At 71.9% G+C, this 57,671-nt stretch carries 45 protein-coding genes and 2 tRNA genes (1 of these 47 running past the window's edge); 11 read left to right on the top strand and 36 right to left on the bottom strand.

From position 1 onward, the window contains the following. Positions 1 to 103: 103 nt before the first annotated feature. Positions 104 to 493 (top strand): CBS domain-containing protein, encoded by a 390-nt coding sequence (locus AC0665_RS03740; RefSeq protein WP_363117182.1) that lies wholly within the window; start codon positions 104 to 106, stop codon positions 491 to 493. A 69-nt stretch (positions 494 to 562) separates the two neighbouring features. Here the strand turns inward: AC0665_RS03740 and AC0665_RS03735 are convergent, their stop codons facing one another. Further along, positions 563 to 2,014, bottom strand: a complete 1,452-nt coding sequence (locus tag AC0665_RS03735; RefSeq protein ID WP_478604633.1) for a catalase — start codon at positions 2,012 to 2,014, stop codon at positions 563 to 565. Positions 2,015 to 2,159: 145 nt separating this feature from the next. Between AC0665_RS03735 and AC0665_RS03730 the strand changes: the two genes are divergently transcribed. Next, a complete protein-coding gene (locus tag AC0665_RS03730) occupies positions 2,160 to 2,576 on the top strand; it encodes a Fur family transcriptional regulator (protein WP_031110441.1) in 417 nt (138 codons plus the stop codon). 137 nt (positions 2,577 to 2,713) lie between these two features. Here the strand turns inward: AC0665_RS03730 and AC0665_RS03725 are convergent. The 4 genes from AC0665_RS03725 to AC0665_RS03710 all read right to left on the bottom strand — a co-directional run bounded on the left by AC0665_RS03725 (position 2,714) and on the right by AC0665_RS03710 (position 8,121). Next, positions 2,714 to 2,787: transfer RNA gene (locus AC0665_RS03725), tRNA-Met, on the bottom strand. Positions 2,788 to 2,987: 200 nt separating this feature from the next. Continuing rightward, positions 2,988 to 4,811: a tetratricopeptide repeat protein gene (locus AC0665_RS03720; protein WP_363117180.1), complete on the bottom strand. Its 1,824-nt coding sequence runs from the start codon at positions 4,809 to 4,811 to the stop codon at positions 2,988 to 2,990. Positions 4,812 to 5,047: 236 nt separating this feature from the next. Beyond that, positions 5,048 to 5,121: transfer RNA gene (locus AC0665_RS03715), tRNA-Met, on the bottom strand. 57 nt (positions 5,122 to 5,178) lie between these two features. Then, positions 5,179 to 8,121: a UPF0182 family membrane protein gene (locus AC0665_RS03710; RefSeq protein WP_468407659.1), complete on the bottom strand. Its 2,943-nt coding sequence runs from the start codon at positions 8,119 to 8,121 to the stop codon at positions 5,179 to 5,181. Positions 8,122 to 8,284: 163 nt separating this feature from the next. On the opposite strand from AC0665_RS03710, the gene AC0665_RS03705 reads away from it, so the two are divergent. Next, positions 8,285 to 8,827: a PPA1309 family protein gene (locus tag AC0665_RS03705; RefSeq protein WP_478604637.1), complete on the top strand. Its 543-nt coding sequence runs from the start codon at positions 8,285 to 8,287 to the stop codon at positions 8,825 to 8,827. 50 nt (positions 8,828 to 8,877) lie between these two features. Here the strand turns inward: AC0665_RS03705 and AC0665_RS03700 are convergent, their stop codons facing one another. The 4 genes from AC0665_RS03700 to AC0665_RS03685 form a co-directional block, all read right to left on the bottom strand. Beyond that, positions 8,878 to 9,969, bottom strand: coding sequence for a YlbL family protein (locus tag AC0665_RS03700; RefSeq protein WP_478704354.1), 1,092 nt, complete (start codon positions 9,967 to 9,969; stop codon positions 8,878 to 8,880). Between the two features lie 100 nt (positions 9,970 to 10,069). Continuing rightward, the gene (locus AC0665_RS03695; RefSeq protein ID WP_363117177.1) at positions 10,070 to 10,234 is read right to left on the bottom strand and encodes a hypothetical protein; all 165 of its coding nucleotides are present in this window, start codon (positions 10,232 to 10,234) and stop codon (positions 10,070 to 10,072) included. Between the two features lie 115 nt (positions 10,235 to 10,349). Then, positions 10,350 to 10,811, bottom strand: a complete 462-nt coding sequence (locus AC0665_RS03690; RefSeq protein WP_468407399.1) for a molybdenum cofactor biosynthesis protein MoaE — start codon at positions 10,809 to 10,811, stop codon at positions 10,350 to 10,352. A 151-nt stretch (positions 10,812 to 10,962) separates the two neighbouring features. Continuing rightward, positions 10,963 to 12,087, bottom strand: a complete 1,125-nt coding sequence (locus tag AC0665_RS03685) for an SDR family oxidoreductase (protein ID WP_363117175.1) — start codon at positions 12,085 to 12,087, stop codon at positions 10,963 to 10,965. A 192-nt stretch (positions 12,088 to 12,279) separates the two neighbouring features. Between AC0665_RS03685 and AC0665_RS03680 the strand changes: the two genes are divergently transcribed. Both AC0665_RS03680 and AC0665_RS03675 read left to right on the top strand, forming a co-directional pair. Beyond that, on the top strand, positions 12,280 to 13,782 hold the full coding sequence (locus AC0665_RS03680; protein WP_478507221.1) for a zinc-dependent metalloprotease: 1,503 nt from the start codon (positions 12,280 to 12,282) through the stop codon (positions 13,780 to 13,782). Then, entirely contained in the window at positions 13,779 to 14,306 is a 528-nt protein-coding gene (locus tag AC0665_RS03675) for an NUDIX hydrolase (RefSeq protein ID WP_478704353.1), read from the top strand. The genes AC0665_RS03680 and AC0665_RS03675 overlap by 4 nt, the downstream gene beginning before the upstream one ends. Positions 14,307 to 14,475: 169 nt before the next feature. Here AC0665_RS03675 and AC0665_RS03670 read toward each other — a convergent pair whose 3' ends face one another. From AC0665_RS03670 to AC0665_RS03655, 4 genes are all read right to left on the bottom strand, one after another. Then, positions 14,476 to 15,231: an AIM24 family protein gene (locus tag AC0665_RS03670; protein WP_468638740.1), complete on the bottom strand. Its 756-nt coding sequence runs from the start codon at positions 15,229 to 15,231 to the stop codon at positions 14,476 to 14,478. A 17-nt stretch (positions 15,232 to 15,248) separates the two neighbouring features. Further along, complete coding sequence (locus tag AC0665_RS03665) at positions 15,249 to 15,929, bottom strand: AIM24 family protein (protein ID WP_234845832.1); 681 nt, start codon at positions 15,927 to 15,929, stop codon at positions 15,249 to 15,251. A gap of 11 nt (positions 15,930 to 15,940) precedes the next feature. Next, entirely contained in the window at positions 15,941 to 17,635 is a 1,695-nt protein-coding gene (locus AC0665_RS03660) for a TerD family protein (protein ID WP_478704352.1), read from the bottom strand. Between the two features lie 142 nt (positions 17,636 to 17,777). Then, a complete protein-coding gene (locus AC0665_RS03655; protein WP_478604648.1) occupies positions 17,778 to 18,386 on the bottom strand; it encodes a M48 metallopeptidase family protein in 609 nt (202 codons plus the stop codon). Positions 18,387 to 18,700: 314 nt separating this feature from the next. On the opposite strand from AC0665_RS03655, the gene AC0665_RS03650 reads away from it, so the two are divergent. Together AC0665_RS03650 and AC0665_RS03645 are read left to right on the top strand one after the other, a co-directional pair. Next, positions 18,701 to 19,915: a ThiF family adenylyltransferase gene (locus tag AC0665_RS03650; RefSeq protein ID WP_478704351.1), complete on the top strand. Its 1,215-nt coding sequence runs from the start codon at positions 18,701 to 18,703 to the stop codon at positions 19,913 to 19,915. Continuing rightward, entirely contained in the window at positions 19,908 to 21,278 is a 1,371-nt protein-coding gene (locus tag AC0665_RS03645; RefSeq protein WP_468407386.1) for an ABC1 kinase family protein, read from the top strand. The genes AC0665_RS03650 and AC0665_RS03645 overlap by 8 nt, the downstream gene beginning before the upstream one ends. 16 nt (positions 21,279 to 21,294) lie before the next feature. Here AC0665_RS03645 and AC0665_RS03640 read toward each other — a convergent pair whose 3' ends face one another. The 5 genes from AC0665_RS03640 to AC0665_RS03620 all read right to left on the bottom strand — a co-directional run bounded on the left by AC0665_RS03640 (position 21,295) and on the right by AC0665_RS03620 (position 25,438). Beyond that, on the bottom strand, positions 21,295 to 21,513 hold the full coding sequence (locus tag AC0665_RS03640; protein ID WP_478507223.1) for a hypothetical protein: 219 nt from the start codon (positions 21,511 to 21,513) through the stop codon (positions 21,295 to 21,297). A gap of 290 nt (positions 21,514 to 21,803) precedes the next feature. Next, positions 21,804 to 22,127, bottom strand: a complete 324-nt coding sequence (locus AC0665_RS03635; protein ID WP_363117165.1) for a hypothetical protein — start codon at positions 22,125 to 22,127, stop codon at positions 21,804 to 21,806. After that, positions 22,124 to 22,492, bottom strand: coding sequence for a WhiB family transcriptional regulator (locus tag AC0665_RS03630; RefSeq protein ID WP_033313877.1), 369 nt, complete (start codon positions 22,490 to 22,492; stop codon positions 22,124 to 22,126). The genes AC0665_RS03635 and AC0665_RS03630 overlap by 4 nt, the downstream gene beginning before the upstream one ends. 172 nt (positions 22,493 to 22,664) lie before the next feature. Beyond that, positions 22,665 to 22,991: a hypothetical protein gene (locus AC0665_RS03625; RefSeq protein WP_468638751.1), complete on the bottom strand. Its 327-nt coding sequence runs from the start codon at positions 22,989 to 22,991 to the stop codon at positions 22,665 to 22,667. A 164-nt stretch (positions 22,992 to 23,155) separates the two neighbouring features. Beyond that, positions 23,156 to 25,438, bottom strand: a complete 2,283-nt coding sequence (locus AC0665_RS03620; protein ID WP_478604653.1) for an ATP-dependent DNA helicase UvrD2 — start codon at positions 25,436 to 25,438, stop codon at positions 23,156 to 23,158. Positions 25,439 to 25,534: 96 nt separating this feature from the next. Between AC0665_RS03620 and AC0665_RS03615 the strand changes: the two genes are divergently transcribed. Further along, positions 25,535 to 25,777, top strand: coding sequence for a mycoredoxin (locus AC0665_RS03615; protein WP_003992805.1), 243 nt, complete (start codon positions 25,535 to 25,537; stop codon positions 25,775 to 25,777). A gap of 41 nt (positions 25,778 to 25,818) precedes the next feature. Here AC0665_RS03615 and AC0665_RS03610 read toward each other — a convergent pair whose 3' ends face one another. From AC0665_RS03610 to AC0665_RS03585, 6 genes are all read right to left on the bottom strand, one after another. Beyond that, positions 25,819 to 26,451 carry a class I SAM-dependent methyltransferase gene (locus AC0665_RS03610; RefSeq protein ID WP_478704350.1) on the bottom strand — a complete coding sequence of 211 codons (633 nt, stop codon included), beginning with the start codon at positions 26,449 to 26,451 and terminating at the stop codon, positions 25,819 to 25,821. 14 nt (positions 26,452 to 26,465) lie between these two features. Beyond that, positions 26,466 to 27,422 (bottom strand): NAD(+) diphosphatase, encoded by a 957-nt coding sequence (gene nudC / locus AC0665_RS03605; RefSeq protein WP_478704349.1) that lies wholly within the window; start codon positions 27,420 to 27,422, stop codon positions 26,466 to 26,468. A gap of 143 nt (positions 27,423 to 27,565) precedes the next feature. Beyond that, on the bottom strand, positions 27,566 to 28,969 hold the full coding sequence (locus AC0665_RS03600; protein WP_478704348.1) for a dipeptidase: 1,404 nt from the start codon (positions 28,967 to 28,969) through the stop codon (positions 27,566 to 27,568). A gap of 10 nt (positions 28,970 to 28,979) precedes the next feature. Next, the gene (locus AC0665_RS03595; protein ID WP_478704347.1) at positions 28,980 to 32,648 is read right to left on the bottom strand and encodes a UvrD-helicase domain-containing protein; all 3,669 of its coding nucleotides are present in this window, start codon (positions 32,646 to 32,648) and stop codon (positions 28,980 to 28,982) included. A gap of 91 nt (positions 32,649 to 32,739) precedes the next feature. After that, on the bottom strand, positions 32,740 to 36,081 hold the full coding sequence (locus tag AC0665_RS03590) for an ATP-dependent helicase (RefSeq protein WP_478604662.1): 3,342 nt from the start codon (positions 36,079 to 36,081) through the stop codon (positions 32,740 to 32,742). A gap of 266 nt (positions 36,082 to 36,347) precedes the next feature. Next, positions 36,348 to 36,737 carry an MGMT family protein gene (locus tag AC0665_RS03585; RefSeq protein WP_260461299.1) on the bottom strand — a complete coding sequence of 130 codons (390 nt, stop codon included), beginning with the start codon at positions 36,735 to 36,737 and terminating at the stop codon, positions 36,348 to 36,350. 186 nt (positions 36,738 to 36,923) lie between these two features. Here AC0665_RS03585 and AC0665_RS03580 point away from each other — a divergent pair, with 186 nt between their 5' ends. The 3 genes from AC0665_RS03580 (at position 36,924) to AC0665_RS03570 (ending at position 42,903) form a co-directional block, all read left to right on the top strand. Beyond that, the gene (locus AC0665_RS03580; RefSeq protein ID WP_478704346.1) at positions 36,924 to 39,653 is read left to right on the top strand and encodes a lysylphosphatidylglycerol synthase domain-containing protein; all 2,730 of its coding nucleotides are present in this window, start codon (positions 36,924 to 36,926) and stop codon (positions 39,651 to 39,653) included. 101 nt (positions 39,654 to 39,754) lie between these two features. After that, positions 39,755 to 41,299 carry an alpha/beta hydrolase gene (locus AC0665_RS03575; RefSeq protein WP_478704345.1) on the top strand — a complete coding sequence of 515 codons (1,545 nt, stop codon included), beginning with the start codon at positions 39,755 to 39,757 and terminating at the stop codon, positions 41,297 to 41,299. A 134-nt stretch (positions 41,300 to 41,433) separates the two neighbouring features. Next, the gene (locus tag AC0665_RS03570; RefSeq protein WP_478704344.1) at positions 41,434 to 42,903 is read left to right on the top strand and encodes an alpha/beta hydrolase; all 1,470 of its coding nucleotides are present in this window, start codon (positions 41,434 to 41,436) and stop codon (positions 42,901 to 42,903) included. Between the two features lie 71 nt (positions 42,904 to 42,974). On the opposite strand, the gene moeZ is transcribed toward AC0665_RS03570, so the two are convergent. The 12 genes from moeZ to AC0665_RS03510 form a co-directional block, all read right to left on the bottom strand. Beyond that, a complete protein-coding gene (moeZ, locus tag AC0665_RS03565) occupies positions 42,975 to 44,153 on the bottom strand; it encodes an adenylyltransferase/sulfurtransferase MoeZ (protein WP_363117154.1) in 1,179 nt (392 codons plus the stop codon). 63 nt (positions 44,154 to 44,216) lie between these two features. Next, positions 44,217 to 44,966, bottom strand: coding sequence for a spherulation-specific family 4 protein (locus AC0665_RS03560; protein ID WP_478704343.1), 750 nt, complete (start codon positions 44,964 to 44,966; stop codon positions 44,217 to 44,219). Then, positions 44,954 to 45,913, bottom strand: a complete 960-nt coding sequence (locus AC0665_RS03555; RefSeq protein ID WP_478604676.1) for an NAD-dependent epimerase/dehydratase family protein — start codon at positions 45,911 to 45,913, stop codon at positions 44,954 to 44,956. The genes AC0665_RS03560 and AC0665_RS03555 overlap by 13 nt, the downstream gene beginning before the upstream one ends. A gap of 165 nt (positions 45,914 to 46,078) precedes the next feature. Continuing rightward, the gene (locus AC0665_RS03550; RefSeq protein WP_478704427.1) at positions 46,079 to 47,308 is read right to left on the bottom strand and encodes a hypothetical protein; all 1,230 of its coding nucleotides are present in this window, start codon (positions 47,306 to 47,308) and stop codon (positions 46,079 to 46,081) included. Between the two features lie 560 nt (positions 47,309 to 47,868). Beyond that, a complete protein-coding gene (locus AC0665_RS03545; RefSeq protein WP_478704342.1) occupies positions 47,869 to 49,578 on the bottom strand; it encodes a DUF3492 domain-containing protein in 1,710 nt (569 codons plus the stop codon). Positions 49,579 to 49,767: 189 nt separating this feature from the next. Beyond that, on the bottom strand, positions 49,768 to 51,360 hold the full coding sequence (locus AC0665_RS03540) for a dipeptide ABC transporter ATP-binding protein (RefSeq protein WP_478604683.1): 1,593 nt from the start codon (positions 51,358 to 51,360) through the stop codon (positions 49,768 to 49,770). Beyond that, a complete protein-coding gene (locus AC0665_RS03535) occupies positions 51,357 to 52,355 on the bottom strand; it encodes an ABC transporter permease (RefSeq protein WP_478604686.1) in 999 nt (332 codons plus the stop codon). The genes AC0665_RS03540 and AC0665_RS03535 overlap by 4 nt, the downstream gene beginning before the upstream one ends. After that, positions 52,352 to 53,362 (bottom strand): ABC transporter permease, encoded by a 1,011-nt coding sequence (locus AC0665_RS03530; RefSeq protein ID WP_478704341.1) that lies wholly within the window; start codon positions 53,360 to 53,362, stop codon positions 52,352 to 52,354. Before AC0665_RS03530 ends, AC0665_RS03535 begins: the two co-directional genes overlap by 4 nt. Before the next feature lie 4 nt (positions 53,363 to 53,366). Continuing rightward, positions 53,367 to 55,085 (bottom strand): ABC transporter substrate-binding protein, encoded by a 1,719-nt coding sequence (locus AC0665_RS03525; protein WP_468638812.1) that lies wholly within the window; start codon positions 55,083 to 55,085, stop codon positions 53,367 to 53,369. Between the two features lie 188 nt (positions 55,086 to 55,273). Then, complete coding sequence (locus AC0665_RS03520) at positions 55,274 to 55,366, bottom strand: Ms4533A family Cys-rich leader peptide (protein WP_324614289.1); 93 nt, start codon at positions 55,364 to 55,366, stop codon at positions 55,274 to 55,276. Between the two features lie 68 nt (positions 55,367 to 55,434). Next, complete coding sequence (locus tag AC0665_RS03515) at positions 55,435 to 57,165, bottom strand: DUF3152 domain-containing protein (protein ID WP_478704340.1); 1,731 nt, start codon at positions 57,163 to 57,165, stop codon at positions 55,435 to 55,437. Positions 57,166 to 57,173: 8 nt separating this feature from the next. Beyond that, on the bottom strand, positions 57,174 to 57,671 hold the end of the coding sequence (locus AC0665_RS03510; protein ID WP_478604695.1) for an alpha/beta fold hydrolase. The gene runs 549 nt beyond the window's last position; only the last 498 of its 1,047 coding nucleotides appear in the window; its start codon lies beyond the right edge, outside the window; its stop codon occupies positions 57,174 to 57,176.

Below are 57,671 nucleotides of genomic sequence, written 5' to 3'. Positions count from 1 at the left end.
TGTTGACCCTCCCTTTGCCTGCCACTCTGAGAGTCCCCCCACTTGTGAATTTGTGAAATTCCGAACGAACGGCGGGGGAGACTCCCAGGAGGTGGCTCCATCCATGCTCGTCCGTGACGCCATGAGCACTGTCGTCCTCACCATCGGCCCGACCCACACCCTGCGCCAGGCCGCCGCGTTGATGTCCGCGCGCAAGGTCGGGGCGGCCGTGGTCCACGACCCCGACGCCGGCATCGGCATTCTCACCGAGCGCGACATCCTCAACTCCGTGGGCCTCGGCCAGGACCCGGACACCGAACGCGCCCACGCCCACACCACCAACAACGTCGTGTTCGCCGCTCCCGCCTGGACGCTGGAGGAGGCGGCGGCCGCCATGGCGCACGGAGGCTTCCGGCACCTCATCGTGCTGGAGGACGGCGAGCCCACCGGCATCGTCTCGGTCCGCGACATCATCCGCTGCTGGGCACCGGCCCGTCAGCGCGTTCCGGCGTGACACACGGACGGGCCGGGCCCCCGAGGGGACCCGGCCCGTCCGCTACCGCAAGCGGTCCAGCGCTGGAGTTCAGCCGCGCAGGGCCTGGACCGCGACCTCCAGCCGCTTGCCGTAGTCTCCGTCGGCCCGACGGAAGTTGTCGATCGCCCGCTCGACGATGTCGTCGCGCGAGACCTTGGCGATGAAGCCCGCCAGGTTGGCGATCAGGCGCTCCTTCTCGCCCTCGCTCATCAGCCGGTAGAGAGTGCCCGCCTGCACGAAGTCGTCGTCCTCGGCGTGCACGGGCGCCTCGTGGTTGCCGGTGGTGCCGCCCACGGCGACGGCCGACCACAGCGGGCGGTCCGTCTGGAACGGCCCACCGAAGCTGTTCGGCTCGTAGTTCTTCGCGCCCCCGTGGCGGCCGTCGTAGAGGTGGCCGTCCCGGGAGTGGGTGCGCGCCACGGTGGCGTGCGGGCGGTTCACCGGCAGGTGGTCGGCGTTGATGCCGACGCGGTAGCGGTGCGCGTCGCCGTAGGCGAAGAGGCGGCCCTGGAGCATCTTGTCCGGGGAGGGGCCGATGCCCGGCACGAAGTGGGCCGGGCTGAAGACCGACTGCTCGACCTCGGCGAAGATGTTCTCCGGGTTCCGGTTGAGCTCCAGCTTGCCGATCTCGACGACCGGGTGGTCCGCGTGCGGCCAGACCTTGGTCAGGTCGAACGGGTTGAAGCGGTACGTCGCCGCCTCGGCCACCGGCATGATCTGCACGCCGACCGTCCAGGTCGGGTACTCGCCCCGCTCGATGGCCTGGCGCAGGTCACGCTGGTGGGAGTCGGGGTCCTCACCGGCGAGCCGGGCGGCCGCCTCGGCGGTCAGGTTCTTGATGCCCTGGTCCGTCTTGAAGTGGTACTTCACCCAGAAGGCCTCACCGGCCGCGTTGCTCCACTGGAAGGTGTGCGAGCCGAAGCCGTCCATGTGGCGGTACGAGGCGGGGATGCCCCGGTCGCCGAACAGCCAGGTCACCTGGTGCGTGGACTCCGGTGACAGGCTCCAGAAGTCCCAGACGTTGTCCGCCTCGGTCGAGCCGGTGTACGGGTCGCGCTTCTGGGTGTGGATGAAGTCCGGGAACTTGATGGCGTCCTTGATGAAGAACACCGGGGTGTTGTTGCCGACGAGGTCGTAGTTGCCCTCCTCGGTGTAGAACTTCAGCGCGAAGCCGCGTGGGTCGCGCACCGCGTCCGCCGCGCCCAGGTTGCCGGCCACCGTCGAGAAGCGCAGGAAGACCTCGGTCTGCTTGCCGACCTCGGAGAGGAAGGCCGCGCGGGTGTACGGCGTGACATCGGCGGTCACCGTGAAGGTGCCGTAGGCGCCCGCGCCCCGGGCGTGCACGACCCGCTCCGGGATGCGTTCCCGGTTGAAGTGGGCCAGCTTCTCCAGCAGGAGCTGATCCTGGACGAGCACGGGGCCGCCGACGCCCGCGGTCTCGCTGTTCTGGTTGTCGGCGACCGGAGCTCCGGCCTCCGTCGTAAGCGGCCCCTGCGTCACGTGCGCCTCCTGCACCGTTCCTGACCACACCTGCACCATGGCCAAAGTCATCCCAGATCCTACAATAGACATTGTCTAAAGCAAGCAGGACTCTAATCTCACACCTGTTCGCGACCTGGTCCCCTTGGCTGTTAGGCTGGTAGCCATGAGTGACCTTCTGGAACGCCTGCGCGGACGCGGATGGCGGATGACCGCGCAGCGGCGCGTCGTGGCCGAGGTCCTCGACGGCGAACACGTCCATCTGACGGCCGACGAGGTCCATGCCCGGGCCGTCGCCAAGCTCCCCGAGATCTCCCGGGCGACCGTCTACAACACGCTGGGTGAGCTCGTGACCCTCGGCGAGGTGCTGGAGGTCTCCACGGATCAGCGCGCCAAGCGGTACGACCCGAACGCCCATCAGCCGCACCACCACCTGGTCTGTGCCCAGTGCGGTGCGATCCGGGACGTCCACCCGGTCGGCAACCCGCTGGCGGACCTTCCCGACACCGAGCGCTTCGGGTTCACGGTCTCGGACGTCGAGGTGACGTACCGCGGCGTCTGCCCGAACTGCGCGGCCGCCTAGCCTTCTCCGCATGAGCCCCGGCACCGATGAGTGCCGGGGCTTTGCGCTACCTGTGCGCCCATGCGCGTGCGCCGAGGCGCCAGGCCGAAAAACACCTAGGGCCGGAACCCTTTCGGATTCCGGCCCTAGGCCTTCAGTAGCGGGGACAGGATTTGAACCTGCGACCTCTGGGTTATGAGCCCAGCGAGCTACCGAGCTGCTCCACCCCGCGTCGTTGAATGCAACGTTACGTCAATGACGAGGGCAGATGCAAATCGCTTAACGGGGACGGTTCACCGAGCGACTGGCAACGGCTGCCCCACCCGGCCACGCCCACCGCGGACGGACCGAGCCGCGGCGCCTCCCGGCACCACCGCGCGGCAGGCGTCCCCGCCACCCACCGGGGGCGGGGACGCAGGGCCCGGGCCGCCCTCACGCGGACAGCTCCTGCCGCAGCGCGTCCCGCAGCCGCTCCGCCCGCTCGGTGACCGACGCCGGGCCCAGGGACACGGCCCGGTCGGCCCACCGCTGCCCCTCGGCCAGCTCACCCCGACGCGCGTAGACCAGGGCGAGCCGCAGCGCCGCCCGCCCGTGCCCCGCGTCAGCGGCCCGGGTCCACCAGACCGCCGCCTCGGGCTCGCTCCCCTCCCGGGCCAGCAACAGCCCGAGGTTGAACGCCCCGTTGCGTGATCCGGCCTCGGCCGCCTCGCGGTACCAGCGAGCCGCCTCGACGACATCGCCCCGGGCCGCCGCCAGCATGCCGACCCGCACCTGCGCCCGCCGGTGCCCCTGGGACGCCGCCCGCTCGTACCACTCCTCGCACTCGCTGCGCCGGTGCACGGGCTCCCCGAGCTCGTGCGCGGGCTCCGGCGGCCGGCGCGCGTCGAGCACCGTCGCCAGCCGGTACGCGGCCTCGGCGCTCCCGCCCCCGGCCGCACACCGCAGGTGCCGCTCGGCCTCCTGCTCGTCGCCCTCGCGCAGCCTCGCCATGCCGACCTGGAGCGCCGCCTCGGTGTGCCCGGCCGCGGCGGCCCGCTCGTACCACCCCAGAGCGGCCTGCTCCTCGCCCCGCCCGGCATGCAGGATGCCGAGGTTGAAGGCCGCGTCCACACTCCCGGCCTCCGCGGCCTTGGAGAACCACGGCTCCGCACCCGTCTCGTCGCCGGCCCGCAGCAGCAGGATCGCCAACGCGTTCGCGGCCTCCCGGTGCCCCGCGTAGGCCGCGCGCCGGTACCACTGCTCGGCCTGCGGGGTCCGCCCCTGCTCGGCGCAGAGCAGGCCGAGGTTGTACGCGCCGTTGACGTCACCGGCGTCCATCGCGGCCCGGTACCACCGCTCGGCGGTCTGGGTCTCGCCCCGCTCGGCGTGCAGCGCGCCCAGCGCGTTCGCCGCGTTGCCGTCGCCGTCCTGGGCGGCCCGCAGCCACCACACGGCGGCGTTCTCGGTGTCGCCGGCGTCGCGCAGCAGGAAGCCGAGGGCGCAGGCGGCCCGCGCCTCGCCGTCCTTGGCGGAGGTCAGGTACCAGCGCCCGGCCTCCTTGAGCTCGCCGCGCCGCTCCAGGATCGTCCCGAGGTGCAGCGCGGCCCGCCGGTGGCCGCGCGCGGCCGCCTGGCGGTACCACTGCTCGGCCTCCTCGGCGCCCTGGACACCGTTGTCACCGTCGGCCTCCCGTGCGGCCCTGCGGTCCAAGGCCCGGGCCAGCCGGTACGCGGCCTCCCGGTGCCCGCGTTCGGCCGCGACGCGCATCCACTGCTCGGCCCCGGCGTCCCCGCGGTGCTCCAGCAGATCGGCGAGCGCGTACGCGGCCAGGGTGTGGCCCTGTTCGGCGGACTGGCGCAGCCAGTACTCGGCGGCGGGTTCGTCGCCCCGCTCGCGGTGGTGCCGGCCGAGGGCGTGCGCGGCGGCCGTGGATCCGGCGACGGCGGCGATCCGCCACCACCCGGCGGCCTCGTCGGCGTACCCCCGCTGGTGCAGGAGGACTCCCAGATTGTTCGCGGCCGCCCGGTCGCCCGCTGCTGTGGCGGCACGCAGATGAGGCTCGGCACCGTCGAGATCACCACGGCGCAGCAGCATGGCCCCGAGGACACTCATCGCCTCGACGTCGCCGGCCTCCGCGGCGAGTCTCTGCCGCAGCTCCTCGGCCGCCTCGTCGGCGATCTCCCCGGTCTCGTCCGGGGTCTCGGTGTCCTCCCGGCTGGAAGGCTGCACAAAACGCCCTGTCTCGAACAGAGTTGCCTTGTCCCCCATAACGTCCATCGTCGCACCACCTGCAACCTGGGTACACCTCGTATACCGCAGCCAGTGAGGTCACTTCAGCGTTTTGTCGACATGCCCACAGAGAGACAAGTCAAACACACATGGACCAACTCGCCCCGGCGGCGCGACCACAAGCCACGTCAGCACATGCGTTCACGCACATCACGAAGGCCCGGATTCCTGTGTGGAATCCGGGCCTTCGGTGTCACGCTGTCGCTCGAACATCGCGACTTCAGTAGCGGGGACAGGATTTGAACCTGCGACCTCTGGGTTATGAGCCCAGCGAGCTACCGAGCTGCTCCACCCCGCGCCGTTGTGTTCACAACCGTACCACGGCGCGGGATGGGCATTTCACCAGGCCAGGGCCCTAGCTGCTCGGCTTCGGGCTCGGGCTGCCGCTCGGCTTGCCGCTGGGCTTGCTCTCGCCGCCCCCGGCGCCGCCCTTCCGGCTCGCCTCGTCCTGCGCGTCCTCGGCCCGCCGCAGGGCGTCCTCGAGGTCCTTCTGCGCCTTGCCGTACGCCTCCCAGTCGTTCTTCTTCAGGGCCTCCTGGCCCGCGTCGAACGCCTTCTGGGCGTCCTCCAGGGCCTGTTGGACCGTCGGATTGTCGGACGTCGGCGGTGGCTTGGTCGTGTCGCCCTCGCCCTCGTCCGGCGGCTCGGTGGACGCGTCCGCTCCGAAGACCTTGTTGAGGGCCCCGTCGAGGGTGTTCTCGAAGGCGGTCTGGCCTCCGTAGGTGACCAGCACCTTGCGCAGCAGCGGATACTTCAGTCCGCCACCGCGTACGTAGACCGGCTCCACGTACAGCAGTCCGCCGTCGAGCGGGACCGTCAGCAGATTGCCGTACTCGACCTCGGAGTCGCCGCCTCTCAGGAGCCTGATGGACTCGGCGATGTCCTCTTGCGAGTTGAACTGGCTCTGGACCTGCTTGGGTCCGTTGACCGTGGTGTTGGTCGGCAGCTTCAGAATTCTGATCTTGCCGTAGTCGGACGTGCCCGCCTCGGCGTCGACCGCCATGAACGCGCTGAGGTTGTCCCGGCCTGTTGGGGTGAAAGTCGTCGTCAGCGAGAACGACTGCGCCTTCTGGTCGGGCATCTTCATGCTCAGGTAGTACGGCGGCACCGCGCTGCCCGACCGGTTCGTCGGGTCGTCCGGCACCTGCCACACCTCGCTGCCGCTGAGGAACGTCGTGGCGTCCTTCACGTGGTAGCGCGTGAGCAGCTCCCGCTGCACCTTGAACAGGTCCTGGGGGTAGCGCAGATGGTCCATCAGCGACTTGGAGATGTCGCTCTTGGGCTCCACCGTGCCCGGGAAGGCCTTCATCCAGGTCTTCAGGACGGGGTCCTTCGTGTCCCACTGGAAGAGCTTGACCTCGCCGGTGTACGCGTCGACGGTCGCCTTCACCGAGTTGCGGATGTAGTTGACCTGGTTCTGCTGGGCCACCACCGCGCGGTTGTCGTTGGTGGCGGTCAGCGAGTCGGCCGTGGTGTCACCGAGGGTCGTGCGCGAGGAGTACGGGTAGCCGTTCGTCGTCGTGTACGCGTCGACGATCCACTGGATCCGGCCGTCCACGACCGCCGGGTAGGCGTCTCCGTCGATGGTCAGCCAGGGGGCGACCGCCTCGACGCGCTCCTTGGGCGTGCGGTTGTACAGGATCCGCGAGCCCTCGCCGATGGCGCCGGAGTAGAGAATCTGCGGCTCGCCGAACGCCACCGCGTACGCGGCCCGGTTGACCGGGTTGGAGAGGTTGACCCCGCTGTCGCCCTTGTAGCTGGTGGTCTTCTCGCCGTTGTCGTCGGAGTAGTCGATCTCCTTCTGGGGACCGCCGACGATCGAGTACGTGGTGGTCTTCTCGCCGTAGTAGACCCGCTGCTCGTACGTGCCGAGGTCACCCTCGGAGGGCAGGTCGGACTCCGTGAAGTTCGGCCGGCCCTGGGCGTCGGCACTGGTGCCCTTGGCGGCGACCACTCCATACCCGTGGGTGTAACGGAAGTGGTTGTTGATCCAGTTTTTCTTCGGGATGCCGGCGAGGTTGATCTCACGCAGGCCGATGACGGTGTCCTGGTCCTTGCCGTCCTTGGCGTAGCGGTCGACGTCCAGGTTCTCCGGGAACGCGTAGTAGTTCCTGATCTGCTGGAGCTGCTGGAACGTCGGCGAGACGATGTTGGGGTCCATGATCCGGATGCTCGCCGTGGACCCGACGTCGTCGCGCAGCTTGGTCTTGTCCTCGGTGTTGCCGGTGCCCGAGTAGTCGGTGACCTTGGTGCCGTCGATGCCGTACGCCTGGCGCGTGGCCTCGAGGTTCTTCTCGACGTACGGCGCTTCCTTGGCCTGCTCGTTCGGCTGGACCTGGAACTTCTGCACGATCGCCGGATACAGGCCGCCGATGAGAATGGCCGAGAGCACCATCAGTCCGAAGCCGATGACGGGCAGCTGCCAGGTGCGCCGCCAGATGGTGGCGAAGAACAGCAGCGCGCAGATGACGGCGATGCAGAACAGGATCGTCTTGGCCGGCAGGTAGGCGTTGGCGTCGACGTACCGCAGGCCCGTCCAGTTGTCGGTCGCCCTGAAGTCGCTGGACTTCACCGCGAGTCCGTACCGGTCGAGCCAGTACGCGACGGCCTTCAGGGCCACGAAGACACCGATGAGCACCGACAGGTGCCCGGTGGCCGCGGCCGTGGCGCGGGCGCCGGGGCTGGTGACGCGCAGACCGCCGTACAGGTAGTGGGTGAGCGCGGCGGCGATCACGGACAGGATCGCGGCGGCGAAGCCGAAGCCGAGCAGGAACCGGTACCAGGGCAGGTCGAAGGCGTAGAAGGAGACGTCCAGCTTGAACTGCGGGTCCTTCTGGCCGAAGGGCACGCCGTTGACCCACATGAGCCAGGTGCGCCACTGGCCGGAGGCGGAGGCTCCGGCGATCAGGCCCACCAGGGCGGTGATCCCGGCCAGCAGCCACTTCTTGTAGGGCGCGATGCCCATCCGGTACCGGTCGAGGTTCTGCTGCTCCATCGACATGGCGCTCAGCGGCGGCCGCAGCCGGTGCGCCAGCCAGATGTTGAAGCCGACGGCGAGGGCCATGAGCAGGCCGAAGACGAAGAAGAGCCCGATCTTGGTCCACAGGGTGGTGGTGAAGACCGAGGAGTAGTTCACCGACCGGTACCAGAGCCAGTCCGTCCAAAAGCCCGCGAACATGGTGAACGCCATGCCGAGAACGGCCAGGACGCCCAGTGTCATGAGCAGGGTCCGGACACGCCGGGACGGGCGGCCCACTCTCATCCGCGGCCCTGTCGGGCCTCCGCCGCGGTCCGGCATCTGGAAAGCCAAGGTGCGCACCTCGAAGTTCGCTGTTGATTCGTCACGCCCGCGTCTTCACGGACCGTGCGTGGCCCCCGTGATCGTGGGCCCCCACCTATGCAACTTACTCACCGTTTACTCGGTTCCCGATTCCGGCCGGGAACGAGGCAGGATTGTGACCATGTCCAACACTCCCATGGCTGCGAACCCGCTCACCCGGGCCGTTCTCGAGATCGACGAGTACGCCTCCGGCCTCGGCTGGGACCAGCCGGCCCGCCTTTTCGCCCTCGTCGACACCGCCCGGCTACGGGCCGAACAGCCCTCGCTCGCGGACCGGCTCGGTCTGGGGGAGGAATCGGAGAACTCCGGCCTCACCCCGATCGAGCAGGACGAGGTCCCCACGGGCAAACCGCTCGACGAGTTCCTCGCCACCATCGCCTGGCCCGACGCGGTGGCCGGCTGCGCCCTCGCCGTGGAGCGCCTGATGCTGCCGCCGTCGGCGGAGGCGCAGGTGCCGAGCGGACTGAGCGAGGCCGCGCTCACGAAGTGGGTGGCGGACCACCCGGACCGCCAGGAGGTCCGTATGACGGTCGCGGTGCTGCGCGACGGCAGCCGCGAGTCGGCCCTGCGCCTGCGCGAGAAGGACTCCCCCACCGAGGTCCTGACCGGCTCGGACCTGGTCCCGGGGCTGGCGGAGGCGCTGGCGGCGACGTTCGAGGAGTAACCCCTCGGGAGCCCAGGGGGTCCGGCTCGCCGGGCCCCACCCGTCCCGGGCTACTTACCGCACTTAGGCAGGTCCGCGGTGTCGCCGCTGCGGATGTCCTTGAGCGCCCCGAGGGCGTCCCGGATGGTGCCCACCTTGACGAGGGTGAGGCCGTCGGGGGTGTCCTTGGCGGCGGCCGCGCAGTTGTCGGCGGGGGTCAGGAAGTACTGCGCTCCCTTGGCCCGCGCGCCGACGGTCTTCATCTCGATGCCGCCGATCGGGCCGACCTTGCCCGCGTCGTCGATCGTGCCGGTGCCGGCCACGAACTTTCCGCCGGTCAGGCTGCCCGGGGTGAGCTTGTCGTAGATGCCGAGGGCGAACATCAGACCGGCGCTCGGCCCGCCGACATCGGCCAGCTTGATGTCGATGGTGAACGGGAACGTGTGGTCGGTCCCCGCCTGGATCCCCACGATGGCGCGCTTCTCGCCGTCGTCGTCGGACGCCGTCGTGGTCATGGTGATGTTCTGCGTCTTCGTCGGCGTCCGCTTCTCCTTCTCCGCGGCGGCCTGCTCCTTGGCCGGCACGATCGTGAAGCGGACCTCCTGGCCCGGCTTGTGCCGGGTGACGAGCTTGGCGACGTCGGCCGGTTCCTTCACCGTCGTGCCGTCGACGGCCTTGATCACGTCCCCCGCGTGCAGTTTGCCCTCGGCCGGGGAGCCCTTGACGACCGTGGAGACGATCACCCAGGACTTCACCGGGACGTCCAGCTCCTTCAGGGCGGCGACCTTGGCGCTCTCCTGGGACTGGCTGAACTCCTCGGCGTTCTCCTGGGTGGACTGCTCCTCGGTCTTGCCGTCCGGGTAGAGCGTCTCGTGCGGCACGACCTTGTTGTCGTGCGCGAGCCAGCCGTAGACGGCTTCCACCAGGTTCATCCGGTAGTCGGCGCTCGTGACCCGGACCGTGGTCATGTTCAGGTGGCCACTGGTGGCGTAGGTCTTCTTCCCCGCGATCTGCAGCACCTGCTCACCGTCGTGATCGCCCAGCGTGTTCACCGTCGGCCCCGGGGACATCTCCGCGTAGGGCACGGGGATGAACACTCCCGCGCACAGGAGCGCGATCAGCATCAGGGTGGAGGCGAGCATCGTCGCGGTGCGGCGTGGCATGACTCGACATTACGGGACGGTCCTGTCAGCGCACCGTCAGGGCCGCCCGTCCGGGGCGGCCCTGCGCTTCCAGCACCTGTGACCTGCTGTTCTTCGGTCGTCAGCCACCCGTGCGGGGCTTCTCCATGGCCTCTCGGAAGCGGGCGTAGCCGATGAGCTCCGGCCCGTCGTTACGGGCCTTGCGGGTCCGGTTCGCCCAACTCCCCCAGAGCCCCGCGCCGATGGCAGCCACAAGCGGAATCAGCAACCAGGCGAGCGCCGCCATGCCGACCTCCAACCCCTTTGAGCGTCCGCAACTGACTGATCAGCAGATTAACCATCCGCAGTGACAACGCTCACGCCAGGGGTGCGGTTACGCAACCGGAAGGCGGCTCACGGGATCAGCAGGCGCCGACCCACTCCTCGGTGCCGTCGGAGAACTTCTGGTGCTTCCAGATGGGCACCTCGTGCTTGAGGTCGTCGATCAGCTTCCGGCAGGCCTCGAAGGCCTCTCCGCGATGCGGGCAGGAGACGGCGACGACCACGGCGAGATCCCCGATGCCCAGGTCCCCCACGCGGTGCACGGCCGCCAGGGCCCGCACCGGGAACTCGGCGGCCACCTTCTCGGCGATCCGCCGCATCTCCGCCTCGGCACTGGGGTGGCAGGAATACCCCAGCTCGTCGACGTCGGCGCCCCCGTCGTGGTCGCGCACGGTTCCCACGAAGAGCGCGGTGCCCCCCGCCGAGTCGTCCCCGACCGCCCGGAACACCTCGTCCAGCGAGAGGGCCGTGTCCCGGATCGCGATCAGCTTGATGGGGTCCTGCGCCGCCTGCTCACCGGGATGATCGCTCGTGGTTGCCATGCCTCCATCGTGCCGCACACGGCCGACAGCGCGGAATAGAGCTATCGCCCGGCACGCGCGCGTGCGCGTTTGGAGCCTCCTACAGGGGCCCCGGTCCGGTGTTCGTGTTCCCGCGAGGATCCCCGGTCCGGTGTTCCCGCAGGGACGACCCTCAGATGCGCCGCCGGGCCTTGCGCGCCCGTCGTACGACCGCCGCCGCGCCCAGCAGCGCCACCGTCGCACCCGCGGCGCCCGCGGCCGTGGCGTCCTTGCGGCCCAGCCGCCGCCCGGCGACCGTGTGCCGGCCGGAGACCTCCTCCAGGAGTTCCGCCAGCACCTCCTCGTTGGTGTACCGCGGCCGCCACCCGGCGTCGTGCAACCGGCTGCCGCTCACCACCCAGGGGTACATCGTGTACGCCAGGTCCCCGGCCGGGGACGGCGTGAGCCCGATCCGGTGCAGTCGCGCCGCCGCACCGAGCGCGACCGCCGACGGCAGCTCCATCCGGCGGATGCCGCTGAGCTCCTCGACCTCTTCCTGCTCCAGCCAGCCGTCACACCCGACGGTCAGCTCCCCGTCGACCTTCTCCAGGACGGCGTACTCCAGCGCGCTGCACAGGTCCTCGACGTGGCAGAACTGCCACGCGGGCCGAGACCCGGCGACGACGAGGAGCCGCGGAGACTCGAAGTACCTGGTCAGCGCGGTGTCCGTGCCGCCGCCCACCAGGACGGCCGGCCGGACCACGGTGACGTTCAGTCCCGGGTGCGCCCGGGGTGCGCGCCGTGCCAGCCGTTCGATCTCCAGCAGGTCGCCTACACCCGTCGCCTCGGCCGTGGCCCGCAGCTCGGCGTCCTCGGACAGCGGCAGCTCGTTGTCGGGCAGCGCCCCGTAGACCATCGCCGAGGTGCACAGCACGACCCGGTGCACTCCGGCGGCCGCGGCCGCCGTCAGGACGGTCTGCGTCCCCCGTACGTTGTAGGCCGTTCGGGCGGCGGCGTCGGTCTCCAGATCGAGATCGAGCGCCAGGTGCACCACGACGTCGGCCCCGCGCAGCTTGTCCGCGATGGCCGGGTCCCGGACGTCCAGGATGTGCCACTGCGCCGCCGCGCACTCGCCGCGCCGCTCGTCGATGGCCACGACCTGCTTGATCTCGTCGGATGCGGCAAGCTGCTCCGTGAGCAGCGCGCCGACGCCGTACGCGGCGCCGGTGACCGCGACGACGGGTCCGCGTGCCGACGGGCTCGCGGAACTGGTTGACTGGTTTCGCGCTGCGCGAACCTGCGGATCTGGGGAACTCACCGGGCGTCTCCAGCGGTTGTCTTCAGTACGAGCGCGTCCGACGCGTGCGTACCAGGTGGCATCCATCCTGCCGCAGGCCGTCAGTCGGCGAAGCACCGAGGCCCGATCCGCCCCAGGTGTCTACGCTGGGTGGTGTTGTCGGGCAGCCGTGCCGCCGGAAAGAACCGGCGGCCCTACCAGCCGAGGAATCCCGTGAGTGACACCCCATTCGGATTCGGCCTTCCGCCGGAGGAGCCGGACGACGGCGACGAGGGCAAGAAGAAGGACCAGCAGAGCGGTGGTGGTCAGGGACCGGCCAACCCGTTCGGTTTCGGCGGCCTGCCCGGAGCCGGAGGCTTCGGCGGAGGCCCTGGCGGCCCCGGCGGCCCCGGTGCGGACAATCCGTTCGCAGCCATGTTCGGGTCGCTGAACCCCACCGACCTGGGCGCCGCGTTCCAGCAGCTGGGCCAGATGCTCTCCTACGAGGGCGGCCCGGTGAACTGGGACATGGCCAAGCAGATCGCCCGCCAGACGGTCTCCCAGGGCAGCCCTGACGGCACCAAGGACGCCAGCGTCGGGCCCGCCGACCGCAGGGCCGTCGAGGAAGCCGTCCGCCTGGCCGACCTGTGGCTCGACGACGCCACCTCGCTGCCGTCGGGCGCCGCCTCGGCGGTGGCCTGGAGCCGCGCGGAGTGGGTCGAGGCCACACTGCCCGCCTGGAAGGAGCTCGTCGACCCGGTCGCCGAGCGCGTAGGCACCGCCATGGGCGACGTCCTGCCGGAGGAGATGCAGGCCATGGCCGGCCCGCTGATCGGCATGATGCGCTCGATGGGCGGCGCCATGTTCGGCACGCAGATCGGCCAGGCCGTCGGAGTGCTCGCCGGTGAGGTCGTCGGTTCGTCCGACATCGGCCTTCCGCTGGGCCCTGCCGGCAAGGCCGCCCTGCTGCCGGTGAACATCGAGACGTTCGGCAAGGACCTCAGCGTCCCCCAGGAGGAGGTGCGGCTGTACCTCGCCCTGCGCGAGGCCGCCCACCAGCGCCTCTTCACCCACGTGCCGTGGCTGCGCTCGCACCTGTTCGGCGCGGTCGACGGCTACGCCCGCGGGATCAAGGTCGACACGGCCAAGCTGGAGGACGTGGTCGGCCAGTTCGACCCGCAGAACCCGGAGCAGCTCCAGGAAGCCCTCCAGCAGGGCATGTTCCAGCCGGAGGACACGCCCGAGCAGAAGGCGGCCCTGGCCCGTCTGGAGACGGCTCTGGCGCTTGTCGAGGGCTGGGTGGACGCGGTGGTCCACGCCGCCGCCAAGCCCCGTCTCGGGGCCGCCGACGCCCTGCGTGAGACGCTGCGCCGCCGCCGCGCCTCGGGCGGCCCGGCCGAGCAGACGTTCGCCACGCTGATCGGTCTGGAGCTGCGTCCGCGCCGGCTGCGGGACGCCTCCCGTCTGTGGGCCTCGCTCACGGACGCGCGCGGGGTCGACGGCCGGGACGCCCTGTGGCACCACCCGGACATGCTGCCGACGGCGACCGACCTGGACGACCCGGACGGCTTCGTGCACCGCGAGCAGATCGACTTCTCCGAGCTGGACAAGATGCTCGGCGAGGCGGCGGACAAGCCCGACCTGAAGAAGCAGGACGAGGGCGAGGCGGCGGACAAGCCCGACCTCAAGAAGAAGGACGAGGGCGGGGACGACGGCAAGGACGACGACGCCGGGTGAGCCTCTACGACGACACGGTCCTCGTGCTGAAGGGGTACGAGGACCAGGCAGAGCTGCGCCAGGCCTACCTGGACCACCTGGACGAGCACCCGGACGGCCTGTGGAAGGCCTGCCACGCGGGGCACATCACGGCGAGCGCCCTGGTGATCGACCCCGACGGCGGCCGGGTGCTGCTCACCCTGCACAAGAAGCTCCGGATGTGGCTCCAGATGGGCGGCCACTGCGAGCCCGGCGACGCCTCCTTGGCGGACGCGGCCCTGCGTGAGGCGACGGAGGAGTCCGGCGTCTCGGGGCTCTCCTTGCTGCCCGGCGGCCCGGTGCGCCTGGACCGGCACCCGATCCCCGCGCCGTGCAACTGGCACTTCGACGTCCAGTACGCGGTCATGGCACCACCGGACGCCGCGCACGCGATCAGCGACGAGTCGCTCGACGTGCGCTGGTTCGGCTATGACGAGGTGGCCGAGGTGGCGGACGAGTCGGTCGTGCAGCTGCTGACGGCGACGCGCGCGAGGCTAGGGGCCTGAACATCGGTAAGGGGCGACCGCTGTAGCGGCCGCCCCTTACCTTCTTGCTGACAGTGGGCAGCGCCCCCTCAGGGGCGCGGGGAACTGCGCGATCGAGCACAGCCGGCCCGCGGGCTGGGACGAGACCGAAACAGCCCCCGACCTGAATCGGCCGAACCCCGCGGAACGCTCAGCTCCAGACGTTGCCCTGGTTCTGCCCCCGCGCTCCCTGCTGGCCCATGCCGTACTGCGCGGCGAGGCCCGAGCCGATCTGGGCGTTCTGCGGCGGCAGCAGTTCACTCGGCTGGACGAGCGCGAACCCGGTGCCCATGAAGCTCAGCTCCCAGCCCTCACCGGTGCTGCCGCGCCGCCGCCACACCCCGGAGGAGTGCGTCTGCGCCTGCATCTGCACCCTCAGGCCGGTCGACCAGGCCACGATCGCGTCCGCGTCGCAGTTGACGTACTTGTCGGGCGTCACCTGCATCAGCAGCGGCATACCGGAGGTCATCAGGGCGACCTTGCCCCGGCCCGAGATGTTGAGCTGGTACTTCCCGGAGCCGGAGATGCCGTAGAGGCTGTCCACGGCGATGACCTCGTGGTGCAGGGAGGAGTCCATCGCCAGCACATAGCTGCTGTCGACGGTGAGGCCGTCCTGGTCCACCTCCAGGACGTGCACGTGCTGCTTGAGGTTGGCGAGGTAGACCGTGCCCTGCCCGTGGCAGCGCATCAGGTCGAGGCCCTCACCGGTCTGCGCACGCGCGCGTGACTGCTGGTTGCTCTGGAACTCGGCGTCGAACTCGACGAGGCCCTGGTAGGCGACCATGGTGCCCTTGCGGGCCAGGATGTCGTCGTGGCCCTCCAGAGCGACGCGCAGCATCTGCTTGTTCTGCAGGCTCCAGCGTTCCTGGGTCTGCTGCTCGTTGTAGGCGAAAATCGGGCTCTGCATGACGTTCTGGCTCCCCCTCAGCCCCGGAACCGGAGGCGGTCGGTGCTGTCCTCGCTGGGCTGGACGACGACGATGCCCTGACCGGAGAAGGCCATCTGGTAGGCCTCACCGCTGCCGCGGCCGATCAGCGACTGCGCCCGGAAGCTGCGCTTGCCCTTCACCTTGAGGTTCGGGGACCAGGCGACGAGCGCGTCGGGGTCGACGTAGGTCTCGTCCTCGCCGCCTCCGCAGTCCACGACGATGGGCTTGCCCCGGGACGTCAGCGCGACCCAGCCCTGGCCGGAGATCTTGGTGTTCCACAGGCCCTGCCCGGCGAACTTCGCCAGGCCCTTGACCCGCTCCACGCCCCACGTCAGGTGGGCGTCGAAGGCGAGCAGGTTGGTGGCGTTGACGGAGATGCCGTCGCCGTTGAGGTTGATGACGACGACGTTCGCCCCGTAGTCGGCCAGGTAGAGCAGACCGTCGCCGGAGCACTTCATCAGGGGCGCGCCCTCGCCGGTGAGCCAGTCCTTGGCGATCTGGCGCACGGCCGGCGGGTTGGGCTCGTACTGCACGAACCCTTCGTAGGCGACCATCGATCCCACGCGCGCGAGGAGGTCGTTGCCGGTCTGCATGGCGACCTTCAGCATGTGATTGCCGTGGTTCTCCATGCGGGCGGTGACGGGTGCGGGGGCGTGGCCCGCGAGTTGCTGTGTCATGACGGGCTCCCTCAGACCTCGTACGGCTGGACGACGATGAAGTTCCCGGGCGCTCCCCGGAACTGGAGGTTGACGCTCTCCCCCGTGTCGCCGGGGTAGGCGTTGCGGCGCATGCGCACCTGGCTGGAGACGACGACCTGGGCGGCGGCCGACCAGGCGACGACGGCGTTGCAGTCGGCGAACGTGGTCGGCGTGACGGGCAGCACCACGGGGGTGCCGTGCGTCTTCACGACGATGGTGCCGGTGCCCTTGAACTGCATGGTGAACAGCGCGCCGCCGGGGATGCCGTGGCCCTCGATGCGGCGGACCTCGTACGTGAGGCTCTCGTCGAAGGCGAGGACGTTCTCGGCGGAGACGCAGACGGCGTCGCCCTGGAGCTCCAGCGGGTGCAGCATGGTCGAGTTCTCGGCGAGGAACACCTGTCCCTGGCCCGTGCACCGCATCAGCTGCATCTCCTGGCCGGTCGCGTTGCCCACGATCCGGCCGGCGAACCCGGCGCCCTTGTAGCTGAAGTCGACCTTGCCCTGGTAGAGCACCATGCTGCCCTGCCGGGCCAGCACGGGCTGCCCGCCGACGCCGAGGTCGACGCGTACGAGCTTCTTGTTCTGCTGCGTCCAGCGCTGCCCGGTGGGCGTCTCCTTGAACTGCTGGAGCGCGGCGGACACACCGGGCCCCTGGGCGGCGCCGCCCTGGGGAGCGCCCTGCGGAGCGCCGTAGGGGGCCTGGCCGTAGGGCGGCTGCTGGCCGTAGCCCGGGGGCGGGGTGTGCTGGCCGTAACCGGGCGGCGGGGCGGGGGCCTGGGGTGCCTGCGGCACATGGGGGGCTTGGGGCTGGCCGTAGCCGGGGGGCGGCGGGGCCGTCTGCCCGGGGACCTGGCCGTACGGCGGCGGCTGCTGGCCCGGCTGGCCGTACGGCGCGGGCGCCGGGACCGGGGGCGGCACCGGGGAGCCGCCGGGCGGGGTGTGCAACGGCGCGACGATGGTCGGGGCGGCGTGCACCGGGGGCGGGGTGGAGCCGGGCGGGGGCACGAAGCCCTGCGCGGGCTGCGGGGCGGGGGCCGGAGGAGCCGCCGGCGCGGGGGCCGGTTCCGGGGTGGCGGGGGCGCCGAACGCGGGCGGCGCGAACCCCGGGGCGGCGCCGGGCTGCGGCTGCTGCGGGGCGGGTGCGGGCGTCTCCTCCTCGGCCACCTCGCCGCCGAAGTTCTTCAGCAGCGCGTCCAGGCCTCCGTCGAAGCCCTGCCCCACGGCGGCGAACCGCCACACGTCCTTGAGGTAGAAGTCGCCCAGCATCACGGCCCGCTCGGTGGAGAACTCCGAGCCGTTGAAGGAGTAGCGCGCCACCTCCTCGCCGCCCGCGACGATGCGGATGTAGCCGGAGGCGATCTGCGACATCTGTCCGGCGCCGTCGATCGTCGCCGTGAAGGAGAGCTTCTGGATCTGCGGCGGGATCCGGTCGAGCGTCACCCGGAAGGACTCCGTGTCGCCCGCCTGGGCGCCCAGGAGCTGGATGGACTCCTCGGGGGACTTCGGCTGGTTGAAGAAGATGAAGTACCGGTCGTCGGAGAGCCGTTCGTCGGCGTCGAGGCCGAAGCAGCTGATGTCGAAGCTCAGCCCGGGGCCGGTGATCTGTACGCCTACGTACAGATCCGTGCCCGCGGTGAGGTCACTGATCCTGGCCTTGTGGCCGCGTTGGAATTCCCTGGCCATGCGTAACGACCGTCCCCCATCCAGAACGTGAGTGCGTCGCGCCAGGCTAACGGCAAACTCGGACACCGGACGAGGTCGGTACAGAGCCGGTACAGAACGCTCGCTCGGCCGTATCGGCTGTTCGCTCGCGGAAAGCGGTCGGTCACCCGGTGGGACTGTCTCCCCGCGCGCCGGGCACATGGGGCAACCTCTCGGCGGCGACGACCCCTTCGAGGTAACCGCGGGCCCGTTCCGTGCGCGGATAGGCCTCCAGGAGTTCCCAGAAGCGTGGTCCGTGACCGGGTACGAGTAGATGGGCGAGTTCGTGGACGAGGACGTAGTCGACGACGTACTCGGGCATGCCCTGGAGCCGGTGCGACAGACGGATGCTGCCCTCGGCGGGGGTGCAGGAGCCCCAGCGGGTGTTCTGGTTGGTCACCCAGCGCACCGACACGGGCCGGGCCCGTCCACCGAAGTACTGCTCCGACAGGCGCCGGGCCCGCTCGGCCAGCTCGGCGTCGCCGAGGGCCCGCTTGCTCTCCTGGGCGGCCAGCTTGTCGAGCATGACAGTCACCCAGCGCTGCTCCTCCGCCTCGGACATCCGGGCGGGGATGAGCACCACGGTGCGATCGCCTTCGCGGTACGCGGAGACCGTCCGTCGCCGGCGGGTGCTCCTGCGGACCTCGATCGCGCGCGCCCCCGAGCCGCTCGGCGGCTGGCTCGTCGTGCTGCGCGGTGGCTTTCCGGCGCGGTGCAGTGGGTCGGCGGGCACGCCCCGACGTTACCCGCTGGACCCGGGGAAGTCCCGGCTCCGGGACGGTTCGGTCCCACCGCTCCCACCGACCGCCGGATTTGTACGACGAATCCCCGCGCCTGTGGACAACTTTCGGCAGCCGTCGGCGGGGTTGGGCATGCTGGATCCCGTCGGCGAAGCGACGGCTCAGTCGGCCCCGGGACCAGGGGCTGTCTGCGCTCGGGTTCGGCCTGTCCAGGGGCCGTGCCTACGACCGGCCTCGGCATGATCTGCCCGGGTCGCGACTCGCCTGGCCGGCATACGGGGACGATCCGAGAAAAACGGGGGCTGTCATGCATCCGATGGTGAAGCCGGCGCTCAGGCGCGGCTGGCGCGACCTCAAGACCGTGCAGTTCGGGATGACACCGGCGCACGCGATGACGCTCGGCCCGATGGACCAGGCGACGGGCAGCTTCCTCGACCTCCTGAACGGCACGCGAGGGCTGGAGCTGCTGCGTGAGGAGGAACGCCGCATGGACCTGCCCGACGGTCATGTCGACGGGCTGGTGCGCGGGCTCGAGCGAGCCGGACTCCTGGACGACGCCCGGGGCGGCGGCCCGGGCGCCGACGCCCTGCGCAAGAAGAAGGAGGTCCTCGACCGGCTGCGCCCGGACCTGGCCTCCCTCTCCCTGACCACCTCGGCCCCGGGCGACGCGATCGGTCGGCTGGCCGCCCGGCGATCACAGCGTGTGCAGGTGCGCGGCGCCGGCCGGGTGGGCGCCGTGCTGGCCTCGCTCCTGGCGGGAGCCGGCGTGGGAGAGGTGGATGTGCTCGACGGTGGCCGCGTGGAGCCGTGGGACGTGGCACCGGGCGGACACCCGGCGGAAGCCGTCGGCGACCGCAGGGACGAATCGGCCCGCCGAGCCGCGCGCCGGGCGGCCCCGGACCGGCCACCACGCCGCACGGCGGCCCAGACATCCCCAGAGTCGGGCGAGCCAGGATTCTCGCTGGTCGTCCTCGCACCGCGCGACGACGTCGCCGTGCACGCGCCCGACCCGGCCACCGCCGAGCCCCTGATGGCCTCCGGAACACCCCACTTGTACGCCGGTGTGGTGGAAGGCACCGGCGTGGTCGGCCCGCTCGTCCTGCCCGGGGAGACGAGCTGCGCGGGATGTCTGCACGAAGGCCGGGTCCAGCGGGACCCGGTCTGGCCGCGGCTGGTCGCCCAGTGGCGCTCCGGCAGGCAGCGGCAGGTACGGCCCTGCGACCTCGCGCTGGCCACGACCGTGGCCGGGCTGGCGGCGGCCCACGCACTCGCCTTCCTGGACGGCCGGGTCCCCTCCAGCGCCGGGGCGCGCTGGGAGGTCTCCGTCCCTGCTCTGCACTGGCATGCGCGGCCGATCTGGGCCCATCCGGCATGCCCGTGCGCGGCGGCGAAGAAGAGAAATGGGGAGCACCTCTCGGAGGATGGGGGGTCACACGAGACAATGGCGGTGCGACGGCCGTCGGAGCAGTGCCGTGAGGCAGGGGCGGAACGGCCGGCTGGGACTTGGAGGGCGCATGTCTGATCTTCCCCGGAAGGCGGTTACCCGGACCGCCAAGCTCGCCGCGCTCCCGCTCGGCATCGCCGGGCGGGCGACCTGGGGATTCGGCAAGCGAATCGTCGGTGAATCCGCCGAGCTCGTCGGCCGCGAACTCCAACAGCGCACAGCCGACCAGCTGTTCAAGGTGCTCGGCGAGCTCAAGGGCGGCGCGATGAAGTTCGGGCAGGCCCTGTCCGTCTTCGAGTCCGCGCTGCCCGAGGAGGTGGCCGGCCCCTACCGGGCCGCGCTGACCAAGCTCCAGGAGGCGGCGCCGCCGATGCCGACCCGCACCGTGCACGCGGTGCTCGCGGAGCGGCTGGGAGAGGGCTGGCGCGAGATGTTCCTGGAGTTCGAGGAGAAGCCCGCCGCGGCGGCCTCGATCGGTCAGGTCCACCGAGGGGTATGGCACGACGGCCGCGAGGTGGCGGTCAAGGTGCAGTACCCGGGCGCCGGTGAGGCCCTGCTGTCGGACCTGAACCAGCTGAGCCGTTTCTCTCGCCTGCTCGGTCCGCTGATTCCCGGCATGGACATCAAGCCGCTCATCACGGAGCTGAAGGACCGTGTCTCGGAGGAACTCGACTACGGCCTGGAGGCTCAGGCCCAGCGGGCCCACGCGGAGGAGTTCACGGACGACCCGGACGTGGTCGTGCCGCAGGTGGTGCACCAGTCCGACCAGGTCCTGGTCACCGAGTGGATGGACGGCATCCCGCTGTCGGAGGTCATCTCGGACGGCACCCAGGAGCAGCGCGACCGTGCCGGCCAGCTCCTGGCCCGCTTCCTGTTCTCCGGCCCCGCCCGCACGGGCCTGCTGCACGCCGACCCCCACCCGGGCAACTTCCGGCTTCTGCCCGGCGGACCCGAGGGTGAGGACGACTGGCGGCTCGGCGTCCTGGACTTCGGCACGGTCGACCGGCTTCCGGGCGGCCTGCCCGCCACCATCGGCGAGTCCCTGCGGATGACCCTCGACGGGGAGGCCGAGGCGGTCTACGAGCTGCTGTGCGCCGAGGGATTCGTCAAGGAGACCATAGAGCTGGACCCGGACGCCGTCATGGACTACCTGCTGCCCATCATCGAGCCGGCCCAGGTCGAGGAGTTCACCTTCACCCGGGGCTGGATGCGCAGCCAGGCGGCCCGGGTCGCCGACCCCCGCTCCCCCGCTTACCAGCTCGGAAAGCAGCTCAACCTGCCCCCGTCCTATCTGCTGATCCACCGGGTGACGTTGAGCACAATCGGTGTGCTGTGTCAGCTGGGGGCCACGGTGCGGCTGCGCGAAGAGCTGGAGGAGTGGCTGCCGGGGTTCGTCCCGGAGGACCCGGCGGACGACGAGGAAGCAGTGGCGGAAGGGTGAGCTCCCGCCTGCGGCCTCACCACCAGTCCGACTCCAGGCGCCCCTCGATGGACCTGAGGTGTTCCCGGGAGCAGGCCTCGCAGTAGAGACGGCGGGCCCCGCCCTCAACGGAGTAGGTCCAGGTCAGGGGCGGATCTTCGGTCGGGACATCGGCCGTCGTACCGCAACGGGCGCAGACGAAGCGCCGCGGCTCGGCGGCGGATCCGTCGTCGCCGCCTCCTGGAGGACTCGTCATCCACCGACGATATCCCCGCACCGGGCGGCTCGCCGGGCACAGCGCCGTGGGCTTCGCCGGTGCGCCGCCCCCGCCGGGAGGGCGCAAAGCCCTCACTGGGAAGCCGCCATGCCCTTGCCGGCAAGGCGCGCAACACCTCGGCCACGTGGGCGCGGCGGCCCCGGCACGCGCCTCCGCGCGCCGTCCCCTCCCTACAACGCCCGGCGGGGGCCGGCCCGTTGGCACGGTCCGGCCCCCGCGTGAGGCAGGCGGCCTCCCGGTCGGGAGGCGCCCGCTTCAGGTGCGGTGGATCACTGCATGACAGCCAGGGCGAGCGCCCGGCGGGCGCGCAGTGAGGCGCGCTCCGCCCTGCGCTGCATCCGGCGGGCGGCCACCAGGCGCACGGCCTGTCGGTCTCGCTCCGCCTCCTGCAGTCGGTCGCGCATATGCGCACGAGCCATGGCTTCTGGAATGAGTTGCATCTCTCGGGTCCTGTTCTGACGCGAGTCCTTCGCGCCGCTGATGGTGAAGTCTTGGGTAGCGGAGCCGGCGGGCTCGTAAGTGGACGGCTTCATCGGGGCCTGCTTCTGGGGGTCGTGCGTGAGGGGACGGTCGATTGTTCCTGCGGTGTTCATGCGGTGACCGGGTTCTTGCGCGGGCGGCCACGCGGCCGCTTCCGGGCGACGACGACACCCTGGACGAACAGCTCGCCACCCCAGACCCCCCAGGGCTCACGCCGCTCCTTGGCACCGGCGAGGCAGGCCTCGACCAGCGGGCAGGTACGGCAGAGGGACTTGGCGTACTCGACGTCCGCGGGCGACTCGGCGAAGAAGACCTCCGGGTCGTAGGAACGGCACGGGACGGGTACGCCGAGGTTCTCGATGGCGTCGTCGAGCGCGGTGAGCGCGGTGAGCGGGGTCAAGGCGGGGTCCTCCGTGGAGCCGGGCTTGGGGATCGTGTCGGAAGGCGGTACGGACGGGGCGTGCGCTTCGAGTTGCACGGGTCGTCTTCCTCGTCTGGTCGTTCCGGCCTGTTGGCCGGGGGTGGTGGTACCGGGTTCTTTTCTTGTCCCGAGGCTCCTTCGGTCCGTCATCCCTGTTCAGGGACAAACAGAAGGGCCGCGGATCCCGGATGGGGTTCCGCGGCCCTGAAGGCGCCGGCCTGATCGACGATCAGGCTGGATCACTCCAGGGTTCTGGCCCACGGAAGGCCCACATCTGGTGGTGCTGCGTCGTCTGCTTCCGGAATCCGGCACCGGTCGCCGTAAAGGCATAGGCCTGCGCCTGTGCCGTTACTGCCGCTTCCAGTGCCTTGGTCGGTCGCTCATTGCGCTCACGAACGGGAAGACCCGCGGGAGCGACGGAGGTGGACGCCGGACGGACGGCACGAATGCCGGACAGACCGGTGCCCAGGTTCGAAACGCCGAGCATGCACGCGGAGACGGCCGAGCGATCGGTCATTTTCACGATGCTGACGGAGCTGGTGTTGATGCTGATCACTGGACTCGCCTCCTCTCGGCGTCTCGGGGGACTGGACGAACCAGTCCTACGGATATGCAAGTACATCACGGGATCAGGGCCTCGGAGAAGGCCGCTGCTCTCGTGCCTAAGAACCTATGGGGATTGCTGGGGCATGCGCAAACTATTTTTTCGACGAGTTCGTGTCAGTCGTCATCTGTGGTCTGCGCGCCCGACTGGCCTGCGCAGATGGCCAGTACGTCGGCCCCGTAGCGAGTGAGCTTGCGCATGCCGACGCCCGGGATGCGGGCGAGCTCGCGCTCGTCGTCGGGAGCGGTCTCGGCGATCGCCATCAGGGTCCTGTCCGTGAACACGCAGAACGCGGGCTGGCCACTGTTGCGGGCCTGGTCGGCACGCCATTCGCGCAGTCGCTCGTACAGGCCCTCGTTCATGTCGGAGGGGCAGTCGTCGCACCGCATCAGCTTCATTTCGCCCGGGTCGGTGAGCGTGCGGCCGCAGACCCGGCAGCGGGCGGGGACACGCTGGGTCCGTCTCGGGGCGGACCCCCTGGTTCCGGGGATTCCGCGCTCGATTCCGCCCGCTTTGCCGACGGCGGTCCGGCCCACGGCGGCCGTCGAACCGGGGCGCAGCCCGTCGAGGAAGCGGCTGGGACGGCGGGTGGGGCGGCCGCCCGGTGAGCGGGAGAGCGCCCAGGAGACATGGAGGTGTTCTCGCGCGCGGGTGACCCCGACATAGAGGAGACGGCGCTCCTCCTCGATCTGCTCGTCGCTCTTGGCGTAGGTGATCGGCATCATGCCCTCGGCGACGCCGACCAGGAAGACGACGTCCCATTCCAGGCCCTTGGCCGAGTGCAGGGAGGCGAGGGTGACGCCCTGCACGGTGGGGGCGTGCTGGGCGTTGGCCCGTTCGTCGAGTTCGGCGACGAGGTCGGCCAGGGTGGCGCCCGGCTTGGCGGCGGCGAAGTCCTGGGCGAGGTTCACGAGGGCGGCCAGGGATTCCCAGCGCTCCCGGACGGCGCCGGAGCCCGCCGGTGGCCGGGGCGTCCAGCCCTCGCCCGACAGCACGGCGCGCACCTGGGAGGGCAGGTCGACGACGTCGTCGAGGAGGGCGTCGTTGCCGCCGAAGCGGGCCGCGCCGCGCAGTGCGATGCCCGCCTTGCGCACCTCGGGCCGGTCGAAGAACCGCTCGGCGCCGCGCAGCTGGTAGGGCACTCCGGCGTCGGCCAGGGCCTGCTCGTAGGTCTCGGACTGCGCGTTCGTGCGGAAGAGGATGGCGATCTCGGAGGCCGGGACCCCGGAGTCGACGAGCTCGCGGATCCGGCGGGCCGCGCCCTCCGCCTCGGCGGGCTCGTCGGTGTACTCGGCGTAGACCGGCTCGGGACCGGGCGCGCGCTGGGAGACGAGCTCGAGGCGGTGGTCGGCGGCCCGGCCCCGGGCCTGGGCGAGCAGTCCGTTGGCGAGGTGGACGACCTGGGGGGTGGAGCGGTAGTCGCGGACCAGTTTGACGACGGTGGCACCGGGGTGGCGGGTGCGGAAGTCGAGCAGGTGGTCCGGGGTCGCGCCGGTGAACGAGTAGATCGTCTGGCTGGCGTCCCCGACCACGCACAGGCTGTCCCGCTCGCCCAGCCACAGTTCGAGCAGGCGCTGCTGGAGGGGGCTGACGTCCTGGTACTCGTCGACCACGAAGTGCTGGTACTGGGCGCGGATCTGCTCGGCGATGTCGTGCCGGTCCTGGAGGACGGCCACGGTCAGCAGCAGCACGTCCTCGAAGTCGATGACGGACCGCTCGCGCTTGACGTCCTCGTAGGCGGCGTAGAGCTGGGCGATCTCGGCCGGGTCGCGGGGGGACACGCGGCCGGCCTTGGCGGCGGCGGGTGCGTAGTCGGCGGGGACGGTCTGGGTGACCTTGGACCATTCGATCTCCGCGGTGACGTCACGCAGCTCGCCGCGGTCGAGCCGGATGCGGCAGGCGGCCGCCGCGTCGGCGACGAGCTGGATCTTGCGGTCGACGAGCCGGGGCATGGAGCCACCGATCGCTTTCGGCCAGAAGTACTGGAGCTGACGCAGGGCGGCGGAGTGGAACGTACGCGCCTGGACGCCGGCGGCACCGAGCTGCCGCAGCCGGCCCCGCATCTCCCCCGCTGCGCGGTTGGTGAAGGTGACGGCGAGGACGCTGGAGGGGTGCAGGATGCCGGCGCGCACTCCGTAGGCGATGCGGTGGGTGATCGCCCGCGTCTTGCCCGTGCCCGCGCCCGCCAGGACGCACACCGGACCGTGCAGGGCCGTGGCCACCTCGCGCTGCTCGGGGTCGAGCCCCTCGAGCACCGCGTCGGCGGAGTCCGGTACCTGCGGGAACAGGGTGGAGTGCGTTGCTGCTGTCACACAGCCATGCTGCCAGGTCGCGAGTGACGGCCGCGCCGGTTGTCCACAGGCACGCACCGATAGTCGTATCAATGCGGCAGGCGTCATGTCCGGCCGCACCCGGGGCACGGGAATGGTGGACCTTTCACATACGTTCCCTCACTGCGACCACCCGCCCCGAGCCAACGAAGGAGCACGAGACACATGCTGGGCACTGTGACGATGTACAGCACCACGTGGTGCGGCTACTGCCGCCGGCTGAAGAGCCAGATGGACCGCGAGGGCATCGCGTACACCGAGATCAACATCGAGCAGGACCCGGAGTCCGCCGCGTTCGTGGAGAAGGCGAATGGCGGAAACCAGACGGTGCCCACCGTCCTGTTCCCGGACGGCTCGACGCTCACGAATCCCTCGCTTGCGCAGGTGAAGCAGAAGATCGGCGCCTAGTCGCCGTGTGGCGGTGCGGGGAAGGCGGCTTCTGAGGCGACTCAGGGGCCGCCTTCTCGTGGACGGTCCCACAGGACGACGTAGCGCCACAGCAGCGTGCGGCGAACGTCGCAGCCGGGCAGGAGGCGGCGCAGCGCCCGCCGGATCTGCGACCAGGACATGTGCACGTCTTCCATCGGCATGCCGGCCGGACCGCGCTTGCCGCCGTGGCGGCGGGCGTGCAGCAGGCTCGCGGGTACGCCGCAGGCGCTGATGAGCCAGTCCAGCACCGTCCGGTTGGCGGCCATGCCGACGATCACCAGACGGCCGCCGGGCGCGGTGAGCCGCGCGAGACGGGTGACGGCCTGCTCGAGCGGAGCGTGGTGGACCACGGCCACCGCGCTCACAAAGTCGTACGCGCCCTCGGCCAGGGTCGCGTCCAGGAGGTAGTCCGCCTCCCGGTACCGCACATTGGCGGGTATGTGCGCGTACTCGCGGGCGAGCCTGATCATCTCCGGGGACCGGTCCACCCCCGTGACGGAGGCCGCCCGGGCCGCGAGCTTGCGGGTGAGCAGGCCGTCGCCGCAGCCCACGTCCAAGGCCGCGCCGCAGCCGCCCGGCACAGCGGCGAGGACGGCCGGGTGGTGATGGACGTTGTGATTCCAGTAGGGGTCGGTCGAGTGCGGACCAGCCATGCCGGCGGCTCCTGTCAGGCGGCGCTCCGGGTCGGGAGCGGCTTGCCGTACCAGAGTTCGATCAGGCGGGCGGCGATCGAGATGCCGTAGGGCGGGAGCACCTCTCCGGACTCGAAGGCGGCGCCCAGCTCGTCGCGGGAGAACCAACGGGCCTCGTGGATCTCGTCCCCGTCGACTTCGATCTCGGTCGAGGTGGCGCGGGCCATGAAGCCCAGCATGAGGCTGGAGGGGAAGGGCCACGGCTGGCTGGCGACGTACTCGACCTGGCCGACGCTGATCCCGACCTCCTCGTGGACCTCGCGGCGCACCGAGTCCTCGATGGATTCGCCGGGCTCGACGAAACCGGCGAGCGTGGAGAAGCGGCCCTCGGGCCAGTGCACCTGGCGGCCGAGCAGGATCCGGTCGTCCTCGTCGCTCACGGCCATGATCACGGCCGGGTCGGTGCGCGGGTAGTGCTCCGCGCCACAGGCCGGGCAGCGGCGGATGTGCCCGGCGGCGGCGATGACGGTGCGCTCGCCGCAGCGCGAGCAGAAGCGGTGGGTGCGCTGCCAGTTCTCCAGGCCCACGGCGTGCACCATCAGACCCACGTCGCGGGCCGACAGCAGCGCGCCCGCCTCGCGCAGACCCGCCGGGCGCGCGGACTGGTCCATGCGCCCGGGCAGGGAGTCCTTCTGGAGGGCGAAGTAGCTGACGCCGTCCTCGTCGATGCCGAGGAAGTAGCGGTGCGCCTCGGTCAGGGGTGCCTCGAAGGAGGGGGTCATGACGAGTTCGGTGCGCCCGTCCGCCGTCTCGTCGATGAGGACCTGTCCGCCGGAGACCACGAAGCAGCGGGTGGTGGGGTGACTCCACGCCGCCGCGAGCCAGGCTTCGTCGAGCCGGTGGTGGGCGGCCCGGTCGATGCCGCTCGGGGCGGTGAGCGAGATGGGGCGGTCGGCGTTGTGGTCGGTCCAGGTGGTCACGGGTGCTTCCAACTCCCCGGTGGGACGGTCGGGTTCGGCAGGCGGTTCGGCGGGACGTACGGCGGGAGGGGACCGGGGCCTCGGGCTCGGGCGGTGCGGGGCGGCGCTTCCAGTGTGCCCCCGCGCGCGTGCCCGGTCCGGACGGCTCGGGTCACTCAGGGCGCATGGCGCCAGTTCTCGGCGAGGTCACCCCACAGGTACGCGGTGGTCTCGACGCCTTTGAGGAGCAGGTCGAGTTCGACCTTCTCGTTCGGGGCGTGCCAGCCGTCCGAGGGGACGGAGATGCCCAGGAACAGCACCGGGGCGTCGAGGACGTCCTGGAGGTCCGCCGCCGGGCCCGAGCCGCCCTCGCGCGTGAAGCGGACCGGCTTCTCGAAGGCGCGGCCCATGGCGCGGGTGACCGACCGGAGGGCCGGGTGGTCCAGCGGCGTCAGGCACGGGCGCGTGGCCCCGCTGAACGTGATGTCGCAGCGGATCCCGGGCGGCACCTGCTGCGCGGCCCAGGCACGGACGGCCTTCTCCACATGGCCGGGGTCCTGCCCCGCCACCAGGCGGAAGGACAGCTTCACCAGGGCGGAGGAGGGGATGATCGTCTTGCTTCCGGGGCCCTGGTAGCCGCCGCCGATGCCGTTGACCTCCGCGGTGGGGCGGGCCCAGATCCGCTCCAGGGTGGTGTAGCCGGCCTCTCCCCCGGTGGCGTGCGACTTGGCGGTGCGCAGCCACTGCTGCTCGTCGAAGGGCAGTTCGGCGAGGAGTTCGCGCTCGCGGTCGGTGAGTTCGAGCACGCCGTCGTAGAAGCCGGGGATCGCCACGCGCGCGTGCTCGTCGTGCAGGGCGGCGACCAGGCGGGCGACGGCCGTCGCCGGGTTGGGCACCGCGCCGCCGAAGGACCCGGAGTGGATGTCCTGGTCGGGGCCGTACAGGCGTATCTCGCACTCGGCGAGGCCGCGCATGCCGGTGCAGACCGTGGGGGTGTCCTCGGACCACATGCCGGTGTCGGAGACGATCACGGCGTCGGCGGCGAGCCGCGCGGCGTGCTGTTCGACCAGGGCGCGGAAGTGCGGCGAGCCGGACTCCTCCTCCCCCTCGATCAGCAGCTTGAGGTGCACGGCCGGGGTGGTGCGCCCGGTGGCGGCGAGGTGGGCGCGGACTCCGAGGGTGTGGAAGAAGACCTGGCCCTTGTCGTCGGCCGCCCCGCGCGCGTAGAGGCGGTCGCCGCGCACGACCGGCTCGAAGGGCTCACTGTCCCAGCCGTCCTCCCGGGCGGCGGGCTGCACGTCATGGTGGCCGTAGACCAGCACCGTGGGCGCCTGCGGGTCGTCGCAGGGCCACTCGGCGAAGACGGCGGGCGCGCCCGGGGTCGGCCAGACCTCGGCCGTCGGGAAGCCGGTCTCCGTCAGCTTGGCGGCGAGCCAGTCGGCGCTGCGTCGTACGTCGGGCGCGTGGTCCGGCTGGGCGGACACCGACGGGATGCGCAGCCACTCGGCGAGGTCGTCGAGGAAGGCGGCGCGGTGCTGCTGGATGTACGTACGGACGACGCTGTCCGGGGTCTGGCTCATGGTCACGAGCCTATCGGCCCGCACCGATGTCCTCCGAGTGCGGTTGCTCACCGAGCTCTCCTCCCGCCGGCTCGTCCAGGAGCAGTCGCTCCAGGGCGGCCCGGCCGGGGAGATCGCGCGGTCGTGCGACCTCGCCGGTGCGCACGTACAGGAATGTGGCCGTGACCGACTCCGGGGAGACGCCCTGCTGCTCGGCCCAGGCGAGGCGGTAGACGGCGAGCTGGAGCGGGTCGGCGGTGCGGGAGCGGCTGGTCTTCCAGTCGACGATCTCGTACGTCGCGTGCTTCCCCTCGCCCTGCTTGTAGACGGCGTCGATGCGGCCCCGGACGATCCGGCCCGCGATCGCGAGCTGGAAGGGGGCCTCCACCCGGTAGGGCGTGCGGCGCGCGTACTCGGTGCGTTCGAAGGCCTCCTTGAGCGCTTCCAGGTCCCGCTCGTCGGCGATCTCGGCGTCACTGCCGGGCAGTTCCCCGGGCTCCAGCATGGGCAGCGTGAGCGCCTCGTAGCGGGACTCGACCCAGGCGTGGAAGCGGGTGCCGCGCCGGGCCGCGGGCTGGGGCGGTCGGGGCATGGGGCGGGCCAGTTCCTGGGCGAAGCCGTCCGGGTCGGCGGCCAGGCGCAGCAGCTGCGTCGCCGAGAGCGACATTGGCAGGGGGACGTCGGTGACGCTGTCCCGGGCGCGCAGCAGCTCGCCGGTGAGGGCGTCGAGATCACGGTCCCAGGAGGCGATGGTGCGGACCTCCTCCGGGGTGAGCCGCGAGTGGTCGCGGCCTCCGCGGCCGGGGGGCTCGGGTGCACCGGGGTGCGCGCGGGCCGGCGGGGGCTCCGCCGGGGCCGCCTGATGGGGGACGGTGGGGTGGCTCTCCTTCCGGGCGTCCGCTCCCGCAGGGGCTTGTCGGCAGGCGTCGTCGACGGGGTTTTCCACGACGGCCTCCGCCACGACCGGGTCCTCGCCGGAGGGGTCCTCGCCGAACCGGCCCTCGTCGAACCGGTCCGTGTCGAGCCGGTCCGTGTCGAACGGGTCCGCGTCGAAGGGGTCCGTCTCAAACGGGTCCGGTTCGTCGTACAGAGGCCCTTCATAAGGAGGCTCGTCGTCCTCGGGTGGCGGCGGCCACTCCGGGTCGTCGTCGCGGCCATCGGGGTCGTGCACGGCCGCGGGGTGTCCGTGCTCCTGGGAGGCGAGGTCCTCCAGGTGGGCCAGGACGGTCTCGGCGGCCGCGCGGCGCCGGGCGAGGGCCGTCGCGTCCAGGGGCAGGGGCCACACCTGGTCGGCCGTCGCCTGGTGCAGGGCCGGGTTCTCCTCGTCCTCGGCGGGTTCGTCCGCCCAGGCCTCGATCTCGCCGTACCCGGCCTGGCAGTGCTCGTAGAGGGCCTGGAGGAACGCGGACGGTCCCCGGCGCTTCTTCTGGGACGGCCCCCACCAGTGCCCGGAGCCCAGGAGGAGGGAACGGGGGCGGGTGAAGGTGACGTAGCCGAGGCGGAGTTCCTCGGTGTGCTGGTGGTCCTTCATGGCCTCGTGGAAGGTCTTCAGCCCCCTGGCGTCCCAGGACGTCACGTCCGGCAGGGTGTCGGCGTCGCCGCGCAGCACGTGCGGCAGGACCTTGCCCTGGGAGGTCCACTTCTCGCGCCCCTTGCTGCTCGGGAAGGTGCCGGTGACCAGCCCGGGGACGACCACGACGTCCCACTCCAGGCCCTTGGACTTGTGGGCCGTGAGCACCTTGACGGTGTTCTCGCCGCCGGGCAGGGCGTTGTCGAGCCCCTTCTCGTACTGGGCGGCGGTGCGCAGGAAGGCGAGGAAGGCCAGCAGGGACGCCTCGTTGTCGCCGGCGGCGAAGGACGAGGCCACGTCCAGGAAGTTGGACAGGGTCTCGCGGCGGCGGGCGGCCAGGGCGTGCGGGGACGCCGACAGCTCCACCTCCAGGCCGGTGACGGCGAGGACACGGTGCAGGACGTCCATCAGCGGGTCCGACAGGGAGCGGCGCAGCTCGCGCAGTTCGGTGGCCAGCCGGGCGAAGCGCACGCGCGCGTCTGGCGAGAACGGCAGGCCGTCGTCGTCCCCGCGGCCGTCCAGCGGTGTTTCGAGGAACGTGTCGAGGGCGTCCGCGAGGGAGATCACCTCGGACGGGTCGACCCCCTCGACGGCCTCGGCGAGGCGGCGGTCTTGGTCGTCGTCGTCCGCCACGCGCGCATGGGCCACGAGGAGCCGGGCGCGCCGCCCCAGCAGGGCGAGGTCGCGCGGGCCGATGCGCCAGCGCGGGCCGGTCAGCAGGCGTACGAGGGAGGCGTTGGCGCCGGGGTCCTGGAGGACCTCGCAGACGGCGACGAGGTCGGCGATCTCCGGCAGGTGCAGCAGCCCCGACAGGCCGACGACTTCGACGGGGACGTCCCGGGCGACCAGGGCGCCCTGGATCTCGGCGAAGTCGGTCGCCGTGCGGCACAGGACGGCGATCTCGCCGGGTGCCGTCCCGGTCCGGACGAGGTGGGCGATCGAGTCGGCGGCCCAGCCGATCTCCTCGGCGTGGGTGCGCAGCAGGGCGCAGCGGACCATGCCGTCGCGTTCGGCGCCGGGGGCCGGGCGGAGCGCCTCCACGCCCGCGTGGAGGGCGCGCAGGGGCTCCGCGAGGCCGTTGGCGAGGTCGAGGAGGCGGCCGCCGCTGCGGCGGTTCTCGCTGAGGGCCTGGCGGGTGGCGGGGCGGCCGTCGGCGTGGGCGAAGTGCTCGGGGAAGTCGTCGAGGTTGGCGACCGAGGCGCCTCGCCAGCCGTAGATCGCCTGGCAGGGGTCGCCGACCGCGGTGACGGGGTGGCCGGTGCCCTCGCCGAACAGACCTGCCAGGAGGACGCGTTGGGCGACCGACGTGTCCTGGTACTCGTCGAGCAGGACGACCCGGAACTCGTCGCGCAGGGCGCCGCCCACCTCGGGGATACCGGCGAGGCGGGCCGACAGGGCGATCTGGTCGCCGAAGTCGAGCAGGTCCCGCTCGCGCTTGGCGGTCCGGTAGCGGGTGACCAGCTCGGCGAGTTCACGCCGGGCCGCGGCCGCTTCGGGGACCTTGCGCAGATCGGCGTTGCTGAGCTTGCCGCCCCGCAGGGTCAGCAGCAGCTCGGCGTCGTACGCGCGCAGGGCCTCCGGGCGTACGAGGTGCTCGGCGAGCTCGGAGTCGAGGGCGAGGAGGTCGCCCACCAGGTCCGGGAAGGAGCGGGTCAGGGCCGGGTAGGGCCCGGGGGCCTCGCGCAGGACACGCGCGGCGAGCTGGAAACGGGTGGCGTCGGCGAGCAGCCGGGAGGTGGGCTCGAGACCGATGCGCAGGCCGTGGTCGGTCAGCAGGCGGCCCGCGAAGGCGTGGTACGTGGAGATCACCGGCTCGCCGGGCGGGTTGTCCGGGTCGATGACGTCCGGGTCCGTGACGCCGGCCTTGACCAGGGCCTTGCGGACGCGCTCGGCGAGTTCGGCGGCGGCCTTGTTGGTGAAGGTGAGGCCAAGCACCTGCTCGGGGGCGACCTGGCCGGTGCCGACCAGCCACACCACGCGCGCCGCCATCACCGTCGTCTTGCCCGAGCCGGCTCCGGCCACGATCACCTGCGGGGCGGGCGGCGCGGTGATGCAGGCCGTCTGCTCCGGGGTGAAGGGGATACCGAGGAGCTCCTTGAGCTGCTCGGGATCGGTGATACGGGCGGGCACATCGAAAGGCTAGCGGCGCCCACTGACAGCGGTGACCGAAATCGACCTCAGGGGCGGAAGGAGCGCAGGTCAGCACGTGTGGTGCGTTACCTCACTCGACGACGTGACGCCCCTCTTGCCGCGCGCTGCACGAGGCCCGGAAGGCGCAGTGCGTGCAGTGCTGGCCGGCGGTCGGGGTGAACCGTTCGTCGAGGACCTTGCCCGCGGCGGTGGCCAGCAGGTCGCCGACCCACTCCCCCTCCAGCGGCTCCTGGGCCTGCACCTTGGGCAGGGTCTCGCCGCCGTCGCGCTTGGCCGCTCCCTGCCGGAGGTGGACGAGTTCGGCGCCGCCCGGCTCGGGGCGTACGCCGTCGAAGGCGTCGTCGACGGCACCCTCGCGGACGGCCAGCTGGTAGACGGCGAGCTGCGGGTGCCGCTCCACCTCGTGGGAACTGGGCGCCTGCTTGCCGGTCTTGAAGTCGACCACATAGGCGCGGCCTTCACCATCCGCCTCGACCCGGTCCATCTGGCCGCGGATGCGCACCTGGTAGTCGCCCGCTTCGAGGGTGACGTCGAAGTCGTGCTCGCTGGCCACCGGGGTACGCCCGGTGCGGTTCATGACGTGCCACTGGAGGAACCGTTCGAGCGCCACGCGCGCGTTGTCCTTCTCCTGGGCCGACTTCCACGGCGCGTCGAAGGCGAGGGCGTTCCACACGGAGTCGAGGCGTTCCATGAGGACGCCGAGGTCGGCCGGGGTGCGCCCGGAGGCGACCTCGTCGGCGAGGACGTGCACCACGTTGCCGAAGCCCTGGGCGGCCGTCGCGGGCGCGTCGGCCTTCACCTCGCGGCCGAGGAACCACTGAAGGGCACAGGTGTTGGCCAGTTGGTCGAGGGCGCTGCCGGAGAGCACCACGGGCTGATCGCGGTCGCGCAGCGGCACCTTGGACTCGGTCGGCTCGAACATGCCCCACCAGCGGTAGGGGTGCGCGGACGGCACCAGGGGGCGGCCGTCCTCGTCGGCGAGGGCGGCGAGCCGGGCCAGGCGGTGCGCGGCGGCCTCCCGCAGGGCGTCGGAGACGCGCGGATCGACCGTGGTGGCGCGCAGTTCGGCGACGAGTGCGGCGACGGACAGCGGGCGGCGGGGGCGTCCCGTGACGTCCTTGGGCTCGACGCCTAGTTCGGTCAGGAAGCGGGAGGGCTGGTCGCCGTCGTCCGCGGGGGCCTTCACCGCGGTGACGACGAGGCGTTCACGCGCGCGCGTGGCGGCCACGTAGAACAGGCGTCGTTCCTCGGCGAGCAGCGCGCCGGGGGTGAGGGGTTCGGCGAGTCCGTCGCGGCCGATGCGGTCGGCCTCCAGGAGGGAACCACGGCGGCGCAGGTCCGGCCACAGGCCCTCCTGGACGCCCGCGACGACCACCAGGCGCCACTCCAGGCCCTTGGAGCGGTGCGCGGTCATCAGGCGGACGGCGTCGGGGCGTACGGCACGCCGGGTGAGGGTGTCGGCGGCGATGTCCTCGGCGTCGATCTCCTCCAGGAAGTTGAGGGCGCCCCGGCCGCCGATGCGCTCCTCGGCGCGGGCGGCGGTGGCGAACAGGGCGCAGACGGCGTCCAGGTCGCGGTCCGCGTTGCGCCCGGCGGCGCCGCCCCGGCGGGCGGCCCGCTCCAGCCGGCCGGGCCAGGGTGTGCCCTCCCACAGGTCCCACAGCGCCTCTTCGGCGGTGCCGCCGCCGGCCAGGCGCTCGCGGGCCTTGCGCAGCAGCGCGCCGAGGCGCTGGGCCCCACGCGCGTACGTGGGGTCGTGCACGGTCAGGCGTTCCGGTTCGGCGAGCGCCCGTGCGAGCAGCACGTCCGAGGGCGGCGGCAAGGGGTTGCCCGCTGCGCGTTCCTCGTCGCGCAGGGCGCGGCCGAGGCGGCGCAGGTCGGCGGCGTCCATGCCGGCCAGGGGGGAGGTGAGGAGGGTGAGGGCGGTTTCGGTGTCGAGCCAGGAGGTGTCCTGGCGTGGGGCGGGGGCGTCCTCGGGCGGATCATCCGGCTCGGGCTCCTGGGCCTCGGGGGTTCCGGCCTCCGCCGCGGCCACCGCCCGCAGTGCCGTCAGCAGCGGTGCGACCGCCGGTTCGTGCCGCAGCGGCACGTCGTCTCCGTCGACGTCCACGGGGACGCCCGCCGACGTGAGGGCGCGGCGGAACGCGGGGATGGTGCGCGAGCCGGCGCGCACCAGCACGGCCATGTCGCGCCACGGGACGCCGTCCTCGAGGTGAGCCCTGCGGAGGATGTCGGCGATGTTGTCCAGCTCCGTCCCGGACGTCGGGTACGTGTACACCTCGACGTGGCCGCCGTCGCGCACGGGGGCGAGTTCGCGGTGGGCGCGCACCTTCTCGGCGGGCAGGCGGGTCAGCGGCATGCGCTGGGTGAGCAGCCGGGTGGCGGCCAGCAGGCCGGCGCCGGAGCGGCGGGACGTGCGCAGCACCGAGACGGGGGCCGGGCGGCCGTCCGTGCGCGGGAAGGCGTGCGGGAAGTCCAGGATGCCGTTCACGTCGGCGCCGCGGAACGCGTAGATCGACTGGTCGGGGTCGCCGAAGGCCACGAGGGTGCGGCCGCCGCCTGCCAGAGCCTCCAGCAGCCGCACCTGGGCGGGGTCCGTGTCCTGGTACTCGTCGACGTAGACGGCGTCGTACCGGGCGGCGAGCCATGCGGCGACGTCGGGGCGGCGGGCGAGGAGCACCGCGCGGTGGACGAGCTCCGCGTAGTCGATCACGCCCTGGAGGTCGAGCACGTCGAGGTACTCGGCGAGGAAGGCGGCCGCGGCACGCCAGTCGGGGCGCCCCGTGCGGCGGGCGAAGGCGTCCAGGGCGTCGGGGCCCAGGCCCAGCTCGCGGCTGCGGGCGAGGACCGCGCGGACCTCGTCGGCGAAACCGCGGGTGGTCAGGCAGGCGCGCAGTTCGTCCGGCCAGCGCACGTGGGCGAGCCCCAGCCGTTCCAGCTCGGTCTGGCCCGCGAGCAGCTCGCGCACGGAGACGTCCTGCTCGGGGCCGGACAGCAGCCGCAGCGGCTCCACGAACAGGTCGCTGTCCTGGTGGGCTCGGACCAGGGCGTAGCAGAACGAGTGGAAGGTGGTCGCCCGGGGCGCGCGGGCCGCCCCGGTGCGCAGGGCCATGCGGTCGCGCAGTTCGACGGCCGCGCGGCGGCTGAACGTGAGCACCAGGACGCGCTCGGGATCCGCGCCCCGGGCGACGCGCCGGGCCACGGACTCCACGAGCGTGGTGGTCTTGCCGGTGCCCGGACCTGCCAGGACGAGCAGCGGGCCGCCCGGGTGGTCAACCACGGAGCGCTGTGAGGCGTCCAGACGAGGGGGGTCCACCCGGGCAGGAGGGGTACGTACCAGTCGGTAAGCGCCACGGCTCCCCCGCCGTACCCGGGGGTGCGACAGGCCGCTGGTGAAGGAAGAGGAGCTCACGTGGTTCGCCGGTTCTGGTGGAAGTGCTGGTTGGCGGGCCCCCGCGTGTGTCGGGCGGTGGCCGCGAGGTGACGGGGGCACGCGCAGCCGACGCTACGCCGGGCGATGAGGCGGAAGCAGGGCTTCCCCTTTTTCCCGCCGGTCACTGCCGGCACGCCTGGCACCCATGCCCCTCGCCTCACGAACGTACGTCATCCCCCCGGTGTGCCCCGATTCCCCCGTACGGATCACGGGTCACACGAGAGGCCGTCCGATGGCGGAAGCTGTCAGGTGTGACCCTCCGCGCGATCGCCGCCGTCCCACCGCGCCCGTCTCATGTCGATGCGCGGCAGGTGGCCCTCGGCGGCGCGGCTCGCCTCCTTCAGGGGCGTGCCCTCCGCCCGGTAGTGGCCGAGCGCCCGCTGCTCGTGCCCGGGCAGCAGGACGCCGTCCGCGCGGACGACCCGCCACCACGGAGCGGCTCCCCCGTAGAGCGCCATCACGCGGCCGACCTGCCGCGGGCCGCCCTGCTCCAGCCACTCGGCGACGTCCCCGTAGGTCATGACACGGCCCGGCGGGATCAGTTCGGCGACGTCGAGGACCCGCTCGGCGTACTCGGGCAGCGCTTGCGCGGGCCCGTCCTCGTACCGGCCCCCCTCAGGGCTCTGCTCACTCATCCGTCCCATCCTGCCGCACCCCACCGACAACGGGCCTGGGGCGTTCCCGGGCGTTCTCCCCGCCCGGCGGGAGCGCGTCGGGCAGACTGTCCGCCCCCGCATGTGCACCCTGAATGCCCCGTGTGCCGGTGCGGCATGCCACCATCGTGCGGGCGGTGATCGGTGATACGAGACCAAGAAGAGACGATGAAGCAGCAGGGTGCGCACCCGGAGGGGACGGACGCCACCTCTGACGCTTCGTCGCGCCCGGCCGCTCCGGACGACGGCCCCAAGGGGGCCGCGAAGAAGCCCCGCACGGCCGGCGAGGAGCCCGACTTCGCGCACATCGACGAGGTGGAGGGCGACGAACCGCTGCTCCCCGCGCGCGTGCACCGCCCGTCAGACCTGATGCGCCTGCTGGTGGGCGTGCTCGCCGTCGCGATCCTGATCGGGATCGCCGCGTTCGCGCACGGCACCACCTCGGGCCTCGAACAGGACATCAACAAGGGCACCGGACAGGCCCCGGACCTGCTCATCAAGATCGCGGGACTGGCCTCCAGCATCGCGATCCTGCTGGTGCCGGTCGCCTTCGCCATCGAGCGGCTGATCAAGCGGGACGGGCTGCGGATCGCCGACGGCGTCCTGGCGGCGGTCCTCGCACACGGTGTGACCCTCGCCACCGACCTGTGGGTCGCCCGGGCCGCGCCCGACTCGATCCAGGAGGCGCTCACCCAGCCCTCCCCCGGCGACATCCACGCGCTGACCGACCCCGTGCACGGCTATCTGGCCCCGGTCATCGCCTACATGACGGCCGTCGGCATGTCGCGCAGACCCAGGTGGCGCGCGGTGCTGTGGGTCGTGCTGCTCCTCGACGCCTTCTCGATGCTCGTCACCGGCTACACGACTCCGTTCTCGATCATCCTGACGGTGCTGATCGGCTGGACCGTGGCCTACGGCACCCTCTACGCGGTCGGCTCGCCCAACGTCCGGCCCACCGGGCAGACGCTGATGGCCGGTCTGCGGACCGTGGGATTCCGCCCGGTCAGCGCGTCCCGCGAGGACACCTCGGACAACCCGGACGCCGGAGACCGGGGCCGGCGCTACTTCGTCACTCTCGAGGACGGTCCGCCCCTGGACGTGACCGTGGTCGACCGGGAGCAGCAGGCGCAGGGGTTCTTCTACCGCGCCTGGCGCAACCTCACCCTGCGCGGCTTCGCCACCCGCAGCAGCCTCCAGTCGCTGCGGCAGGCCCTGGAGCAGGAGGCGCTGCTGGCGTACGCGGCCATCGCGGCCGGTGCCAACGCCCCCAAGCTGATCGCCACCTCCGAGCTCGGCCCGGACGCGGTGATGCTCGTCTACGAGCACAGCGGCGGGCGCACCCTCGACTCGCTGCCGGACGAGGAGATCACCGACGACCTGCTGCGGGACACCTGGCACCAGGTGAAGGCCCTGCAGTCGCGGCGCATCGCGCACCGCAGGCTGGTGGGAGACGCGATCCTGGTGGATCGTTCCGGCACGGTGATCCTCACCGACCTGCGCGTCGGCGAGATCGCGGCCGGCGATCTGCTGCTGCGCATGGACACCTCCCAGCTGCTGGTGACCCTCGGCCTGCGGGTGGGCGCCGAGCGTGCGGTGGCCTCGGCGGTGGGCGTGCTCGGCCCCGACGCGGTCGCGGACTGCCTGCCGATGCTCCAGCCCATCGCGCTCAGCCGTTCCACGCGCGCGACGCTGCGCAGACTGGCCCGGGAGCGGGCGCAGCGCGAGCGGGACGCGGTGCTGGAGGCGTCCCGGCAGGCCAAGCAGGCCCGGCTGGAGGAGGACGCGGACGAGTCCGCGTCCGTGCTGGAGAAGCCCGACAAGAAGGCCGTGCGGGCGGAGCAGCGGGCCGAGAAGCGGGCGATCGACGAGGCCCTGGAAGAGGCGCGCGAGGAGGACCTGCTCACGCAGATCCGGCACGCGGTGCTGCGGATCAGGCCGCAGGCACCCGTCGAGCCGGCCCGGCTGGAGCGGGTGCGTCCGCGCACCCTGATCAGTTTCATCGCGGGTGCGATCGGCGCGTACTTCCTGCTGACGCAGCTCACGCACATCGAGTTCGGGCCGCTCATCGCGCACGCCGAGTGGGGCTGGGTCGCCGCGGCTGTGCTGTTCTCGATGTGCAGCTACGTCGCCGCGGCGATGGCCCTGCTGGGATTCGTGCCCGAGCGGGTGCCGTTCGTGCGGACCGTGGCGGCCCAGGTCGCCGGGTCGTTCGTGAAGATCGTCGCCCCGGCGGCGGTGGGCGGTGTGGCGCTCAACACGCGCTTCCTGCAGCGCGCGGGAGTGCGGCCGGGGCTCGCGGTGGCGAGTGTCGGCGCGTCGCAGCTGTTCGGGCTCGGCTGTCACATCCTGATGCTGCTGTCGTTCGGCTACCTGACCGGCACCGAGAAGACGCCCTCGCTGTCGCCTTCCCGGACGGTCATCGCCGGTCTGCTGACGGTGGCGGTGCTGGTGCTGGTGGTCACGTCGGTGCCGTTCCTGCGGAAGTTCGTCGTCACGCGCGTGCGGTCGCTGTTCGCTGGTGTCGTACCGCGCATGCTCGACGTGCTCCAGCGGCCGCAGAAGCTGGTCACGGGCATCGGCGGCATGCTGCTGCTGACCGCCTGCTTCGTGATGTGCCTGGACGCGTCGATCCGCGCGTTCGGTGACGAGTCGACCTCGATCAGCATCGCCAGCGTCGCCGTCGTCTTCCTCGCGGGCAACGCCCTCGGGTCCGCGGCGCCGACCCCGGGTGGTGTGGGCGCGGTCGAGGCGACCCTGACGGTCGGTCTGATCGCCGTCGGGCTGCCCAAGGAGGTCGCGGCACCGGCGGTCCTGCTGTTCCGCCTGCTGACCCTGTGGCTGCCCGTGCTGCCTGGCTGGCTGGCCTTCACCCACCTCACCCGCAAACAGGCCCTCTGACGCGACCGGGGCGAAAGCGCCCCGTCGGCCCCGCCGGTCACTACTCCCTCATACGGCACGCGTCCCGCGCGCCCCGCCCGGGGCCGCCGCAGGATGGAACCATGCCAACCCGCCTCCGGCTGCGCGCCGCCGCCCTGACCGCCTCCGCCGTGCTGCTCTCCAGCGTGCTGGCGGGCTGCGGCGACGACGCCCAGGACGTGGACGTGACCCGGCAGGAACTGAGCTGGAAGGCCTGCCCGGCCCCGGACGAGGCCCAGGGCGGTGGCCCGGCGCCCACTCCCCTGCCGGACGACGGTGAGTGGCAGTGCGCGACGATGAAGGCCCCGCTCGACTGGAGCGACCCCAAGGGCGACACCATCGGCCTCGAACTGATCAGGGTCCAGAGCACCGGCGCCGGGAACGAACGCATCGGCTCGCTCGTCTTCAACTTCGGCGGCCCCGGCGGCTCGGGCGTCGCCACGCTGCCCGCCTTCGCCAAGGACTACGAGAAACTGCGCACGCGCTACGACCTGGTCAGCTTCGACCCGCGCGGCGTCGGCCGCAGCGACCCCGTGATCTGCGAGAACGACCAGCAGCTCGACGCCTACTTCCAGCAGGACGGCACCCCCGACGACGCCGCCGAGCGCACCCAGCTCCTGGACAGCACCAAGGAGTTCAACGACGCCTGCGAGCAGGAGTCGAAGAAGATCCTCCCGCACGTGCGCACCACCGACGCGGCCCGCGACCTGGACCTGATGCGCCATGTCCTCGGCGATGACAAGCTGCACTACTTCGGCATCTCCTACGGCACCGAACTGGGCGGCGTCTACGCCCACCTCTTCCCCCGGCGGGTCGGCCGTGCCGTGTTCGACGCCGTCGTCGATCCCACCCGTGACCCCGAAGAGAGCACGCTCGGGCAGACCAAGGGCTTCCAGCTCGCGCTCGACAACTTCGCCGAGGACTGTGTGTCGAAGACCGAGGAGTGCCCGATCGGGGACAGCGCGCAGGACGTGAAGAACCGTATCGCCACGCTGCTGAAGGACCTCGACGGCAATCCGATCCAGGGGATCTTCCCCCGCCGGCTGACCCAGACCGCGGCGACCAGCGGCATCTTGCAGGCCCTGTACTCGAAGGACTTCTGGGAGTTCCTCACCGAGGGTCTGGAAGAGGCGTACGACGGTGACGGCAGCACGCTGATGCTGCTCTCGGACTCGATGAACGGTCGCAGCGAGAACGGCGAGTACGACAACTCGACCGCCGCCTTCACCGCCATCAGCTGCGCCGACGCCAAACCGCGTTACGACGCCGCCTACGTCGAGCGTCGGCTGCCGGAGTTCCGGGCCGCGTCACCGCTGTTCGGCGACTCCCTGGCCTGGGGCATGATCGGCTGCACCGACTGGGCCGTGGCGGGCGCGGCCGACCATCCGGACGTGAGCGCTCCGGGTTCGGCGCCCATCCTGGTCGTCGGCAACACCGGTGACCCGGCCACGCCGTACGAGGGCGCGAAGGCGATGGTGAACGCGCTGGGCAAGGGCGTCGGTGTCGAGCTCACGTACCGGGGTCAGGGGCATGGCGCCTACGACAGCAAGAACCCGTGCGTGCAGGGTGCGGTGAACGGTTATCTGCTGGACGGGAAGGTGCCGCCGACGGGAACCGTCTGCACCTGACACCCCAACACTCGCAACAAACATGCAGGTCAGAGGGTTATCCACAGGCCGAAACGGCCGGAGTGGGGATCTGCCTACCATGGCCTGACGCCATCCGCGGCACCGAGCGGACGGCCTGCGAGGGGGGATGGGCAATGACGCGCTACGTTCGGTGGACCGCTCTGGCGGTCGCCTCGGCCCTGCTGGCCGCCGGTTGCGGCGGCGGTTCGTCCGACGACGACAAGAGCGGCCTGGCGTGGAGCCGCTGCAAGGCCACCGCCGACGCTCCCGCGCCCAGCAGCGAATGGCAGTGCGCGACGCTGAAGGTGCCGCTGGACTGGTCGAAGCCGGACGGCGAGACGATCGGTCTGGCACTGATCCGCGCCAGGGCCCGCGGCGAGGACCGCGCCGGATCGCTGCTGTTCAACTTCGGCGGCCCGGGTGCCTCGGGCGTGTCCATGATGCCGTCGTACGCCCCGACCGTCTCCTCACTCCGTGAGCGGTACGACCTGGTGAGCTGGGACCCGCGCGGTGTGGGCGCCAGCGAAGGGGTGCGCTGCCGCGGCGACAAGGAGATCCAGGCCGCCGAATCGGTGGACGCCACACCGGACACCCCGGCCGAGGAGAAGGCGTACTTCGCGGACGCCGCCGCCTTCGCCAAGGGCTGCCAGAAGGACGCCGGGAAGCTGATGGCGCACGTGTCGACCGCCGACTCCGCCCGCGACATGGACCGCATCCGGAAAGCCCTCGGCGACGCCAGGACGAACTACTTCGGCATCTCCTACGGCACCGAACTGGGCGGCACCTACGCCCACCTCTTCCCCAGGAACGTGGGGCGCATGACGCTGGACGCGGTCGTCGACCCCACCGCCGACACCGTGGGCCACGCCCGGAACCAGGCCCAGGGCTTCCAACGCGCGCTGAACGGCTACCTCGCATCCACCGGCCAGGACCCCCGGGCGGGTTCACGGAAGATCGCGGCCCTGCTGCGACGGATCGACGCGCGCCCCCTGCCCACGGGCACACCCGGGCGGAAGCTGACGCAGAGCCTCGCGATCACCGGCATCATCCTGCCGCTGTACAGCAAGGACAGCTGGCCGGCCCTCACGGGCGCCCTCGAGGCGGCCGAGAAGGGCGACGGCTCGGAGCTGCTGGTCCTCGCCGACCGCTACAACGAACGCGACCCCTCGGGGCGCTACGGCACCACCACCCACTCCCAGCGGGTCATATCGTGCCTGGACGACCGGCAGCGGCCCACCCCGGACGAGACGAAAAAGCTGCTGCCCCGGTTCGAGAAGATCTCTCCGGTCTTCGGCACGTCCCTCGGCTGGGACACGGCCGGCTGGTGCCACGGCTGGCCGGTGGCCGGGCAGCACGACACCCCGGAGGTGAGCGCCCCCGGCGCGGCCCCGATCCTGGTCGTCGGCAACACGGGCGACCCGGCGACCCCCTACGAGGGGGCCCGCAGGATGGCCGGCGAGCTGGGCAAGGGTGTCGGAGTGCTGCTCACCTGGCGCGGCGAGGGGCATGGCGCCTACGGCAGTGGGAGCGACTGCGTCGACTCCACGGTGAACGCGTATCTGCTGGACGGCTCGGTGCCGAAGGACGGCAAGGTCTGCTCATGACGACGGCGGGGGTTCCGGGCGCCCGTGGTGCGCGAAACCCCCGCCGTTCGGAGAGGCGAGCCGGATGCGGCTCAGTAGACCGGCTTGGACGGCTCGATCTGGTTGACCCAGCCGATCACGCCACCGCCGACGTGGACCGCGTCCGAGAAGCCCGCGGACTTGAGGACCGCGAGGACTTCCGCACTGCGGACACCCGTCTTGCAGTGCAGGACGATCTTCTTGTCCTGCGGGAGGCTCTCCAGGGCGGTGCCCATGAGGAACTCGTTCTTCGGGATCAGGCGGGCGCCCGGGATGGAGACGATCTCGTACTCGTTCGGCTCGCGGACGTCGATGATGTCGATGCTCTCGCCGTCGTCGATCCACTCCTTGAGCTGCTTGGGAGTGATCGTCGAGTCGGCGGCCGCCGCCTGGGCCTCCTCGGAGACGACGCCGCAGAAGGCCTCGTAGTCGATGAGTTCGGTGACGGTCGGGTTCTCGCCGCAGACCGCGCAGTTCGGGTCCTTGCGGACCTTGACCTGGCGGTACTGCATCTCCAGGGCGTCGTAGATCATCAGCCGGCCCACCAGCGGCTCACCGATGCCGGCGAGGAGCTTGATGGCCTCGTTGACCTGGATGGAGCCGATGGAGGCGCACAGCACGCCCAGGACACCGCCCTCGGCGCAGGAGGGGACCATGCCGGGGGGCGGGGGCTCCGGGTACAGGCAGCGGTAGCAGGGACCGTGCTCGGACCAGAAGACGGACGCCTGGCCGTCGAAGCGGTAGATCGAACCCCATACGTACGGCTTGTTCAGCAGCACGCAGGCGTCGTTGACGAGGTAGCGGGTCGCGAAGTTGTCCGTGCCGTCGACGATCAGGTCGTACTGGCTGAAGATGTCCATCACGTTGTCGGCCTCGAGCCGCTCCTCGTGAAGGATCACGTTCACGTACGGGTTGATGCCCTGGACGCTGTCGCGGGCGGACTCGGCCTTCGAGCGGCCGATGTCGGCCTGGCTGTGGATGATCTGGCGCTGCAGGTTCGACTCGTCGACCTCGTCGAACTCCACGATGCCGAGGGTGCCGACGCCCGCGGCGGCCAGGTACATCAGCGCCGGCGAGCCCAGGCCGCCGGCGCCCACACACAGCACCTTGGCGTTCTTCAGCCGCTTCTGCCCGTCCATCCCCACGTCGGGGATGATCAGGTGGCGGGAGTACCTGCGGACCTCGTCTACGGTGAGCTCGGAAGCCGGCTCGACCAGGGGTGGCAGCGACACGGGGACTCCGTTGGTCGGTCAATCACTACGGTTGTTCTCCCCGTAACAGTGCCATGCCCTTTTTCATTCCGAGACACCTGTTCCGACACGCGAGACGAATTCGTCCCAGTAGCCGGGCATGGCTTCCCAGGGGTCGGTGTGGCCGCCCCGGTCCGTGTGGTCGGTGATCCAGACCGTCCCGGCGCCCTGCCGGCGGGCGATGCGCAACGCCTCGGCCAGGTGGGGGTGGGGCACGCCGTGGACGAAGTGGCAGAAGCGCCCGGGCTCATGGCCGGTGGTCCACTCGGCCACCTGCGACCAGCGGTAGTCGCTCCAGGGGCCGGAGAAGGTGACGAGCTGGTCGGCGAGCTCGACGTAGCCGGGGTGCGGGTGGATGCCGTGCCCCAGGACGATGTGGGCAGCGTCACGGATCACCCGCAGCGCGGCGATCGTGCGGCGCACCTCGGGCAGCCCGGCGTGGTCCGCCGGGCAGCGCTCCAGGAGGAACCCGTCGACCTGGTACCAGTCCACGAACCGGTGGGCGTCGGAGATGAGCTCGCCGAAGTTCCGGGTGCCGTACCGGGTGTCGAGATGGCCGAGGACGCGCACGCCCGCGTTGCGCAGACGCCCGGCCGCTTCCAGGCAGTGCGGGTCGGGGCGGGTTCCGGGGCCGTCGGCCACGTTCAGGACCACCCAGTGCAGTGGGGTGCCGGGGCGGGTCAGTTCGCCCCACTCGGTGGGAGCGAGGAGGGGATGCGCGTAACCGGGGACTCCGACGCCGGGGCGGAGTTCCGTGTCCGAGGTGCGCCGCCGGGTGCTGGTCAGATGCGGCATGCCGCCTCCATCCAGATGTCGGCGAGGGACTCCTCCAGTCCGATGCGCGGGCGCCAGCCGAGCCGGTCGCGCGCGGTGCGCACATCGGCCTGCTGCCAGCTGCCGCAGCCGTCCGGGTACGGGAATGCGACGGGCGGTGCGTGGTCCGGGTCGGGGCGAGGATGGCCGATGGCCGGGCGCAGGGCGCCGGGCGGGCCGTCGAGTTCGTGGAGGGCACCGCCGTATCCGGCTACGCGGGCGAGGACAGCGGCGGCGTCGCGCAGACGCACGGCGCGGCCGGAGCCGATGTTGATCACGCCCTGCGCGGCGGACAGCGAGGCGGCGTGGACGGCGCGGGCCACATCGCGGACATCGACGAAGTCGCGCTGTGCGCCGAGGCCGCCGAGCTTCAGTTCGCCGTCGCCTGACTGCATGGCCCGGCGCATGGCCTCGGCGAGACGGCCCAGCGGGGAGCCGGCGGGGGTGCCGGGTCCGGCCGGGGAGAAGACGCGCAGGACGACGGCGTCCAGGCCGGAGCCGAGGACGAGTTCGGTGGCGGCGAGTTTGCTGACGCCGTACGGGCCGCCGGGCCGGGGCACGGCGTCCTCGGCCGTGGACGAGCCGGGCTGGCTCGGGCCGTATTCGGCGCTGCACCCGATCTGCACCAGGCGGGCACCGCAGCCGCTGCGGCGCAGGGCCTCGCAGACGGTGGCCACGGCGACGGTGTTGTGGCGGGTCAGCTCGCGGGCCCCGCCGCGGGTGGCGCCGGCGCAGTTGACGACGACGCCCGGGTGCACCGCGTCGAGGAAGCGGGTGAGGGCGCCGGGGCTGCCGGAGGCGAGGTCGAAGCGGACGTCGGCGTCGTCACCGCGACCGAGGGCGGTGAGTTGAACGGCCGGGTCGGCGAGCAGGCGGTCGGCGACGAAGCGGCCGATGTAGCCGTTGGCTCCGATCAGCAGGACTCTCATCGCGCGGCTCCCCTGTTCGCCGGGGTTCCTGGGTGGGTGATCATGCGGTTCTCCTCGATGCGGGAAGGAAGGGGGATGGGGTGGGGCGGGTGCTGCTGCCTGTGCGGTTCCTGCCTGCGACGGTGGCGCCGGTCCCTGTGGCGGTGGGGCCGTTGCCCGCAGTGGTCACCGCGCGGGCTCCGGCGGTGCGTGGGCCGAGGCCCGGGTCAGCTTGCGGGTGGTGTGGACCAAGAGGGCCAGGGCCGCCGCTCCGCAGGCGAGGGTGGGGACGCTGCCGGCACCCCAGGTGGTGACGAGGGTGTCGGCGGGGGTGGCCAGGAGGCCGAGACCGGGGAGGCGGGAGGCGAAGACGGAGGCGAGGGCGGCCGCCTCAGCCGTGGCCGCCGCGGTGAGGACGACCGCCGGGGCGTAGGTGAAGCCGTACGCGGTGAGGAGCCGGGCGAGGAAGAGGAGGGCGCCCAGGGTGAGGACCTCCGCGTAGGCCGCGGGCTCGTCGAGGTATGTCGCGCAGAGGGTGAGCAGGATCGCCAAGGCCCCCAGGAACAGGGTGATCACGCCGAGCAGGAGGGGCCGGACGGCAGCGGCGAAGTCCTCGAGGCCACGGCTGGCCGCGAGTCGGCGGCGAGCCCGCGTGCTGAAGAAGTGCGCCGTCCAGGCGGCGGGCGCGCAGGCCAGGGCGAGGGCCAGGACCGGGGCGAGGGTGAGGGGCCAGGGGCCGTCGGTCGTGCCGTCGGGCAGCACGTCGGGGCCTCCGGAGAGGGCGCTGGGAAGCAGACCGTTGCCGAGGAGGGAGTAGGTGACGAGCCACAGGGTCCAGGGCGCGGTTCGGCCGTCGGTCGCGCCGGGACGCGGTCCGGGCCGGTCCGCGTCGGTCCTGCTCAGGGGCCCTCGGCGCAGGGCCGCGCGAAGGGCCAGGACCACGGCGAGGACACCGGCAGCGGCCGCGAACAGGCGCGTCCGGCCGTGGGTGAGGTGCATGGCGGTCACGGCGGCGGCGCACAGCGCCCCGGGCAGGAGCGTCAGGAGGGCCCAGTCGGCGCGCACCCGGGGTGCGGCGGGCGGCGCGGGCGGGGGTGTGTCTCCGTCGGGCGAGACGCGGGCGTACATCTCCTCCGCGAGGGAGAAGACGTCCCGGTGGCGGAAGCGGGCGGCGGTCCGGTCGGTGATGCCGTGTGCCTCCAGGCCGGCGGCGATCTCCAGGGGGTCCACCGCACGTTCGCAGAGTTCCCGGTGACGGTGCATCAGCGCTTTCACGGGGTCGGCGGCTCCCCGACGCGGGGTGGACGCCGTGCGGCCGGCGGCCGACTCACGCCGAACGGACGCCGCATCGGGGCCGGGGGCCGCCTCACGCCGCTCTAACGGCACTTCACGGTCGGTGGCCGACTCGCGCTGCACAGCCGCCGCACCGGAGCCGGTCGCCGACTCACGCCGTACAAGGTGCTCTTCGCGGCCGGCGGCCGACTCGCGCTGCACAGCCGCCGCACCGGAGCCGGTCGCCGACTCACGCCGTACAAGGTGCTCTTCGCGGCCGGCGGCCGACTCACGCCGAACGGACGCGGCCTCGTGGTCGACGGCCGACCCACGCCGAACGGACGCGGCCTCGTGGTCGACGGCCGACTCACGCCGAACGGACGCCGCCTCGCGACCAGTCGCCGTCTCACGCCGCCCAAGCGGCACTCCACGGTCGGTAGCCGACTCACGCCGCTCAAGCGGCGGCACTTCGCAGTCGACGCCCGACTCGCACTGCACCGGGGTCTTGCCCCCGGTAGCGGCCCCCTGCTCCCCCGGCGGCGTGTCTTCCCCCCGCTCTCCCCGCTCCACGTCGGTGCCGGGACCGGTTGAGTCCCTGGGCGCCGAAGCCCGCTCCTGCTCCCGCTCCCGCTCCGGGTGGGCCTCCCGCCCCCCGGGGCCCGTCGGGGTCCCCGTTCCCGGACGGTCCAGTTCGCCCAAGTCGTTCATCGCGCTGCCTCCGGGGCGTGGACGGACGTGGTGGCGCGCACGGGGTTGCCCCCCGGCCAGCCGGATGCGCCGCGGGCGAGGCGGGGTGACGCGGCGCTCCAGCGGACCGGCACGTGCGCCTCGGCGGGAACCGCGAACGGCAGCGGATCTCCGGCCCCGTCGAGGACCCGGCGGACGGGCGCACGCGAGACGATCTCCAGGTAGATGCCGTGAAATGCCTCGATGTTCTGCTCGACCGTGAACAGTTCGAGGGCACGGGCGCGAGCGGCGGCACCCAGTCGCGCACGGCGCTCGGGGTCGCGCAACAGCGCCACGCACGCCTCGGCGAGCGCCCGTGGATTGCGCGGCGGCACGACGAGCCCCGTGCCGCCGATGACCTCCACGACCGCGCCGACGTCCGTCGACACCGTCGCGCGCCCGCAGAGCATGGCCTCCACGAGGCTGAGGGGGAAGCCCTCGACGACGCTGGAGAGGACGGTCACGGCGCCCGAGGCGTAGGCGTCGGCGGTGGCCGGGAGTTCGGGGCCGCCGACCTCCTCGAAGGAGACGGGGTTGTCGCCGGCGGTGTGCGGGCCCTCGGCCTCGTCGGGGAAGAGCTGGGCGGCCAGGGTGCGGCAGTGGCCGAGGTAGGCCGCGCCTTCGGGGCCGGCCGGGGCGCCGACGACGCGCAGGCGGGTCTTGGGTTCCCGCTTGCGGATCTCCGCGAAGGCGTGCAGCAGGGAGACCAGGTCCTTGGCGGGCTCGACGCGGCCGACCCAGACGAGTGTGGCCGGGTCGGCGCCGTCCGGGGACTCGCCCACCTCGGCGAAGGGCCGGGCGTTCATGCCGGGGTAGACCGTGCGGAGCTTGTCGCGGTCGGCGCCGCAGCGCTCCTGCCAGCGGCGGGCGTGGGTGTTGCCGGCGGTGACGACCTCGGCACGCCCGTAAGCCTCGGCGGCGAGCCGGCCGTGGAAGGCCGCCAGCAGGGACCGCACGGCGGGCGGGGCGTCGGGGGCGGTGAGGTAGTGGGTGCGCAGGCGCACGCCGTACTCGGTGACCATCAGGGGCACGCCGGTGAAGTGCCGGGCCAGCAGCCCGGACAGGGCGGCGGTGCCGCCGGACGCGGCGTGGCAGAGGTCGACCGCACCGAGCCCGACGTCCTCGTACCAGTCGAGGGAGAGCGGGCGCAGGGTGCGTTCCAGGTGCGCGGCGACGGCGAGTAGATCGGGTACGCGGGCCTCGCGCGCGGAGCGGTGCGCGCCGGGCGCACGACAGGCGCGCTCCAGGGTGCGTACGGCGGCCTCCGAGCGGAGGGCCCCCACCAGCCCGCCCTCGTCGCGGGCGAGTTCGGCGAGCCCGTACAGAGCGTTGGCGAAACGGTCCGCCTCAGAGGCCGGCACACTCCCGGGCTGCCCCGTGGAGGAGGCGCTCCCGGACGCCCCGCAGAGCACGGCGGCCAGTTCCCCGAAGCACTCGGTGAAGCGCCGGCGCGCGCGACGCCCGAGCACCACCTCGTCGTCCTCGGCCGTCCACAGCGGCGCGGTGCGGACCCGGCGGACGTTCGGCGGCAGGGGGATCCAGCCCTCGTCCTCCTGGTGCCGGCTGCGGCTGAGCGCGTAGACGTCGAACTCGTGCTGGGCGAGTCCGTGGACCAGCCGGTCGCACCAGAGCCTGGCGTCACCGCTCACATACGGATAGCCACCCTCCGTAAGCAGTCCGATGCGCACGAGTGCACCCCCGATCTCCCGTATGGGGAGCCGCCGTTGCCCGGCGGCTCGCAGCGGGACGAACGTATGCGGACAAGGCGGTGGTGCGACGGACGGTTGTCCATCGCACCACCAAAAGGGGTGAACGGTCGTAACTTTCCCGTGCGGGTCGCGTTCTGTCCCGCTAGGAGATCAAGCGGACACGGATCGTCATGCCGCGGCCAACTCCCGTCGCCGTGCCCGGCGGCGCGCGGCGGCCTCGGGTTCGAGCGCCGGTACGGCGGCCAGCAGTTGCCGGGTGTACGGATCGCGCGGCGACACGTACACCTCCTCGACGGGTCCTTCCTCGACGATCCGGCCCCGTCGCATCACCGCGACCCGGTCGCTGACCTGGCGGACCACGGACAGGTCGTGCGCGACGAAGACCAGCGCGAGCCCGAGTTCGCGCTGCAACTCCGCGAGCAGGGCGACGACATGGGCCTGGGTGGTGACGTCGAGGGCTGAGACCGGCTCGTCGCAGACGATGACGCGCGGGCCGGCCGCGAGGGCCCGGGCGATGCCGATCCGCTGGCGCTGCCCGCCGCTGAACTCGTGGGGATAGCGGTCGTAGTGCGCCGCTTCGAGCCCCACGCGCTCCAGCAGTTCTCCCACGCGCTCCCGGATGCGCCCCTCCTGCCGTTCGCCCCGGGCCCGCAGCGGGTCGGCGACGGCCTCGCCCACGCTGCGGCGGGGGTTGAGGGAGGAGACGGGGTCCTGGAAGACCATCTGCACGGCCGGGTCCACCCCGGTGTGCGCGCGGCCGTCGAAGGTCAGCGATCCCGCCGTCGGCTCCAGCAGTCCGACGAGCATGCGCCCGAGGGTCGTCTTGCCGCTGCCGCTCTCGCCGACGATCCCGAGGGTCTCGCCGCGTCGCAGGGTCAGCGACACGTCGTCCACGGCCGTGACCGCCCGCTTCCCGCGTCCGAACGCGCGCCGGAGGCCGGTCGCCTCAAGGACGACCTCCCCGGGCGCGATCGGGGCCTTCCGCGGCGCGTCCAGCCGGGGAACCGCGGCCAGCAGCTCCCGGGTGTACGGCTCCGCGGGCGCGCCCAGCACGCCGGCGACCGGGCCGTGTTCGACCGCCCGGCCGTGCCGCATCACCAGCACCTCGTCGGCGCTCTCGGCGGCGACGCCCACGTCGTGCGTGACGAGCAGCAGGCCCATGCCGGTCTCCTCGCGCAGGGTGTGCAGGAGGTCGAGGACCTGGGCCTGGACGGTCACGTCGAGGGCGGTCGTCGGCTCGTCGGCGATCAGCAGCCGGGGCTCGCACGCGAGCGCCATGGCGATCAGGGCGCGCTGGCGCATGCCGCCGCTGAACTCGTGAGGCCGGGACCGCGCCCGTCGGGCCGCGTCCGGGATGCCCACCCGGTCCAGCACCTCGACGGCACGCGCGCGTGCCGCCCGCCGGGAGGCGCGGGTGTGCACGCGGTACACCTCGGCGATCTGGTCGCCGATCGCGTAGTACGGGTCGAGCGAGGACAGCGGATCCTGGAACACCATGGCGGCCGACCCGCCGCGCAGGCGGCGCAGCTCCTCGTCGGAGGCCCGCTGCACATCGGTGCCGGCCACCTCGACCGAGCCCTCGACCCGCGCGCCCGTGCCGCGGTGCAGGCCGAGCAGGGCGGACGCCACGGTCGACTTGCCGGAGCCGGACTCGCCGACCAGGGCCAGGGCGGCGCCCTCCTCCAGGCGGAAGGAGAGACCGTCGACGGCGCGCAGCGCGCCGAAGTCCACGCGCAGGCCGGTCACGTCGACCAGGCTCATGTCAGCACCACCCGTCGGTCGGCCACCGCGTACAGGACGTCCGCGACGGCGTTGGCGAGGACCACGAAGAATCCGATGACCAGGACCATGCCGACCACGACCGGCAGGTCGACGACCTTGACGGCGTGGACGAGTTCCTGTCCGATGCCGGGCAGGCCGAACAGCGTCTCGGTGAGCACCGCGCCGCCGATCGCCGAGCCGACGTTGTTGGCGTTGAGCGCGATGACCGGCGCGAACGCCCCGCGCAGCGCGTGCCGTCCGACGATCGACCGTTCGCCGACGCCGTACGCGCGGAAGGTGCGGATGTGGTCCTCGGCCAGCGTCTCCAGCATCGACGCGCGGGTCAGCCGGGCGAACGCGGCGGCTTCGATGAGGGCGAGCGACAGCCAGGGCAGCAGCAGGTTCCACGCCCACTGCTCGGGGTCGTCGCCGAGCGCCACGTACTGCGGGAAGGGCAGCAGGCTCAGTTCGCCGCAGACGACGATCATCAGGACCAGGCCGATGACGAAGACCGGAGTGGCCGTGCCGGCGAGCGTGAGGCCGGTCAGCACCCGCTCGGTCAACCGGCCGCGCCGCCAGGCGGAGAGCACCCCGGTGCCGACGCCGAGGATCAGCCACAGCACCATCGCGCCGGTCACCAGGGACAGACTGACCGGGAGCTTCGCCCAGATCAGCCGCGTGACCTGCTGGTCGCTCTGGTACGACAGGCCCAGGCAGGGCGCGGAGCAGTGCTGCACGGACGTACCGGTCGAGTAGTCCTGGCCGGCGAGGAGACCTTGGAGGAAGTGCCCGTACCGCACGAACAGGGGGTCGTCCAGGTTCAGTTGCCGGGCCACCTGGTGCACCTGTTCCGGTGAGCAGCGCGGGCCGCAGGTGATCTGGGCGACGTTGCCGGGGGTGGCGTAGAAGACCACGTAGACGATCACCGAGATGGCGAGCAGGGTGATCACGGCACCGACGGAGCGGCGCAGGAGGAATCCGGGGAGGCCGTTCATGCCGTGCCTCCCCCGGTGGTCCTCGTCTCCCGCTTGCGTCCCGTTCCGACGCGCAGCCGGGAGGCGGCGCGGGGGTCGAGGGCGGTGCGGACGCCGTCACCGAGGACGGTGAGGGCGAGCACCGTGACGAACAGCGCGCCCGCGGGCAGCAGCAGGTACTGCGGGGCGGCCTGGTACCAGACGTCGGCGGCGGTGAGCATCTGTCCCCAGGAGGGGGTCGGCGGTTTCACGCCCACGCCGAGGAAGGACAGCGCGGCCTCGACGGTGATGTTCGTCGGGACGAGCAGCGCGGCGTAGGTGATGACGGGCGCGGCGATCCCGGGCAGGAGTTCACGGCGGGCGATGCTCCAGGTGCCCCAGCCGCTGAGCCGGGCCGCGGCGACGTGGTCGAGTTCCTTGAGGGTCAGGGTCCGGGCCCGCACGATCCGGGCGATGTTGCCCCAGCCGATCAGGCCGATCACGAGGGCGACGAGCACGGGCCGCGGGAAGCTCGCCGGCACGACCGCGAGCAGCGCCAACGACATGATCATGAGCGGCATGGCGACGATGATGTCCGTGAACCGGCTCAGCAGTTGATCGACCCAGCGCTTCCCGAGCGCGGCCGCGACCCCCAGGGTGATCCCGACAGCGACCTGCACGACGGTCGCGGCCAGGGCGACGCCCAGCGACACGCGCGCGCCGTACACCAGCCGCGCGAACAGGTCGCGGCCGGTCTGCGGTTCGACGCCGAGCCAGTGGTCGGCGCTCGCCCCGCCGAGGGACCCGACGGGCACGCCGCCGCGCGCGGAGTCCACCAGGGAGGGGTGGTAGGTGGTCGGGTCCTGGCCCTCGACGGCGGTGAGCAGCGGCGCGGCGAGCGCGACCAGGACGAGCAGCGCGACGACCACGGCCGCGACCAGGGCGGCGCGCTGCGTGCGCAGGCGCCGCCAGAACTGACGGGCCCCCGAGGCGGCCGGGACGGCAGGTTCCGTCACGGCCGCCTCGGCGGCGAGAAGTGCCTCACTCACGGCGTCACTTCACCGCGACCTGCGAGATGTCCAGCACCCCGGTCCAGTCGCTGATGACGATGTTCTTGACGTCCTCGCCGTAGAGGCGCTTGTAGACGGGGTGGAACAGCGGGACGGTCAGGGCCTTCTCGCCGATCTTCTTGTCCAGCGCACCCCACCGCTTGGCGGCCTGGTCGAGATCGGTCAACTTGTTGATCGCGTCGATCTCCGCATTGACGGCCTTGTCGTTCAGCAGGCCCGTGTTGAAGTTCGCGCCGTCCTTGACGATCTGCCGGCCGTCGAAGATGGGTGCGAGGAACGGCCCTCCGGACGGCCAGTCGGCACCCCAGTGGGCGAGGAAGAAGCCGGGCTCGGTCTTCACGTCGTGGATCTTGTCCGCGTAGTCGTTCTCCTCCAGGCCCTGGAGCTTGACCGTGATGCCGGCCTTCTTGAGGGCGTCCTGGAGGGCGGTGGCGATCTCGGGGCTGGTCTCGAAGTCCTTGGCGTTGGAGTGCGTCAGCGTGACGGTCAGCCCGTTCGGGTGCCCGGCCTCCTTCAGCAGCTGCCTGGCCTTGGCCGGGTCACCGGCCTTGCCCGCCGGGAAGAGGTCGTAGGGCGTGTAGCCGAAGGACTTCTGGTCCGGCAGGAAGGTGGTGGCGGGCTCGGCCAGCGCGGATCCGCCTGCGGCGTTCACCACGGACGACCGGTCGACGGCGTAGGCGATCGCCTGCCGCACCTTGGGGTTGTCGAAGGGCTTGATCGACGGGTTGAAGGCGATGTAGTTGGTGTAGCCGAAGTGGCCGGTGCCGACGCGCGAGGCGAGGTCCTTGTCCCCGCTGACCTTGGCCAGCTCGGCCGGACCGAGGTTGGTGTCCGTGGTGACGGCGGCGGCGTCCGCACCCTGGGACGCGGACAGCCGCTGGTTGATCACGGACGAGTCGAGTCCGGACCGTACGTCGATCTTGTCCGGGTAGGCCTTGCGCTCGGCGTCGGTCGCGGCGGACCAGTGCGGGTTGCGCTCCAGGACCAGCCGCTCGCCGTCGTTGTCGTTGCGCACGACCTTGTACGGCCCGGAGGACACCGGATGCTCCTCGTACTTCGTGCCGGTGTCCTTGCTCTTCGGGACGGGCGCGAACTGCGTCTGCGTGGCGAGGTAGGGGAACTCGCCCTCGGGCTTGTTCAGACGGAAGACGATGGTCCGCTCGTCCGGCGTCTCGATCGCGTCGAGGCCCTTCTTGTCCTTGTACGGGCCCTGGTAGTCGGCGGCGCCGACCAGCCAGTCGCGCAGGTAGGGGGCGCCTCCCGACAGCTCGGGGGCGAAGGAGCGCTCGATGCCGTACTTGATGTCGGCCGAGGTGATCGGCGTGCCGTCCTCGTACGTCAGGCCCTTCTTCAGGGTGTACGTCCACACGGTCGCGTCCTTGTTGGGACGCCCCGTGTCGGTGGCCAGGTCGGGGACGACCTTCGCGCCGGCGGCGCCGTTCTCACGGTTGCGGGTGGTGAGGGTGCGGAAGACCAGGGACGGGACGTTGCCGCCGCCGGAGGTGTACAGGCGGGCCGGGTCGAAGTCCTGCTGCGGGTTGGCGTTGAGGACCGTGAGGGTGCCGCCCTTGTGAGGCGTCGAGTCGCCGCCGGCGCCCTTGGCATCGTTGTCCTTCGGCCCGCAGGCGGCGGCGCCCGCTGCCAGGACCAGGCTGACGGATGCCGCTGCCACGCGGCGCGCTGTGACGGACGGTTGGCGCATCGGAATGACGACCTCTCGGAAGGCGCCCGGATCACGGATCATGATCTTTTGGATCGCTGATCTCGGATCGCGAGACGAAGTGACGAAGGGTGAGACGGAAGAAGGCAGACGTCTGCCCGGCGCCGGGTCGTCGAGGAAGCCGTGACACCGTCACGGGGAGGTTCGCCGACGCGCGCCTGAGGCGGGCGTCAGCAACAGTGAATGTCGGCCACGCAGAGCGGGGTCACGCCGATGAGCGCCAGCTCGATGGCGGCGCGAACGGAGGCGTGACGGGGCGACATGCCCAGAAATATGAACGAACTTTCCGAGCATGTCAACGCGAGCCCCGCCACATCGCCTGTGGCGCCTGTCAACTCCCGGGGTACGGCCAGGGGTTGGCGCGGCAGTGGACGCCGTCGTGGTCGAGGAACTTGGTCTGCTGCTGCATGACCGGCGCGAGGTCGCCGTCCTTGTCGCAGGTGACGTGGCCGTAGCCGAGGCGGTGGCCGACCTCGTGGTTGATCAGCATCTGCCGGTAGGCGTGGATCTTGCCGTCCCCGTAGGTCTCCGAGCCCTGGGCCCACCGGTATGCGTTGATCATCACGCGCTCGGTCGCCGCCGAGTCGCAGGAGACGTTGTCCTGGGTGGTGTCCAGACCCGACTTGGCGCACCAGTCGGCGGTGGTGCCCGGGCTGGCGAGAGTGATCACGAAGTCGGGCTTGCCGGAGTAGACGCGCTCGAAGGTCCGCGCTCCGTTGTGGGCCCAGCTGCGCCGGTCGTTGAGCGTCTTCTGCACGGCCTCGGCGAACAGGGCGCCGTCGAGCCCGAGCCCCTGCTCCACGTCCACGCGGTAGGTGAACTTCTGCCCGGCGCCCGGCGCCTTGGCGATGCCGGGAACGGCGTCGAACCTCCCCGATCCCTTGAGCTCGGCACCGAGCGGGTACGTCCGGCCCATCTTCTCGTCGTAGGTCAGCGGCGCGGCCTCGGGGGCGGGTGCCCGGCCGTCGGCCCGGGACGCGGCGTCCCGGACGTCGCGGGCCTGGTCGGTGGCGGACCGCGCCTGCACCCCGGCACCGGCGTGGTCGTCGGTGACCTGTCCGGCGACGATGACGGCCAGCACGGTGGTGACGGCCGCGGCCGCGATGCCGGTGAAGGTACGGCCCTTGCCGCCCCTGCCCGGTGCGGGCGCACGGGTGGGTCCCGCGTCGTCGTGGCCGGACCCGGAGTCGGCCGGGGTGCCGACGCTCCAGTCCGTGACGGAGGCGTAGGCATCCGCGGCATGCGCGGAGGCGGGCGTACGGGGCGCGAAGACGTCGTCCTCCTCTTCCACGAAGGCGTCGAGATAGTCCTGCCGCGGCCCGGGCACGGAGGCCCGGCGCTGCCGCGGTATGGGAGCACCGACACCGGCGGCTCCCCTGCCGTTCCCCCTCAACTCACCCCAGCCGCCCCCGGCTTCCCGCTGCTCGGGATGACCGCCCCGGGCCTGCGAGCCCCCGCCGGCACGCCGGGACTTCCCACGCGGGGACGTGCCGTCCGGCGACCGCGGAACGCCCCGAACCGGAGTCCCTTCGGACCTCCGGGAGACACCGTGCGCAGGCGTGCCGTCCGCCGACCGCGACATCCCCTGCGCGGACGCCCCGTCAGGAAGACGCGGCGTCCCATGCGCCGGCGCGCCGTCCGCGAACCTCGGCATCCCGTGCGCCGGCGTGCCGTCAGGAAGACGTCGCGCCGCCTGGGGTGGCGTGCCGTCAGGAGCACCTCGTACCGCCTGGGGTGGCGTGCCGTCAGGAATCCGTGGGACTCCCCTGGCGGGTGTGCCGTCCGGCAGCCAGCCGTCCGGGAGGCGTGGCATGCCGTGCGGCGGTGTGCCGTCGGCCGGGCGGGGTCCTGGAACTCTGCGGGGGCCCGGGGGCGGCCAAGTCCCCCGCGTGGGGCCCGCGGGCGGCGCCGGACGGCCGCCACGGCCCGTGTCCGTCGCCTGCTCCTGACCTTGGCCCTGACCCTGCGCGGACCTGGTCCTGCCGTTTCGTGCTGCGGTTGTGTCCGCTGTGTCCGCGCTGTCGCCCTTGACGACCGGCCCGCGGCGGCTGTGGCGTCCCACGTCGCGCCTCAGCCCCCCATGCTTCCGTCGGTACCCGCTCCGTCGAGGGCGTCGCCCCCGGCGTCCGCCCGGCCGGCCCGCCTGGCCCGCTGCGTGCCCGACTCCCCTGCCTCTGCGAGGAGTTCGCGAAACGCCTTGGCCACCGTCTCCGGGTACTCCATCATCGCCACATGTCCCGCGTCCGGCAACGTCATGAGCCGCGCGTCACGGAAGGCCCGGGCCGCTTTCTGGGCCATGCGGAAGCCGACGAGCTGGTCACGGCCGCCGTAGACGAGGAGGGTCGGCGCGAGAACTCGTTCGGCCTGGCGCCACAGACCCTGCTGGCCGCCCAGCGTGTAGGCGTTGACGATCCCGCGCGCGGAGCGCGCCATCGCGTCCCAGAAGTACGGCAGCCGCAGCCGCCGCTCCATCTCCTGCACCGCGTTGCTGAATCCTTCCGGCGTCACCCGCCCCGGATCCCCGTAACAGAGCGCCATCACGCCACGCACCCGCTGCTCCGCCGTCCA

This window comes from Streptomyces sp. NPDC043685 (assembly GCF_056436585.1).
The sequence above is the reverse complement of the archived record's forward strand: the minus strand, read 5'-3'. Positions and strand labels throughout refer to the sequence as shown.

Coding starts and splice junctions, on each gene's coding strand:
- AC0665_RS03740 (WP_363117182.1), top strand. CDS start 104: ATGCTCGTCCGTGACGCCATGAGCACTGTCGTCCTCACCATCGGCCCG.
- AC0665_RS03730 (WP_031110441.1), top strand. CDS start 2,160: ATGAGTGACCTTCTGGAACGCCTGCGCGGACGCGGATGGCGGATGACC.
- AC0665_RS03720 (WP_363117180.1), bottom strand. CDS start 4,811: ATGGACGTTATGGGGGACAAGGCAACTCTGTTCGAGACAGGGCGTTTT.
- AC0665_RS03710 (WP_468407659.1), bottom strand. CDS start 8,121: ATGCCGGACCGCGGCGGAGGCCCGACAGGGCCGCGGATGAGAGTGGGC.
- AC0665_RS03705 (WP_478604637.1), top strand. CDS start 8,285: ATGTCCAACACTCCCATGGCTGCGAACCCGCTCACCCGGGCCGTTCTC.
- AC0665_RS03700 (WP_478704354.1), bottom strand. CDS start 9,969: ATGCCACGCCGCACCGCGACGATGCTCGCCTCCACCCTGATGCTGATC.
- AC0665_RS03695 (WP_363117177.1), bottom strand. CDS start 10,234: ATGGCGGCGCTCGCCTGGTTGCTGATTCCGCTTGTGGCTGCCATCGGC.
- AC0665_RS03690 (WP_468407399.1), bottom strand. CDS start 10,811: ATGGCAACCACGAGCGATCATCCCGGTGAGCAGGCGGCGCAGGACCCC.
- AC0665_RS03670 (WP_468638740.1), bottom strand. CDS start 15,231: ATGCAGAGCCCGATTTTCGCCTACAACGAGCAGCAGACCCAGGAACGC.
- AC0665_RS03665 (WP_234845832.1), bottom strand. CDS start 15,929: ATGACACAGCAACTCGCGGGCCACGCCCCCGCACCCGTCACCGCCCGC.
- AC0665_RS03660 (WP_478704352.1), bottom strand. CDS start 17,635: ATGGCCAGGGAATTCCAACGCGGCCACAAGGCCAGGATCAGTGACCTC.
- AC0665_RS03650 (WP_478704351.1), top strand. CDS start 18,701: ATGCATCCGATGGTGAAGCCGGCGCTCAGGCGCGGCTGGCGCGACCTC.
- AC0665_RS03645 (WP_468407386.1), top strand. CDS start 19,908: ATGTCTGATCTTCCCCGGAAGGCGGTTACCCGGACCGCCAAGCTCGCC.
- AC0665_RS03640 (WP_478507223.1), bottom strand. CDS start 21,513: ATGACGAGTCCTCCAGGAGGCGGCGACGACGGATCCGCCGCCGAGCCG.
- AC0665_RS03635 (WP_363117165.1), bottom strand. CDS start 22,127: ATGAACACCGCAGGAACAATCGACCGTCCCCTCACGCACGACCCCCAG.
- AC0665_RS03620 (WP_478604653.1), bottom strand. CDS start 25,438: ATGACGCCTGCCGCATTGATACGACTATCGGTGCGTGCCTGTGGACAA.
- AC0665_RS03615 (WP_003992805.1), top strand. CDS start 25,535: ATGCTGGGCACTGTGACGATGTACAGCACCACGTGGTGCGGCTACTGC.
- AC0665_RS03610 (WP_478704350.1), bottom strand. CDS start 26,451: ATGGCTGGTCCGCACTCGACCGACCCCTACTGGAATCACAACGTCCAT.
- AC0665_RS03600 (WP_478704348.1), bottom strand. CDS start 28,969: ATGAGCCAGACCCCGGACAGCGTCGTCCGTACGTACATCCAGCAGCAC.
- AC0665_RS03585 (WP_260461299.1), bottom strand. CDS start 36,737: ATGAGTGAGCAGAGCCCTGAGGGGGGCCGGTACGAGGACGGGCCCGCG.
- AC0665_RS03580 (WP_478704346.1), top strand. CDS start 36,924: ATGAAGCAGCAGGGTGCGCACCCGGAGGGGACGGACGCCACCTCTGAC.
- AC0665_RS03575 (WP_478704345.1), top strand. CDS start 39,755: ATGCCAACCCGCCTCCGGCTGCGCGCCGCCGCCCTGACCGCCTCCGCC.
- AC0665_RS03570 (WP_478704344.1), top strand. CDS start 41,434: ATGACGCGCTACGTTCGGTGGACCGCTCTGGCGGTCGCCTCGGCCCTG.
- AC0665_RS03560 (WP_478704343.1), bottom strand. CDS start 44,966: ATGCCGCATCTGACCAGCACCCGGCGGCGCACCTCGGACACGGAACTC.
- AC0665_RS03555 (WP_478604676.1), bottom strand. CDS start 45,913: ATGAGAGTCCTGCTGATCGGAGCCAACGGCTACATCGGCCGCTTCGTC.
- AC0665_RS03540 (WP_478604683.1), bottom strand. CDS start 51,360: ATGAGCCTGGTCGACGTGACCGGCCTGCGCGTGGACTTCGGCGCGCTG.
- AC0665_RS03535 (WP_478604686.1), bottom strand. CDS start 52,355: ATGAACGGCCTCCCCGGATTCCTCCTGCGCCGCTCCGTCGGTGCCGTG.
- AC0665_RS03525 (WP_468638812.1), bottom strand. CDS start 55,085: ATGCGCCAACCGTCCGTCACAGCGCGCCGCGTGGCAGCGGCATCCGTC.
- AC0665_RS03520 (WP_324614289.1), bottom strand. CDS start 55,366: ATGTCGCCCCGTCACGCCTCCGTTCGCGCCGCCATCGAGCTGGCGCTC.